53 protein-coding genes and 1 pseudogene (2 of these 54 cut by a window edge) are annotated in these 56,075 nt (G+C 72.2%); 32 read left to right on the forward strand and 22 right to left on the reverse strand.

Annotated elements, in window-relative coordinates; genetic code table 11:
- The 3 genes from KHP12_RS47555 to KHP12_RS47565 all read left to right on the forward strand — a co-directional run.
- Positions 1-605: the 3' portion of a 1-aminocyclopropane-1-carboxylate deaminase gene (locus tag KHP12_RS47555; protein WP_086885570.1), read on the forward strand. It extends 403 nt beyond the left edge of the window; the window shows 605 of its 1,008 coding nt (coding positions 404-1,008); its start codon lies off the left edge, out of view; its stop codon occupies positions 603-605.
- A gap of 130 nt (positions 606-735) precedes the next feature.
- The gene (locus KHP12_RS47560) at positions 736-1,542 is read left to right on the forward strand and encodes an SDR family oxidoreductase (RefSeq protein ID WP_211834670.1); all 807 of its coding nucleotides are present in this window, start codon (positions 736-738) and stop codon (positions 1,540-1,542) included.
- Between the two features lie 265 nt (positions 1,543-1,807).
- A complete protein-coding gene (locus KHP12_RS47565; protein WP_211834671.1) occupies positions 1,808-2,980 on the forward strand; it encodes a sialidase family protein in 1,173 nt (390 codons plus the stop codon).
- A gap of 31 nt (positions 2,981-3,011) precedes the next feature.
- On the opposite strand, the gene KHP12_RS47570 is transcribed toward KHP12_RS47565, so the two are convergent.
- Positions 3,012-3,629 (reverse strand): TetR/AcrR family transcriptional regulator, encoded by a 618-nt coding sequence (locus tag KHP12_RS47570; protein ID WP_211834672.1) that lies wholly within the window; start codon positions 3,627-3,629, stop codon positions 3,012-3,014.
- Between the two features lie 79 nt (positions 3,630-3,708).
- Here KHP12_RS47570 and KHP12_RS47575 point away from each other — a divergent pair, with 79 nt between their 5' ends.
- Both KHP12_RS47575 and KHP12_RS47580 read left to right on the forward strand, forming a co-directional pair.
- The gene (locus tag KHP12_RS47575; RefSeq protein ID WP_086885574.1) at positions 3,709-5,259 is read left to right on the forward strand and encodes a nitrilase-related carbon-nitrogen hydrolase; all 1,551 of its coding nucleotides are present in this window, start codon (positions 3,709-3,711) and stop codon (positions 5,257-5,259) included.
- A gap of 322 nt (positions 5,260-5,581) precedes the next feature.
- Positions 5,582-7,600: a spermine/spermidine synthase domain-containing protein gene (locus KHP12_RS47580; protein ID WP_308036211.1), complete on the forward strand. Its 2,019-nt coding sequence runs from the start codon at positions 5,582-5,584 to the stop codon at positions 7,598-7,600.
- A gap of 94 nt (positions 7,601-7,694) precedes the next feature.
- Here the strand turns inward: KHP12_RS47580 and KHP12_RS47585 are convergent, their stop codons facing one another.
- Both KHP12_RS47585 and KHP12_RS47590 read right to left on the reverse strand, forming a co-directional pair.
- On the reverse strand, positions 7,695-8,765 hold the full coding sequence (locus KHP12_RS47585) for a hypothetical protein (RefSeq protein ID WP_210608914.1): 1,071 nt from the start codon (positions 8,763-8,765) through the stop codon (positions 7,695-7,697).
- A gap of 259 nt (positions 8,766-9,024) precedes the next feature.
- Positions 9,025-10,002 carry a D-2-hydroxyacid dehydrogenase family protein gene (locus KHP12_RS47590; protein WP_211834674.1) on the reverse strand — a complete coding sequence of 326 codons (978 nt, stop codon included), beginning with the start codon at positions 10,000-10,002 and terminating at the stop codon, positions 9,025-9,027.
- 307 nt (positions 10,003-10,309) lie between these two features.
- Between KHP12_RS47590 and KHP12_RS47595 the strand changes: the two genes are divergently transcribed.
- On the forward strand, positions 10,310-11,089 hold the full coding sequence (locus KHP12_RS47595) for a prephenate dehydrogenase (RefSeq protein WP_211834675.1): 780 nt from the start codon (positions 10,310-10,312) through the stop codon (positions 11,087-11,089).
- 9 nt (positions 11,090-11,098) lie between these two features.
- On the opposite strand, the gene KHP12_RS47600 is transcribed toward KHP12_RS47595, so the two are convergent.
- Both KHP12_RS47600 and KHP12_RS47605 read right to left on the reverse strand, forming a co-directional pair.
- The gene (locus KHP12_RS47600; RefSeq protein WP_210608913.1) at positions 11,099-11,791 is read right to left on the reverse strand and encodes a response regulator; all 693 of its coding nucleotides are present in this window, start codon (positions 11,789-11,791) and stop codon (positions 11,099-11,101) included.
- A complete protein-coding gene (locus KHP12_RS47605) occupies positions 11,788-13,473 on the reverse strand; it encodes a sensor histidine kinase (RefSeq protein WP_210608912.1) in 1,686 nt (561 codons plus the stop codon). The genes KHP12_RS47600 and KHP12_RS47605 overlap by 4 nt, the downstream gene beginning before the upstream one ends.
- A gap of 240 nt (positions 13,474-13,713) precedes the next feature.
- On the opposite strand from KHP12_RS47605, the gene KHP12_RS47610 reads away from it, so the two are divergent.
- The 4 genes from KHP12_RS47610 to KHP12_RS52650 all read left to right on the forward strand — a co-directional run bounded on the left by KHP12_RS47610 (position 13,714) and on the right by KHP12_RS52650 (position 17,379).
- Positions 13,714-14,526: an ABC transporter ATP-binding protein gene (locus KHP12_RS47610; protein ID WP_211834676.1), complete on the forward strand. Its 813-nt coding sequence runs from the start codon at positions 13,714-13,716 to the stop codon at positions 14,524-14,526.
- Complete coding sequence (locus KHP12_RS47615) at positions 14,519-15,394, forward strand: ABC transporter permease (protein ID WP_086881822.1); 876 nt, start codon at positions 14,519-14,521, stop codon at positions 15,392-15,394. The genes KHP12_RS47610 and KHP12_RS47615 overlap by 8 nt, the downstream gene beginning before the upstream one ends.
- Positions 15,395-15,495: 101 nt before the next feature.
- Positions 15,496-16,527 carry an ABC transporter substrate-binding protein gene (locus KHP12_RS47620; protein WP_211834677.1) on the forward strand — a complete coding sequence of 344 codons (1,032 nt, stop codon included), beginning with the start codon at positions 15,496-15,498 and terminating at the stop codon, positions 16,525-16,527.
- 306 nt (positions 16,528-16,833) lie between these two features.
- The gene (locus KHP12_RS52650) at positions 16,834-17,379 is read left to right on the forward strand and encodes a calcium-binding protein (protein WP_086881824.1); all 546 of its coding nucleotides are present in this window, start codon (positions 16,834-16,836) and stop codon (positions 17,377-17,379) included.
- Positions 17,380-17,453: 74 nt separating this feature from the next.
- Here the strand turns inward: KHP12_RS52650 and KHP12_RS47630 are convergent, their stop codons facing one another.
- Both KHP12_RS47630 and KHP12_RS47635 read right to left on the reverse strand, forming a co-directional pair.
- On the reverse strand, positions 17,454-18,659 hold the full coding sequence (locus KHP12_RS47630) for a PucR family transcriptional regulator (RefSeq protein ID WP_211834678.1): 1,206 nt from the start codon (positions 18,657-18,659) through the stop codon (positions 17,454-17,456).
- 257 nt (positions 18,660-18,916) lie between these two features.
- The gene (locus KHP12_RS47635; RefSeq protein ID WP_086881826.1) at positions 18,917-20,026 is read right to left on the reverse strand and encodes an MGDG synthase family glycosyltransferase; all 1,110 of its coding nucleotides are present in this window, start codon (positions 20,024-20,026) and stop codon (positions 18,917-18,919) included.
- Between the two features lie 135 nt (positions 20,027-20,161).
- Between KHP12_RS47635 and KHP12_RS47640 the strand changes: the two genes are divergently transcribed.
- Genes KHP12_RS47640 through KHP12_RS47650 form a run of 3 tightly spaced genes read left to right on the forward strand, consistent with a single transcriptional unit; the run spans position 20,162 to position 22,671 of the window.
- Positions 20,162-20,980, forward strand: a complete 819-nt coding sequence (locus tag KHP12_RS47640) for an SDR family NAD(P)-dependent oxidoreductase (RefSeq protein ID WP_051573623.1) — start codon at positions 20,162-20,164, stop codon at positions 20,978-20,980.
- A gap of 6 nt (positions 20,981-20,986) precedes the next feature.
- Positions 20,987-21,940, forward strand: coding sequence for a DMT family transporter (locus KHP12_RS47645; RefSeq protein ID WP_167442492.1), 954 nt, complete (start codon positions 20,987-20,989; stop codon positions 21,938-21,940).
- Positions 21,937-22,671, forward strand: coding sequence for a polysaccharide deacetylase family protein (locus KHP12_RS47650; RefSeq protein ID WP_086881827.1), 735 nt, complete (start codon positions 21,937-21,939; stop codon positions 22,669-22,671). The genes KHP12_RS47645 and KHP12_RS47650 overlap by 4 nt, the downstream gene beginning before the upstream one ends.
- 2 nt (positions 22,672-22,673) lie before the next feature.
- Here the strand turns inward: KHP12_RS47650 and KHP12_RS47655 are convergent, their stop codons facing one another.
- Positions 22,674-24,146, reverse strand: coding sequence for a class II fumarate hydratase (locus KHP12_RS47655; protein WP_086881828.1), 1,473 nt, complete (start codon positions 24,144-24,146; stop codon positions 22,674-22,676).
- 243 nt (positions 24,147-24,389) lie between these two features.
- Positions 24,390-25,340: a sensor histidine kinase gene (locus tag KHP12_RS47660; protein ID WP_037959253.1), complete on the reverse strand. Its 951-nt coding sequence runs from the start codon at positions 25,338-25,340 to the stop codon at positions 24,390-24,392.
- Between the two features lie 150 nt (positions 25,341-25,490).
- On the opposite strand from KHP12_RS47660, the gene KHP12_RS47665 reads away from it, so the two are divergent.
- The 3 genes from KHP12_RS47665 to KHP12_RS47675 all read left to right on the forward strand — a co-directional run bounded on the left by KHP12_RS47665 (position 25,491) and on the right by KHP12_RS47675 (position 27,803).
- Complete coding sequence (locus KHP12_RS47665) at positions 25,491-26,372, forward strand: alpha/beta fold hydrolase (protein WP_037959251.1); 882 nt, start codon at positions 25,491-25,493, stop codon at positions 26,370-26,372.
- 221 nt (positions 26,373-26,593) lie between these two features.
- Positions 26,594-26,917, forward strand: coding sequence for a hypothetical protein (locus tag KHP12_RS47670; protein WP_086881829.1), 324 nt, complete (start codon positions 26,594-26,596; stop codon positions 26,915-26,917).
- A gap of 52 nt (positions 26,918-26,969) precedes the next feature.
- Complete coding sequence (locus KHP12_RS47675) at positions 26,970-27,803, forward strand: SAM-dependent methyltransferase (RefSeq protein ID WP_086881830.1); 834 nt, start codon at positions 26,970-26,972, stop codon at positions 27,801-27,803.
- A gap of 100 nt (positions 27,804-27,903) precedes the next feature.
- Here the strand turns inward: KHP12_RS47675 and KHP12_RS47680 are convergent, their stop codons facing one another.
- From KHP12_RS47680 to KHP12_RS47690, 3 genes are all read right to left on the reverse strand, one after another.
- The gene (locus KHP12_RS47680; RefSeq protein ID WP_086881831.1) at positions 27,904-30,675 is read right to left on the reverse strand and encodes an AfsR/SARP family transcriptional regulator; all 2,772 of its coding nucleotides are present in this window, start codon (positions 30,673-30,675) and stop codon (positions 27,904-27,906) included.
- 168 nt (positions 30,676-30,843) lie between these two features.
- Entirely contained in the window at positions 30,844-31,779 is a 936-nt protein-coding gene (locus tag KHP12_RS47685; protein WP_106969180.1) for a TauD/TfdA dioxygenase family protein, read from the reverse strand.
- Between the two features lie 351 nt (positions 31,780-32,130).
- On the reverse strand, positions 32,131-33,039 hold the full coding sequence (locus KHP12_RS47690) for a LysR family transcriptional regulator (RefSeq protein ID WP_210608911.1): 909 nt from the start codon (positions 33,037-33,039) through the stop codon (positions 32,131-32,133).
- Between the two features lie 93 nt (positions 33,040-33,132).
- Between KHP12_RS47690 and KHP12_RS47695 the strand changes: the two are divergent.
- From KHP12_RS47695 to KHP12_RS47720, 6 genes and pseudogenes are all read left to right on the forward strand, one after another.
- Positions 33,133-33,489 (forward strand): annotated as a pseudogene (locus tag KHP12_RS47695) (YybH family protein); the annotation flags it as partial.
- A gap of 104 nt (positions 33,490-33,593) precedes the next feature.
- Positions 33,594-34,784, forward strand: a complete 1,191-nt coding sequence (locus KHP12_RS47700; protein ID WP_086882532.1) for a flavin-dependent oxidoreductase — start codon at positions 33,594-33,596, stop codon at positions 34,782-34,784.
- 217 nt (positions 34,785-35,001) lie between these two features.
- Positions 35,002-36,144 carry an inorganic phosphate transporter gene (locus KHP12_RS47705; protein WP_086882533.1) on the forward strand — a complete coding sequence of 381 codons (1,143 nt, stop codon included), beginning with the start codon at positions 35,002-35,004 and terminating at the stop codon, positions 36,142-36,144.
- Positions 36,145-36,178: 34 nt separating this feature from the next.
- Complete coding sequence (locus KHP12_RS47710; RefSeq protein ID WP_086882534.1) at positions 36,179-36,418, forward strand: hypothetical protein; 240 nt, start codon at positions 36,179-36,181, stop codon at positions 36,416-36,418.
- A 77-nt stretch (positions 36,419-36,495) separates the two neighbouring features.
- Positions 36,496-37,338: a pentapeptide repeat-containing protein gene (locus KHP12_RS47715; protein WP_246648936.1), complete on the forward strand. Its 843-nt coding sequence runs from the start codon at positions 36,496-36,498 to the stop codon at positions 37,336-37,338.
- Between the two features lie 39 nt (positions 37,339-37,377).
- On the forward strand, positions 37,378-38,553 hold the full coding sequence (locus KHP12_RS47720; RefSeq protein WP_086882536.1) for a damage-control phosphatase ARMT1 family protein: 1,176 nt from the start codon (positions 37,378-37,380) through the stop codon (positions 38,551-38,553).
- A 78-nt stretch (positions 38,554-38,631) separates the two neighbouring features.
- Here the strand turns inward: KHP12_RS47720 and KHP12_RS47725 are convergent, their stop codons facing one another.
- From KHP12_RS47725 to KHP12_RS47735, 3 genes are all read right to left on the reverse strand, one after another.
- Positions 38,632-38,874 (reverse strand): hypothetical protein, encoded by a 243-nt coding sequence (locus tag KHP12_RS47725; RefSeq protein ID WP_086882537.1) that lies wholly within the window; start codon positions 38,872-38,874, stop codon positions 38,632-38,634.
- Between the two features lie 208 nt (positions 38,875-39,082).
- On the reverse strand, positions 39,083-39,343 hold the full coding sequence (locus KHP12_RS47730) for a hypothetical protein (protein WP_086882538.1): 261 nt from the start codon (positions 39,341-39,343) through the stop codon (positions 39,083-39,085).
- A 127-nt stretch (positions 39,344-39,470) separates the two neighbouring features.
- Complete coding sequence (locus KHP12_RS47735) at positions 39,471-40,298, reverse strand: hypothetical protein (protein ID WP_143678055.1); 828 nt, start codon at positions 40,296-40,298, stop codon at positions 39,471-39,473.
- Positions 40,299-40,862: 564 nt separating this feature from the next.
- On the opposite strand from KHP12_RS47735, the gene KHP12_RS47740 reads away from it, so the two are divergent.
- The gene (locus tag KHP12_RS47740) at positions 40,863-41,531 is read left to right on the forward strand and encodes a pentapeptide repeat-containing protein (RefSeq protein WP_211834680.1); all 669 of its coding nucleotides are present in this window, start codon (positions 40,863-40,865) and stop codon (positions 41,529-41,531) included.
- Between the two features lie 37 nt (positions 41,532-41,568).
- On the opposite strand, the gene KHP12_RS47745 is transcribed toward KHP12_RS47740, so the two are convergent.
- The 3 genes from KHP12_RS47745 to KHP12_RS47755 all read right to left on the reverse strand — a co-directional run bounded on the left by KHP12_RS47745 (position 41,569) and on the right by KHP12_RS47755 (position 43,832).
- A complete protein-coding gene (locus tag KHP12_RS47745) occupies positions 41,569-42,330 on the reverse strand; it encodes an ArsR/SmtB family transcription factor (RefSeq protein ID WP_086882541.1) in 762 nt (253 codons plus the stop codon).
- An 87-nt stretch (positions 42,331-42,417) separates the two neighbouring features.
- The gene (locus tag KHP12_RS47750; RefSeq protein ID WP_037957618.1) at positions 42,418-42,924 is read right to left on the reverse strand and encodes a mycothiol transferase; all 507 of its coding nucleotides are present in this window, start codon (positions 42,922-42,924) and stop codon (positions 42,418-42,420) included.
- Positions 42,925-43,010: 86 nt separating this feature from the next.
- Positions 43,011-43,832, reverse strand: a complete 822-nt coding sequence (locus KHP12_RS47755) for a maleylpyruvate isomerase family mycothiol-dependent enzyme (protein WP_086882549.1) — start codon at positions 43,830-43,832, stop codon at positions 43,011-43,013.
- Positions 43,833-44,002: 170 nt separating this feature from the next.
- Between KHP12_RS47755 and KHP12_RS47760 the strand changes: the two genes are divergently transcribed.
- Positions 44,003-44,734 (forward strand): dienelactone hydrolase family protein, encoded by a 732-nt coding sequence (locus KHP12_RS47760; RefSeq protein WP_211834681.1) that lies wholly within the window; start codon positions 44,003-44,005, stop codon positions 44,732-44,734.
- Positions 44,735-44,851: 117 nt separating this feature from the next.
- Here KHP12_RS47760 and KHP12_RS47765 read toward each other — a convergent pair whose 3' ends face one another.
- The 3 genes from KHP12_RS47765 to KHP12_RS47775 form a co-directional block, all read right to left on the reverse strand.
- Positions 44,852-45,220, reverse strand: a complete 369-nt coding sequence (locus KHP12_RS47765) for a VOC family protein (protein WP_208653046.1) — start codon at positions 45,218-45,220, stop codon at positions 44,852-44,854.
- Positions 45,221-45,509: 289 nt separating this feature from the next.
- Entirely contained in the window at positions 45,510-46,271 is a 762-nt protein-coding gene (locus KHP12_RS47770) for a GntR family transcriptional regulator (RefSeq protein WP_086882543.1), read from the reverse strand.
- 71 nt (positions 46,272-46,342) lie between these two features.
- A complete protein-coding gene (locus KHP12_RS47775) occupies positions 46,343-47,254 on the reverse strand; it encodes a VOC family protein (RefSeq protein ID WP_308289540.1) in 912 nt (303 codons plus the stop codon).
- Positions 47,255-47,292: 38 nt separating this feature from the next.
- Between KHP12_RS47775 and KHP12_RS52030 the strand changes: the two genes are divergently transcribed.
- From KHP12_RS52030 to KHP12_RS47810, 8 genes are all read left to right on the forward strand, one after another.
- Positions 47,293-47,655, forward strand: coding sequence for a class II aldolase/adducin family protein (locus tag KHP12_RS52030; RefSeq protein ID WP_308289541.1), 363 nt, complete (start codon positions 47,293-47,295; stop codon positions 47,653-47,655).
- Between the two features lie 18 nt (positions 47,656-47,673).
- A complete protein-coding gene (locus KHP12_RS52035; RefSeq protein ID WP_246648938.1) occupies positions 47,674-47,976 on the forward strand; it encodes a hypothetical protein in 303 nt (100 codons plus the stop codon).
- 30 nt (positions 47,977-48,006) lie between these two features.
- On the forward strand, positions 48,007-48,924 hold the full coding sequence (locus tag KHP12_RS47785; RefSeq protein WP_246648943.1) for a fumarylacetoacetate hydrolase family protein: 918 nt from the start codon (positions 48,007-48,009) through the stop codon (positions 48,922-48,924).
- Positions 48,925-49,014: 90 nt separating this feature from the next.
- Positions 49,015-49,998, forward strand: coding sequence for an ABC transporter substrate-binding protein (locus tag KHP12_RS47790; protein ID WP_208653047.1), 984 nt, complete (start codon positions 49,015-49,017; stop codon positions 49,996-49,998).
- Complete coding sequence (locus KHP12_RS47795) at positions 49,995-50,804, forward strand: ABC transporter permease (RefSeq protein WP_086882546.1); 810 nt, start codon at positions 49,995-49,997, stop codon at positions 50,802-50,804. The genes KHP12_RS47790 and KHP12_RS47795 overlap by 4 nt, the downstream gene beginning before the upstream one ends.
- On the forward strand, positions 50,801-51,625 hold the full coding sequence (locus KHP12_RS47800; RefSeq protein WP_211834682.1) for an ABC transporter permease: 825 nt from the start codon (positions 50,801-50,803) through the stop codon (positions 51,623-51,625). Before KHP12_RS47795 ends, KHP12_RS47800 begins: the two co-directional genes overlap by 4 nt.
- 58 nt (positions 51,626-51,683) lie before the next feature.
- Positions 51,684-53,318 (forward strand): benzoylformate decarboxylase, encoded by a 1,635-nt coding sequence (gene mdlC, locus KHP12_RS47805; protein WP_210608910.1) that lies wholly within the window; start codon positions 51,684-51,686, stop codon positions 53,316-53,318.
- Positions 53,319-53,325: 7 nt separating this feature from the next.
- Positions 53,326-54,102: an ABC transporter ATP-binding protein gene (locus KHP12_RS47810; RefSeq protein ID WP_210608909.1), complete on the forward strand. Its 777-nt coding sequence runs from the start codon at positions 53,326-53,328 to the stop codon at positions 54,100-54,102.
- Here KHP12_RS47810 and KHP12_RS47815 read toward each other — a convergent pair.
- Positions 54,099-56,075, reverse strand: partial view of a carbohydrate-binding protein gene (locus KHP12_RS47815; protein WP_210608908.1) — the 3' portion only. The gene runs 705 nt beyond the window's last position; 1,977 of the gene's 2,682 nt are visible here — the last part of the coding sequence; its start codon lies off the right edge, out of view; it ends in the stop codon at positions 54,099-54,101. The genes KHP12_RS47810 and KHP12_RS47815 overlap by 4 nt on opposite strands.

Genomic DNA, 56,075 nt, shown 5'->3' on the forward strand with positions numbered 1-56,075 from the left:
GCTTCAAGGACAGCTGGAACCAGGCCCTGGAGGACGTCCGTGCCGAGGGCGGCACGCCGTATCCGATCCCCGCCGGGGCCTCCGACCATCCGCTGGGCGGTCTGGGCTTCGCCAACTGGGCGCGGGAGGTCCAGGCGCAGGAGCGGGAGCTGGGGGTCTTCTTCGACACCATCGTGGTGTGCAGCGTCACCGGCTCCACCCAGGCGGGCATGATCGCGGGCTTCGCGGGCCAGGACCGCCCCCGCCGGGTCCTGGGCATCGACGCCTCCGCCAAACCGGCCGAGACCCGTGCCCAGGTGGAGAAGATCGCACGCGAGACCGCCGGGCTGATCGGCCTCGGCCGGGAGCTGCGCGATGAGGAGATCACCGTGCTGGAGGGCTGGGCCGGGGACCTCTACGGCGTCCCGGTCGACTCCACCCTCGAGGCGATCCGGCTCACCGGAAGCCTCGAAGGGGTGATCCTCGACCCGGTCTACGAAGGCAAGTCCATGGCCGGGCTCATCGACCTCGTCCGCGACGGCGACATACCCAAGGACTCCAACGTCCTCTACGCCCACCTCGGCGGCCAGCCCGCGCTCAACGCCTACAGCGGCGCCTTCCGCTGACAAGTCCGCCGAGAAGTCCGCTGAGAAGGCGGAACGGGGGCGATGGGCGGCCTCCGCCGGGGTACCCGGTCCACACCCCGGGCCACGCGACCCCGTGGCCTCCCCACCCCCGTAAGACCAGGGAGCCAGGGTGACGGATACGAACACCGGGAACGACCGGCCCGCCGGAGAGGCCGCACCCTCCTACGGCCCGCTGTCGGGCTGCGTGGCGCTGGTGACCGGCGCGTCCAGCGGCATCGGAGCGGCCACCGCCGTGGCGCTGGCCCGGCAGGGCGCCGATCTCGCGGTGGTGGCCCGCCGTACCGAACGGCTGGAGGACCTGGCCGCCACGGTGCGCAAGGAGGGCCGCTCCTGCGCCGTCCTCACCGCCGATCTGCGGGACACCGCGCAGGCCCGCCAGTGTGTCGAGGACGCCGTCGAGCGGTGCGGACGGCTCGATGTGCTGGTGAACAACGCCGGCTCCGTGGTGCCCGGCAAGGTCGAGGAGAGCGACCCCGAGGGCTGGGAGCGGATGCTCGACCTCAACGTCAGGACCGTGCTGCACACCTCCCAGCAGGCGCTGCCCCATCTGCTGCGGACGGCGTCCGACGACCCGCGCGGGGTGGCGGACCTGGTGAACGTCAGCTCGGTGGCCGGCCGGCTGGCACGCCCCGGCAACGGCGTCTACTCGGCCACCAAACACGCGGTGGGCGCCTTGAGCGAGGCCATGCGCCAGGAGGTGACGGCCCGCGGTGTCCGGGTGGGGCTGGTCGAGCCGGGCATGGTCGCCACGGAGCTGACGGCCGACAGCGCGGTCGCCACCGTTGGACGCGGCGTGCCGCGCGAGTCCTGGCTGCACCCCGAGGACATCGCCCGCGCGATCGCCTTCATGGTCACCCAGCCCTCGCACGCCGCCATCAATGAGATCATGGTGCGCCCCACCGCCCAGGAGTACTGACCGCACCACCCCCACCACCCCGTAACGCCATGGCGTAACGGGGCTTCAGGCGCATGCCGCCCTCGGCCCGGTGTCCCGGCCGAGGGCGGTACCGTTCCCGGTCCCGAGCACTTCGCGAAAGCGCGGCCCCCGCCCTCTTGGCCCTGCCCCGGCCCTCGCGGAAGCCTGCACGAGGGATTTACAACGTTGGAAATCCTCTCTAGCGTTGCGCCACGCAGGGCCCGGGCCCCTCTCCCCCTTCACCACTCCTCCCGAGGGAGCGTGCATGACCACGCCGTACCGAAGACACCTCCTGCCCACCCTGCTGACCCTCCTGGCCGTCCTGGGCTCGCTCCTGGCGGCCCAGGCACCCCCGGCCGCGGCCGCCTCCGGGACCCTGCTGCGCGACGGCACCGGCCTCTACCCCCGCGCCCTGCGCCTCCAGCACAACGGCGCCGCCAACGGCCGCGTCCTCGCCTCGGTGGTCACCTTCCGCGGCTCGGACGGGCTCGGTGCCATCTACGAGAGCACCGACGACGGCGCCACCTTCCGGCAGGTGGGCGAGGTGGCCGACCCCGAGGCGTCCGGCGGACAGGGCGAATGCTGCGCCACCCTGTACGAACTGCCGCGGGCCGTCGGCGCCATGCCCGCCGGGACCCTGCTGTGGGCGGCCTCCATCGGCCAGGACGAACCGGACCGCCGGATGGCCATCCGGGTCTTCCGCAGCAACAATCAGGGCCGCACCTGGTCCTATCTGTCCACCGTGGCCACCGCCCCCAACACCAAGGGGCTGTGGGAGCCGGAGTTCTCCATCGACTCCAGCGGACGGCTGGTGGCCCACTACTCGGACGAGACCGACCCCGCGCACAGCCAGAAGCTGGTCGCCGCCCGCAGCGCGGACGGGATCACCTGGACGGGCCACCATGCCACCATCGCCAGCAAACTCGCCTCCGACCGGCCCGGTATGCCCATCGTGCGCAAGCTGCCCGACGGCCAGTACTTCATGGTGTACGAGATCTGCGCCGCCCAGGGGCAGTACTCATGCGTGGTCCACTACCGGACCTCGTGGGACGGCTGGAACTGGGGCGACCCCGCTCACCTCGGCTACCGTCCCGAGACCGCCGACGGGAAGTACTTCACCCATACGCCGAACCTCGCCTGGGCCCCTGAGCCCGGAAATCCCCGGGGCAAGCTGTTCCTCGTCGGCCAGGTCCTGAACAACGCCGACGGCACCACCGCCACCGGCAGCGGTGCCACCGTCTGGACCAACAGCAACGGCGGCACCGGAGCCTGGCGTTCGATCTCCGCACCCGTGCGGGTGGATTCCAAGGTGGTCGACTGGTGCCCCAACTACAGCTCGGCGCTGCTGCCCTCGGCGGACGGCAGCCGAGTGCTGGAGATCGCCACGGACTACGTGGGCACCGTGTGCAAACCGTTCTACGCCACCGGGGGGAGCTGACCCGGTGAACACCCGCTGACCGGCGTGGTGTTCACCCGGCGGCGGATTTCCCGTCCGGCCGTTCGGGGCCGGCGCCCAGCATGGTGCGTACGACCGTCTCCACCAGGGCGCCGGCCTCGGCGCGCGTCGGTGTGCCGAGCCGTTCGTCCAGCAGCAGAGTGCTCAGCCCGTGGACGAGGGCCCAGATCCCGATCCGCAGCGGCTCGCGCCGCTCCGGTTCCGCGATGGCCGCGATGCGCTCCGCCACGACGGCGATCGTGGCGTCGGAGGCGGCGATGGTGTCGGGGTGGCTGCTGCACGCCTGCCCGAACATCAGGCGGTACACCCCGGGGTGGTCCAGCGCGTAGTCGACCGCCGCGCACGCCATGGCGATGACCTCCGCGTCGGGCGCCTCCCCGGGGGCGACCGCCGCGAGGTGTTCGCCCAGCTCCGTGAAGCCCCGGGTGGCGAGGGCGGCGAGCAGCGCCTCCTTGTCGCGGTAGTGGCGGTAGGGGGCGTTCGGGGAGACCCCGGCGTGCCGGGCGACCGCGCGCAGCGACAGCTCGCCCGGGCCCTCGGTGTCGAGGAGCTCCAGAGCGGAGTCCAGCAGGGCCGCTCGCAGATCCCCGTGGTGGTATCCCGAGCCAGTAGATGTTGACAGTGTCCACACCTCCATCCTTCAATGTGGACATCGTACACATCGATGCGGGCCGGTCCGTGGGGACGCGGCCCGCGCACAGGAGTGCCCGATGACCGAACGACTCGCCCCGCCCGCTCAACGCCCCTGGCTGTGCCTGTGGGGCGGCGCCGCGGCGTCCTTGCTGTCCGTCGGCGGCCGGTTCGACGTGCCCCTGGCCGCATGGGTGGCGCCGCTGCTCCTCCTCCGCTTCCTGCGCCACACCCGCCCGCTCGTGGCCCTGCCCGCGGTGTTCGCCGTGACGGTGGTGTCGGCCGCGGTGTGGATGGCCGAACTCGCCGTGCCCATCACCTGGCTCACCTTCCTGGGCGATGTGGCCTTCGGAGTGGCCTACGGTCTGCCGTATGCGGCCGACCGGCTGCTCGGCCCGCGCGCCGGGACTCTCGGCCGGGTGCTGCTGTTCCCCGCCGCGGCCATGTCCGTGGAGTTCCTCCTCGGCACCTACGGCCCGTTCGGCACCGCGTATGGCATGCGGGCCGCGTCCCAGCACGCGAACACCGCGCTGCTCCAGATCACCGCGCTGACCGGGCCCTACGTCATCGCCTTCGTCATCGGGGCGGGAGCGACCGTCGGCAACCTGGTCTGGGAGCGCGGGCCGCACCGGCCCGCGCCGCGCTGGGCCGCCGTCTACGCCACGGCCGTCGCCCTGATCGTCGCCGGCGGACAGCTCCGCACGATGTCCACGGACACGAGCGGCGACACCGTCAAAGTGGCCGGCGTCAATCCGAGCCAGGCGGCCATCGACGCCGAGACGGCGGTGCACGGCGCGTCCCGGCTCGCCGTCACCGATCCGCGCCGCGTCGACCGGGCCGATGTGCGCCGGGCCATGCGCCCGCTCCTGGACGACCTCTTCCGACAGACCGCACGGGCGGCCGCGGCCGGTGCGCGGATCGTCGTCTGGTCGGAGAACGCCGCGCGGGTGGCCGACGAGGACCACCGCGCGTACCTGCGGCAGGCGTCGGCGGCAGCCGACGCGCACAACGTCTATCTCCTGGTGGCCGACCTGACCTATCTGCCGGACGCGCCCCACGGCAGGGACGAGACCCATCTCTTCGGCCCCGACGGCGGGAAGCTGTGGGACTACGAGAAGGCCCGGCCCATCCCCGGGCTCGAGATCTACACACCCGGCGACGGCCGTGTGCCCGTCGTCGACACCCCCTACGGCCGGCTGGCGAACGTCATCTGCTACGACGCCGACTTCCCGGCGGGCAATCACATCGACGCCGACATCGTCCTCGTCCCCGGCGGCGACTGGCCCGAGATGGGGCGCACCCACACCGCCATGGCCGGGCTGCGCGCGATCGAGAACGGCTACGCGCTGGTCCGGCAGGACTTCAACGGCCAGTCCGGCGCCTACGACGCCACCGGACGGCTGTTGTCCACGCAGGACACCACCACCGACGCGGGCGTCTGGTACGCCGACGTTCCCATCCACGGCTCGCGCACCCCGTACTCCCGCACGGGCGACATCGTCTCCTGGGGCGTGCTCGCCGGCACCGTGGCCGCGGCGGTGGTTCTCGCCAGGCGCACCCGGCGCCATCCCGCTCCGCCATCCGGGTCCCCCTCCTCCGCGCGGGCGTCCGCCGTTGGCCCGGGCAGGTGACGGACACCGGCCGGGCCATGACCCGAACGCCGTACGGCGGTGGCCGGGGGAGTGGACTGAAGGACATGCGCCGCGACGTGACCACACCACCCCGCACGGCCGGTGCACCGCACCCCGGGCCGCGTCGCTGACCTGCGCCGACGGCCCCGGTGGTGGCGCGGTGGCGAACCATCGCGCGGACGGAAGGCGAGCGGTCGGAGCCACTTTCCGAGCCACCGGACGCCCGCCATCCGGCCGACGGCACGGGCCGTGTGGGTGCTCGACCTGCCCCGTCCCGGATGACAGCGTGGCCGGCATGGAGCACAGCCCAGGACCGCAAAACGTGCGCGCGAGGCTGCTGCTGGCCAGCGCCACCATGCTCTTCGTCGAGCTGGCGCTGATCCGGTGGACCGGCGCCAATATCGTCCATCTGAGCTATTTCTCGAACTTCATCCTCTTGGGCTCGTTCCTCGGGATCGGCCTGGGATTCCTGCTGCCCGCCGACCGTGGGCGGTGGCTGACCCGCTGGACGCCCGTCCCGCTCGCCGTTCTCGTGGTCCTGGTGCGCGAGTTCCCCGTGCAGGTGCGGCAGACCAGCGGCGAGGTCATCTACTTCACCGCCGTGAAGACCACCGGTCTGCCCCAGTGGGTGACCCTGCCGGTGCTCTTCGGGCTGACCGCGCTGATCATGATGGCCATCGGCAAGATGACGGCCGATCAGTTCCGTCGGCTGCCCTCGCTGGAGGCGTACCGCTTCGACCTCCTGGGCTCGCTCACCGGCTCGGTGTCGTTCGCGCTGCTGTCCTGGCTGCGCGCGCCGTCGGTGGTGTGGGGGGTGATCGCCGCGGCGGCGCTGCTGACCCTCGGCGGCCGCCGCAACACCATCAGATATTCGGTGCCGCTCGCGCTGATGGTGGCCCTCCTGGCGCTGGAGACGGCGGCCGGCGGTATCTCCTGGTCCCCGTACTACAAGATCGAGGTCACCAGGCCGACCTCGGGCAGCCGGGACTACAAGATCTCCGCCAATGGCGTACCGCACCAGTCCATCGCCCCGCTGAAGGTGCTCAGACGCCCCGACTCCCCGTACCAGCAGCCCTACCGCGAGACCCCGCGCAACTCCCACCGCCGGGTGCTCGTCATCGGGGCGGGCAACGGCAACGACGTGGCGATGGCGCTCGCCCACGGCGCCCGGCGGGTGGACGCGGTGGAGATCGACCCCCGGTTGCAGGAGATCGGCGCGTCACTCCACCCGGCCCGGCCCTACGAAAACCCCCGGGTACACGTGCACATCAACGACGGCCGGGCCTTCCTCGAGCGCACCAACACCCGCTACGACCTGGTCGTCCTCGCCCTGCCGGACTCCCTGACCCTGGTGTCGGGCGCGAGCAACCTGCGCCTGGAGAGCTATCTGTTCACCCGGCAGGCGTTCGAGGCGGCACACCGCCACCTCGCCCCCGGCGGCGCGTTCGCCATGTACAACTACTACCGGCAGAACTGGCTCATCGACCGGTTCGGCTCCACGCTCACCTCCGTCTTCGGACACGCCCCCTGCATCACCCACTACGGAGGCAAGAAGGCGGCCGTCCTGGTGGCCGGTGTGACCTCCAGCGACCAGACCTGCACCGCCTCCGCGTGGCGCCCCTCCGGCCCGGTGCCCCCGGCCGCCGGCGACGACCATCCCTTCCCGTATCTGCTGCACCGCACCATCCCCACCCTCTACATCGGGGTGCTGGGGGCGATCCTGCTGGTGACGCTGGTGTCGGTGCGGCTGACCGGGGTCCGGCTGAGGCGCACCGCCCGTTACGGGGACATGTTCCTGCTCGGCGCGGCGTTCATGCTGCTGGAGACCAAGAACGTGATCGGGTTCGCCCTCTACTTCGGCACCACCTGGCTGGTCAACGCGATGGTCTTCGCGGGGGTGCTGCTCGCCGTGCTGTGCGCGGTGGAGGTCAGGCGCAGGCTGCGCCAGGTCAATCAGCTGGTGCTGCAACTGATGCTGTTCGCCAGCCTCGCCATCGCCTGGCTGATCCCGTCCCATGTGGTGCTGGGGCTGCCCTTCGTCCCCCGGCTGGCCGCCGCGATCGCGCTGGCCTTCGCCCCCATCTTCTGCGCCAACCTCATCTTCTCCGACCGGCTGGCGGCGGCCGCCGACCCCACGTCGGCGTTCGGTGCCAATCTGCTGGGCTCCCTGTTCGGCGGCACCCTGGAGTATCTGGCCCTGCTCACGGGCTATCAGGCGCTGCTGCTGGTGGTGGCGGTGCTGTACGCGGGCGCCTGTGTGGCCATGCGCTTCACCCGCCGCGGCCCCGGCGACGTCGCCACCCAGGAACCCCTCACCGTGCAGACGGCGCCCCGCCCCTGAGCGTTCCTTCCCCAGCCGCCCCCGGCCGCCCTCCGGCCGGGGGCGGCCGCGTGCGTGACGCGGGCCGCCGAACGCCTGGCGCGGGCCGCCGCGGTCACTCGAACATGACGTAGTCCGGACGTGGCCGCAGGGCCAGCACCTCCTCCGGGGTCATCAGCCGGCTCCCCTCGGTGTCCTCCTCGTAGAAGAGCTTGAAGCCGGTGCGCACGCCCTCGGGCTGGTTCCTGACCAGCTGTCGCCAGGTGTCGCGCTTCATCCCCGGCGAACCTATGCCGTCCGCGCTCTTGATGAGGACCACACCGGGCTGCGGGCGCAAGGCGGACTGGTCGCTGACGACGGACACGGCCACCTGGTGGAAGACGAGCGGCTTCTGCGGCAGGTCGTGTTCGTCGACGATCCCGGAGAGATAGCGGGCCACATCGGTGAGCTCCTTGCCGCTGGTGTGGCCGTAGGTGTTCCCCGGCACCTCGCCGGGACCCATCTCCCACTCCGGGTCCAGGGCTATGCCGACATCGGGGTGGACCAGCCATTCGCGCAGCGCCTTGACCTCGCCGAGGACCGAGGCCCGGCCCGGCTGGATGTTCAGCAGCAGCAGGGCACGGTGGCGCTTGGCCGCGTCGTGGAAGCGGCGGATCGTGTCGGAGGAGGTGCGCGAGCGGTAGGCGCCGTCGGGGCCCGCGCTGCTGTTGGCGACGGTCGCGAGGAGTTCGAGCACCGGCTGCGGTTCACGGTCCGCGGCATAGGCGCGGGCGGTCTTCTCGATCTGGCGCACCTGGTCCTCGAGGTCCCCGACACCGAGCCGGCCGAGCGCCGCGGCCCCGGGCAGCCCGCAGTAGCCCACCAGCCGGTAGCGGGACAGCTCCCGGCCGCCCCTGGGCAGCTCGGGCCGCGGTTTCGGGGTCGGGGAGGGGGAGTGCTTGGACGGGGTGGCGGACGGCGAGCGCTCCGCCTTCGTGGACCCCTGCGGGCCCGCTCCGGAGGAGCCGGCCGACTCCTCGCCGCAGCCGGCGAGCAGGCCGAGCCCGGCCGCCGCGGCCACCGAGAGCATGCCGCGCCGGGTCGGTGGCGGGGTCCCCGAACCTCCGCCGCCGTCGCCCTGCCGTAGGGCGTCCTGCCCGGCCGATGCCCCGTCGGTCGTCGGCTTTCCCGATGTGCTGTGAGCCACGTTCCCTCCGTCCGCGGTGCCGGGTCGGTGGACCGGGCACCGGTCTGTTGTGCGGGCCGATGGGTTGTCCGTGCCAGGCAGCCTGTCCGGTATGACGAAGGCGAAACGGAATAGTGTCCACCGGGCGGAGGGCATGCGTCGCTTTCAGCCCGGGCAGACGCACAGTGGCTGGGTACGGGACGTTCGAACAAGGCCGGAGGCCGCCGACCGGCTCCAACGCGTGTTGGAACACGTCTCCTTGGCGCTCCTCGGGGCCGAGTCAGCCGACCGGTTTCGGCGGGCTCAGACGGCGGATCGGCGCGCCCTGAAGATAGGCGCTGATGTCCTCCACCACATCGCCGAAGAACCGCTCGTAGTTGCCCCGGGTGACATAGCCCAGATGCGGGGTGGCCAGCAGATTGGGCAGCGTACGGAACGGATCGCCCGGCGGCAGCGGCTCCCGTTCGAACACATCGACCCCCGCGCCCGCGATCCAGCCGTCCCGCAGCGCCTGCGCGAGCGCCGCCTGGTCCACGATCGCGGCGCGGGAGGTGTTCACCAGGAGCGCCGTGGGACGCATCCGCCTCAGCTCCGGCGCGCCCAGCAGCCCCCGGGTGCGGTCGCTGAGCACCAGATGCACCGAGACGATGTCGCTGCTCTCCAGCAGCTCCTCCTTCGAGTCCGCCGCCCGGACCCCCTCCGCCTCCGCGCGCTCGGCCGTCAGGTTCTCGCTCCAGGCGGCCACCTCCATGCCGAAGGCCCGGCCGACCCGCGCCACCTGGGCGCCGATCCTGCCGAGACCCAGCAACCCCAGACGGCGGCCGTGCAGATCGGTGCCGACGGTGCTCTGCCACGGTCCGCCGTCCCGCAGCGCCGTGCTCTCCGGCACCACATGGCGGGCGAGCCCCAGGATCAGCGCCCAGGTGAGCTCGGCGGGCGGTTGCGAGCTGCTGCCCGTGCCGCACACGGTGACGCCGTGGCGGGCGGCGGCCTCCAGATCCACCGACGCATTGCGCATCCCCGTGGTGACCAGCAGCTTCAGCCGTGGCAGCCGCGTGAACAGCGACGCGGGGAAGGGGGTGCGCTCCCGCATGATGACCACGATCTCGCAGTCCCCGATCGCCTCGGCCACCGCGTCCTCACCGCTGATGTGCTCATGGACCGGCACCACGTCCACCGCGTCGAGCACCCCCGACCAGTCGGCCGCCGACAGCGCCACGTCCTGATAGTCGTCGAGCACGGCGCAGCGCAACTTCATGGGACTACCTCGACTACGTCGGTTTCCTCGGACAGGTACGGTGTTTTCTACCACCCATGTGATGGCACCCCGGAAACGGGGGCCTGACACGTCGTCACCGCGTTTGCGGCGCCACCCTTCCGGATGACATCGGCCGTGCGGGCATGTTGTCACAGGCGTGTGTTTTCACCGAAAGTTGGCCTCTCATGGGGTGCTGAGACATGTGTGGTTGTTTTGCGTAGTGGCACACAGGGCACCGCACACCACTGACAGCAGGCATAATCGCTGCTGCGATGGGCGCAGACGCCCAGAAAGGGGACGAAGTGAAGTGAACGCGTTGAGCGCGGACAGCAGTGTCGGTTCCACCATCGAGGTGCTGGAGGCCGAACTCCCTCAGCTCCAGAAGCAACAGGAGGCACTCAAGGGTGATTTGGAGGCCGTCACCAAGCGGCTGGAGGCGGTCAGCACCGCCCTGAGCAGTCTTCAGTCCCTCTCCACCTCCGCGGTGCCCGAGCAGGGCGGCAACGGAGCCCCGGTGGCGGTGGCGGAGCCCGTGGCCCAGCCGGCCGCGGAACCGGCCACCGAGGCCACGGCCGAGGCCGCCGCGCCGGAGTCCGCCGAGGACACGGCCACCACCGGCCGTACCTCCACCGCCACCCGCAAGGCGGCCATCGGCCGTCAGCGCGGCGGCGGCAAGGCGGGCAAGGCGCCGGCCACCGGACGGGGCACCAAGGCGGCGGCCAAGAAGACCGCCGCCAAGAAGACCGCGGCGAAGGCCGCGGCCAAGGCTCCCAAGTCCGCCAAGGCCACGGTGAAGGCCACCAAGGCCACGTCCAAGACCGCCAAGGCCGCGGAGAAGCCGGCGGAGAAGGCCACCAAGGAGGCGGCCGCCACCTCCGAGCGCTCCACCGGGCTCGCCGACAGCGTGCTGAGCGCGCTGCGCAAGGCCGGCCGCCCCATGCGGGCCTCCGAGGTCAACGAGGCCCTGGGCCGCGACGAGTCCCGCACCAATGTGAACTCGGTGCGCAACACCCTCGAGCGGCTGCGCTCCTCGGACCGGGCCCAGCGCTCCGGCCGTGGCCTGTACGAGGCCACGGCCACCAGCTGAGGGGTGCCGTCAGTTCACCGCCACCCATGCGTAGCGGTGTTCGGGACGTCCGGTGTCCCCGTACTTGAGCGTGAGGCTGATACGGCCCGCATGCTCGAGGTACTTCAGATAGCGCTGGGCCGTGGAGCGGCTGATGCCGGTGCGCTCCGCCACCTCATGGGCGGAGAGCGGGTGGTCGGACTGGTCCAGGACCCGGCGTATGAGGTCGACGGTGGGCGCGGAGTGGCCCTTGGGGAGGGCGGGACCGGAGGTGTCGGCGGCCGCGAAGGCGCCGAAGATCCGGTCCACCCTCTCCTGGCCGGTCTCGCCGCGCCCGCCGACGCCCTCGAGGGTGCGGCGCAGTCCCGCGTAGCCGTCCAGCTTGGCCCGCAGCCCGGCGAAGCTGAACGGCTTGACCAGGTACTGGAGCGCGCCATGGCGCATGGCGGCCTGCACGGTGGCCACATCACACGCCGCCGTCACCATGATGACGTCGGCGTGGTGGCCGAGCTGGCGCATCCGGCGCACCAGCGTCAGCCCGGTCTCGTCCGGCAGGTAGTGGTCGAGCAGGACGAGGTCGACCGGGGTGCGTTCGAGGGTCGCGAGGGCCTGGGCGGCGGTATGGGCACGGGCGGTGACCCGGTAGCCGGGCACCTGGGCCACATACGCAGCGTTGATCTCGGCGACGTGGAAGTCGTCGTCCACGACAAGAACGTCGATCATCGTGACTCTCCTGCTGCGGTGAACTCATGAGTGGGTGTGTCGTCCCCGGTGAGGGCCTCGGGCAGGACGACGGTGAACACCGCCCCGCCACCGGCCCGGGCGGTGACCCGGGCCATGCCTCCGTATCGCTCGGCCAGCCGACGTACCAGGGCCAGTCCGATGCCCCGGCCGCGCGGCGACACCGCGGCGGGCCCCTCGTGGGCATCGGGGCCGTCCGGGGAACCGGGGTGGGCGGGCCGTTTGGTGGACCAGCCCTCGGTGAAGATCTGATCGCGCATCCCCGGCGGCACTCCGGGACCGGTGTCGCTCACCCGCAGCACCGCGGTGGTGCCCTCGGCCCTCAGCTCGACCTCGATGAACGGGGCGGGCGAGCGGTGTGCCGCCACCGCGTCCAGCGCGTTGTCGATGAGGTTGCCGAGCACGGTCACCAGATCGCGCGGATCGACCACCCGCCCCGGCAGCAGCGTGGCGGGGGAGATGCGCAGGGCGACCCCGCGCTCGGCCACGATGGCCGACTTGCCGACCAGCAGCGCCGACAGCATCGGATCGTGCACCCGTTCGGAGATCTGTTCGGCCGAGGCGCGCCGGGCGTTGGTCAGCTCGGCCACGAACTGCGCCGCCCGCTCGTGCAGTCCGAGCTCCAGCAGCCCCAGCAGGGTGTGCAGCCGGTTGGCGTGTTCGTGGTCCTGGGCGCGCAGCGCGTCCAGCAGCCCGCGAGTGCTGTCCAGCTCGCGGCCCAGCAACTCCAGCTCGGTGCGGTCCCGCAGCGTCGTCACCGCCCCGCCGTCCTTGGTGGGCATGCGGTTGGCCACCAGCACCCGGCCGCCGCTGACGGTCAGCAGATCCGCCCCGTCCACCCGGCCCGCCAGCACATCGGTGGTGCGGCCCGGGGGCAGTGACTCCTCCAGGGTGCGTCCGGTGGCGTCCGGGCGGATCCCCAGCAGCCGTCCGGCCTCGTCGTTGACCAGGCGGATCCGGCCCTGCCGGTCGAAGGCCACGACCCCTTCGCGGATGCCGTGCAGCATCGCCTCCCGCTCGTCGAGCAGCGCCGAGATGTCGGCGAACGCCACACCGTGGGTGCGGCGGCGCAGTCGGCGCGAGACGGCGATCGCCGCGAGGACGCCCACCGCGAGCGCCGCCCCCGCGTACAGCAGCAGCCGGGGCACCGCCGCCAGCAGCTGGTCGCGCACGCTGCCGTAGCCGATGCCCACCGACACCGCCCCGATGATCCGTCCGTCCCTGGCCCGCAGCGGCACCTTGGCGCGGGCCGAGCGGCCGAGCGTCCCCACGTCGATCTGGAGGACCTCCCGGCCGGAGAGCGCCTCGCGCGGATCGGTGGAGACGTGTTCGCCGATCCGGGCGGTGGTGGTGTGCGACCAGCGCACCCCACGGGAGTCCATCACCACGATGTACAGCGCCCCGGTGGACCGGCGGATCCGCTCCGCCGCCCGCTGCACCGGACCCGACGGGGTGGGCTTCGTGGCGGCGAGGTCCCGGGCGATGTCCGGATCGGCCGCGGTGGTCTGGGCGATGGCGAGCGCCTGGTGCATCGCCTGGTTGTCGATCTCGGAGCTGAGCGGGGCCAGGAACAGCGCGGTCGCCAGCACCATCACCCCGGCGGTGATGGACAGCTGCGCGGCGAGCACCTGACCGGAGACACGCCGGGGCCATCGGATACGCATGATGGGCCCCCTGTCTCCCGTCTCGAGGTCCCGTGTGGTCCCGTACGCGAGCGGTAGTACTTCGTCCGTTTATGGTGCTGTGAAGGCACCGTAAAGGCGCCCGGGGCGTATGCCCAGTCTCCGTAGCGTTTTCGTTGTGCGGGCGCGAGCAAAACGAGCAGAACGCGGTTTGTGAGCGCAAGGGCGCGTTGTGCTCACAAGACTGCCGCTGTGGCGCGGGTCACTCCTACCCTCCCGGCCATGAGCAGCCACACCAGCCCCGCCATCGAGCTGCGGGGAACGAGCAAGGCGTTCCGGACACCGTCCGGGGCCCTCCACATCGCGGTCAGGGATCTGGACCTGACCGTCGGACACGGTGAGTTCGTCGCCGTCGTCGGGCCCACCGGCTGCGGCAAGTCCACGACCCTGACCCTGGTCAGCGGGTTGGAGGAGCCCACCGAGGGCGATGTGCTGGTGGCCGGTGAGCCGGTCCGCGGCATCGCCTCCAACGTGGGCTTCGTCTTCCAGCAGGACGCGGTGTTCCCCTGGCGCAGCGTGCTGTCGAACGTGATGGCCGGCCCGCGCTTCCGCGGTGTGCCCAAGGCGGAGGCGAAGGAGCGGGCCCGTGAGTGGCTGGCCCGGGTCGGCCTCACCTCCTTCGAGGACCGCTATCCGCACCAGCTCTCGGGTGGCCAGCGCAAGCGCGTGGCGCTCGCCTCCACCTTCGTCAACGACCCCGAGATCCTGCTCATGGACGAGCCGTTCTCGGCACTCGACGTCCAGACCCGCGCGCTGATGTCGGACGAACTCCTGGAGCTGTGGGCGGGGACCGGCGCGTGCGTCGTCTTCGTCACCCACGACCTGGAGGAGTCCATCGCCCTGGCCGACAAGGTCGTGGTGATGACGGCCGGTCCGGCCACCGTCAAGGAGGTCTTCGAGATCGATCTGCCCCGGCCCCGCAAGGTGGAGTCGGTGCGGCTGGAGCCACGGTTCGTGGAGATCTACCGGGAGATCTGGTCCTCGCTCGGCGAAGAGGTCCGCATCACCCGTGAGAGGGGTGCCGTCGATGCCTGAGACCATCTCCGCCACGGCCGCCCCCGCCGTCGGCAAGACACCCGGTACGGAGCGCTCCAGGGCCCGGGCACGCGCCGCGCGCAACCGCGCCATCCTCGTCCAGTCCACCCGCGCCCTGGTGCTCCTCGGCGTCATCGGGCTGTGGGAATGGCTGGCCCGCGCCTCCGTCATCGACCCCTTCAACTTCTCGATGCCCTCGAAGATCTGGGAGCAGCTCAAGCAGTGGGCGCTGCACGGCACCGCGCAGGGCTCGCTGTGGGAGCAGATCTGGTACACGCTCTACGAGGCGCTCCTGGGCTGGGGCATCGGCGTCGTGGCCGGTGTGGTCCTGGGGATCGCGTTCGGCCGGATCGCCTTCCTCGCCGATGTGCTCGGCCCGTACATCAAGGTGCTCAACGCGCTGCCGCGGATCGTGCTCGCGCCCATCTTCCTCATCTGGTTCGGCCTCGGCCCGGCCTCGAAGGTGGCCTCGGCCGTGGTCCTGGTCTTCTTCCCCGTCTTCTTCAACGCCTTCCAGGGCGCCCGGGAGGTCGACCGCAACCTGGTGGCCAACTCCCGGATCCTCGGCGCGAGCAACCGCCAGGTGACCCTCCAGGTGGTGATTCCCTCCGCCACCTCATGGATCTTCACCAGCCTCCATGTCAGCTTCGGCTTCGCCCTGATCGGCGCCATCGTCGGCGAGTACATCGGCGCCACCAAGGGGCTCGGCCTGCTGGTGTCCTCCTCGCAGGGCACCTTCAACGCCGCCGGTGTGTACGCCGCCATGGTGATCCTCGCCGTGGTGGCCCTGCTCGCCGAGGGGCTGCTGACCTTCCTGGAGAAGCGGCTCTTCCGCTGGAAGCCCGCCCAGCCAGGCGAGGACCGCTGAGCCCCGCCTCCCTCTTCCCGGCTCCCGCTTCACCCGCTTCAGCCGCGCCTTCGTTCTCCCCGCTCAACACCGCTCAACACCGCTCACAAGGACGTGACCTCATGCGCAGCAGTGCCAAGTTCTCCGCGGCCGCCGTCGCCGCGGCGCTCGCTCTCACCACCCTCACCGCCTGTGGCGGCGACTCCAGCGCCTCCGGCGGCGGGGACGGCAAGGTCAAGATCATGGTGGGTGGCCTGGACAAGGTCATCTACATGCCCGCGATGCTCACCCAGCGGCTCGGCTACTTCAAGGCGGAGGGCCTCAAGGTCCAGCTGCTCACCGAGCCCGCCGGGGTGCAGGCCACCACCTCGCTGGTCGCGGGCGATGTCCAGGGCGTCGTCGGCTTCTACGACCACACCCTCGATCTCCAGGTCAAGGGCAAGCAGGTGCAGTCCGTCGTCCAGCTCGCCCAGGCCCCGGGCGAGGTCGAGGTGGTCTCCAACAAGGCGGCGGGCGAGCTGAAGTCGCCCAAGGACTTCAAGGGCAAGAAGCTCGGTGTCACCGGCCTGGGCTCCTCCACGGACTTCCTGACCAAGTACCTGGCGGTCGACAGCGGCGTGCAGACCAGCGAGTTCACCCCGGTGGCGGTCGGCGCCGGCCAGACCTTCATCTCGGCCCTCAAGCAGGGCTCCATCCAGGGCGGTATGACCACCGATCCGACGGTCGCCCAGATCGTGGAGCAGAAGATCGGCAAGGTCCTGATCGACATGCGTACCCCTGAGGGCTCCAAGCAGGCGCTCGGCGGTCTGTACCCGTCCTCCTCGCTCTACATGAACGCCGACTGGGTGAACGGCCACAAGGACACGGTGCAGAAGCTGGCCAACGCCTTCGTGAAGACCCTCAAGTGGATGTCCACCCACTCGGCCGAGGACATCGCCGCCAAGATGCCGAGCGACTACGCGCAGGGCGGCGCAAAGCTCTACGCGGAGGCCATCAAGAGCACCCTGCCGATGTTCACCAAGGACGGGGTGATGCCGACGGACGGTCCGGCGACCGTCGAGCGCGTCCTCAAGGCGTTCAACCCCAACCTGAAGAACGCCACGGTGGACCTGAAGAAGACCTACACCACCGAGTTCGTCAAGAAGGCGGGCTAGTCCAGCGGGTGTCCGGCGGGTCGTGACGCCTGCGGCGGGCTGGTCCCCTCCCCGCCCCTTCCCACAACCGGGGCTCCGCCCCGGGCCCCGGGCTCCAGGGGCGAGGCCCCTGCCACGCGGCGGGCCATGCGGCTCCGCCGCGTGGCCCGCCGGACACCCCGTGGGGCCCGGGGCCGGTTGCGCGGATTGACAGTCCCGCGCCCGTGGCGGACGGGTGTTTTCTCCCTGGTTCACGAAGACGCGCCGGGTGGCCGGGCGGAAGGCTGTGCGGCGTCACTCCGCATCCCTTCCGAGGAGGAACACCGCATGACCCGACACGGAAACAGACGCGTCATCGCGCTGCTGGCGTGTACCGCGGCCCTCACCGGTGCCGCCCTCAGCACCGGTGGGGCCGCTCAGGCGGCGGCCCCGGCGAAGGCGCCGACGGCGACCACCTGCACCGACCCCAAGACCGGCGTCCCGCTCACCGCCACGATCGAGGGGGACAGGAACGCCAATGCCATCTGGGGCACACCGGGCAGCGTCGTCAACGCCTTCTCCGGGGACGACTGGGTCTTCTCCGACCTGATCAGCACCTCCGCCGTGGTCTGCCTCGGCGACGGCTCGGACAACTTCAACCCCAGCGACCCGACCAATGTGTCGGTGGGGACGTACTTCGGCGTGAGCGGCCAGAACGGCAACGACAACATCACGGGGGGCACCGGCAACGACTACCTCTTCGGTGACAGCCCCGACAACGCGTCCCACTCCGGCAACGACACACTGATCGGCGGCCCCGGCTACGACGTGGCGAACGGTGGCCCGGGGATCGACCGGTGCGACGCCGAAGTCGAGATCAACTGCGAGCTCTGAGGACGGGCGGCGGGGGGCCTCGTAGGCCGCCGGGAGGATTCCCGGGCGGCCTACGTCCCGTCAGCGCACCTCGTTCATGTCGTCCAGGTGCCGGAGGCGGCCCTGGTGACCACGGTGCTCAGGATGCGCACGCCACGGGCGGATCCGGGGTCGACGTCGGTGAGCCGGCGCACCCGCTGGAGACGGTAGTCCAGGGTCCGCGGATGGATGTTCAGCGCGGCGGCGGTGTTCCTGCGGTGCATGTCATGGGCGTAGTACGTCTCCAGGGTGGCGAGCAGTTCGGGGCCCCGGGCGAGGGTCCGGGCCATGCCGGACAGCCAGCTGTCGATGTCGCGGTCCTCGGCGACGGCCAGTTCGACGAAGACATCGGCCAGGGTGTGCAGGCGGCGCGGCACGGGCTGGAGCGGAGCCGCCAGGCTGGTGCGCCGGGCGCGGTCGTACGCGTCGGCCAGCGCACGCACGCGGCCCGTACTGGTGCCGACCGCGCAGGGCCGCGCCACCGCCTCGCCCGCGTCGCGCACGAAGGCGAGCGCCCGGTCCCGCGCCGACCGGTCGCGGCCCGGCCGGGCCGCATCGGGGGCGCTGTCCTGGCCGGTGGGCACCAGGGCCACCAGCTCCTCCGCCCGGGGCCAGGCGATCGGCATCCGGTGGTGGGTCAGGAGGGTTTCGACGATCGCCTCGCGCCCTCCGGCGGCCGGGGCGGGACGGCCGGGGACACGGACGACCACCACCTCGTACGACGCGGCCGGGCTCATGCCGACGGCGCGGGCGAGGCCCGGGGCCAGGGAGTCGTCGGCGAGGAGGGCCGTGGTGAGGGCGTGCACCCGGGCGACGAGGGGGAGGCGGCGCTTCTGCTCCGCCGCATGGCCGCGGGTGTAGGCGTCGATGCCGCGGGTGCCCTCCGTGGTGAACCAGGCCATGACCCGCATCAGCTCATCGGTGTTCTCCGGGCCGGACGCCTCCTGGATCTCCCGGAGCATGAGGTTGGTGTGCAGACCGAGGACCCGCCGCCGGGACGCGGCGGACATCCCCGTCCTGGCCCGCGAGGCGCCCATCGACGCGATGTGGTCGAGGTCCTCCTGGGAGAGGGGGGTTCCCTCGGGGGCTAAGTCCAGGGTGCGGCGTCTGAGCCAGACCGCGTAGTCCAGCGCCTCGGCCCGTCGCCGGCCGTCGTGCTCCACGAACCGGTACTCGGGGATCTCCTGTCCGTAGATCTCCACTTCGTGGCGCGCGTCGTCCAGGGCGCGCCGGGCCAGCTCGGCGAAGAGATGACTTCCCATCGGGCGGTACCTCCGTCAGTCGTTCGGGAACTCCCGCGGGACCGCACGGGGACAACTCACGCGCGGGGGGCGGTGCTCCACACGGGGTTCCCGAGGTCGGATGGGTCGGGGCCGAGCATGCCACCAGTCGCCGTCGGACGGTCGGCACGGGCGGCATCGCGTGCGCGGAAATTCATCTCGCGGCCGTCGGGGCGACTCACCTCGTGGCCGTGTCGGCGGCTCGGCTCGCGGCCGTCGGGCCGTCCCGTCGGGGCGATTCACCTCACGGCCGCCCGGGCGACCGCGTCGGTCAGCCGGACGGCGGCGTCGTCGGCGAACAGCCGGTGGCCCGCCGCGATACGGCGCTCCCGCCACGCGGAGGGTTCGGTGAGCGCGTCGAGCAGCCGCACCAGCTCCCATGAGTCCCGCGCGTGGTCCGAGAGCCCCAGCGCGGCCATCCGCCGGACGCCCTCGCGGCCATGGCCCGGGATGGGGCGGTAACCGATCACGGGCACCCCGGTGGCCAGTGCCTCCAGCGCGGTCTGACCGGCCGCGTTGTCCACCTCGGCCCGTACGGCGGACAGCAGACCGGGCATGTCCGGCTCCCAGCCGAGGGCCGCCACCTCCGGGCGGCGCGACAGCTCGGCGCGCAGCCGTTCGTCCCGGCCGCACAGCACCACCGGCAGATACCCCGCCCCGGACACCAGCCGCGCGGTGTCCGCCACCCGTGTGCCCGCGCCCCACGCCCCCACGGACAGCAGCACCGGCGGCCTCCCGGGCGCGAGCGCGCCCAAGCGCCGCCGCCACCGCGCCGCCCCCCGCGCCGGGCCGAAGAAGCGCGCCGCCACCACCGGCCCGGTGGCCACCGACGGGCGGCCCAGCGCACGGCGCACGGTGTCCGCGGCGTCCGGGGTGACACACAGATGCAGATCGTTGCCCGGGTGCAGCCACTGGCGGTGCACCGCGAAGTCGGTCACCACCACCGCGCTGGGCACCCCCAGGGCCCCGCGCGCCCGCAGCCTGCCGGTCAGCTGCGCGGCCAGATGGAACACCGGGACCACCACATCCGGCCGCTCCCGCGCCACCAGCGCCAGCAGCCGGTCCTCGGCGAGCGCGGCCAGCGGGGCGCTGCCCGGCCGGGGGCCCCTGCCGGGGCGGAAGAACGCCCGGTAGATGCCCTCGTACAGCACCGGGGCGCGGCGGATGGTCGTCCGGTAGAACGAACGCAGCCCCGCCCCGATCCGGTGCGGCAGCAACTCCAGCACATCCACCCGACCGGCCCCCTGGCCCCGCTCCTCCAGCCTGCGGACCAGCTCGGCGGCGACCGCGTCATGTCCGGCTCCCATCCCGGCGCTGACAACGAGAAAGCGTGCCGACAGCGGGTGCATGACCACCTCCGATGGTGCGAGGCGCGGCTCCTCATGGCTCACTGGAGGTATCCGCTCCGCATGCCGTCAAACCGCGCGCTCGACGGCCGGTGACCCAGGACCAGCGGCCGGTCGGCGGCGAGACAGGGAGATGCCATGATCCGCCCCCTCCCGGACACACCCCTGGATCGCGGCCAGGTGCGGGACACCGGGCACCCGGCAGCCACCGGGACGAGGGTCGCGCTGGTGACCGGCGCCTCCTCGGGCATCGGGGCCGCGATCGCCGACCGGATCGCGGCCGAGGGCGGATGGCGGCTGCTGGTCAGCGGCCGCCACCGGGAACGGCTCGACCGCGTGGCCGCCAGGACGTCGGCCCTCGCCCTCCCCGTCGACCTGGCCGCGCCGGAGGGCCCGGAGGCGCTCGTCCAAGACGCCCTCCGTGCCGCCGGACGGGTGGATCTGCTGGTCGCGGGGGCGGGCGTGGGCTGGGCGGGTCCCTTCGCCACCATGCCGCCCGCCGCCATCGACCAGGTGGTCCGGGTGGATCTGCTCGCCGCGATGCGCCTGGTCCGCATGGTCGTCCCCCGGATGGAGGCCGAGCGGCGCGGACACATCGTGCTGATCGGCTCGGTGGCCGGGACCGTCGGGGTGCGCGGCGAGGCGGTGTACTCCGCCGCCAAGGCCGCGCTCGGCGTCTTCGCCGACGCCCTGCGCCACGAGCTGGGCCGGGCAGGTGTGCGCGTCACCCATGTGGTCCCCGGCGTGGTGGACACCCCGTTCTTCGCCCGGCGCGGCGCCCCGTACACCCGGCGGCTGCCCCGCCCGCTGCCGCCCGAGCGGATCGCCGACGCGGTCTGGGACGCGGTCGAGCGCGGGCGGGACGAGGTGTACGTACCGGCCTGGATGCGGCTGCCCGCGGTGGTCCGGGCCCTGGCCCCCCGGCTGTACCACCGGTTGGCCACACGCTTCGGGTGACCCCCGGTGAGCGCCCTGACCGTGGTACTGGCCCTGCTGTCCGCCCTGGGCAACGGCGCGGCCTCGGTACTCCAGCGGCGGGCCGCGATGGACCAGGTCCGGGAGGAACGGGGCGACGGCGGGCCGATGCGGAGCCTGCTGCGGCTGGCGCGGCTGCTGCGCCGCCCGTTCTGGCTGGCCGGTCTCGCCGCGATGATGGTGTCGGCGGTGGCGCAGGTGGGCGCGCTGGCGGTCGGACGGCTCTCGGTGGTCCAGCCGCTGCTGGTGAGCGAGCTGCTGTTCACCCTGGTGGTCGGCAGTCTGGTGTTCCGCCACCGCCCGGACGGCCGGACCTGGCTGTCGTTCGTGATGCTCGCCGCGGGGCTTGCGCTCTTCCTGGTGGCGGCCGACCCCTCCAGCGGCGCGCACACGGCACGCAACGGCCGCTGGATGCCCGTGGGCGTGGTGGTGGCCATCGCCGTGGGCGCCCTGATCGCGGTGGCCCGGGTGGTGCGCGGGGCCGCGCGCGCCGTCGCCCTCGGCAGCGCCACCGCCGCCTGCTTCGCCTGCACCGCGGCGCTGATCAAGGAGCTGACCGGGCGGTTCGGCGGCGGGGTGGTGGAGGTGCTCACCGGCTGGCCGCTGTACGCGGTGTGCGCCGTGGGACTGCTGAGCTTCCTGCTGCTCCAGAGCACCCTGCGCGCGGGCACCCTGGCCGCCTCGCAGCCCGCGCTCACCCTCGGCGACGCTCTGGTCAGCATCGCGCTGGGCTGGGTGCTGTTCGGCGAGCGCGTCGAGCTGGGGCTGCGCATCGTGCCCGAGGTGGCCGGGATCCTGCTGATGGCGGCCGGCATCGTGGGCCTGACCCGCTCGCCCGCCATGTGCGGCGGCTGGGACCAGGCTGTCCCCGAAGCGCCGCGGAGCGCGGGGACACCGCTCCCCGGAGGGCGGAGCGGCCCCGGCGGCGAGGGAACACCATGAGCGCGCGCCACCGCTCCGGTGTCCTGGTGCGCAACGCGGCGCTGCTCGCGGCGGCCGCGCACCTCGCACCCGCCGGTACCTGGCTGCCCGGGCCCCGGCGCGCCCTGTTCCCCGCCCTGGCGGGCCGCGGACGGCGCGACCATGTGGCCCTCACCTTCGACGACGGACCCGATCCACGCACCACTCCGCGCTTCCTCCAGGTGCTGGACGAGCTCGGCGTCCGCGCCACCTTCTTCGTCCTGGGGGACGGTGTGACGCGCTTCCCGCACACCACGCTGGAGCTCGTCCGCCGGGGCCATGAGCTCGCCGTCCACGGCTGGACCCACAGCCGCCCCTGGCTGCCCACGGTGTCCCGGGACGCCCACGAGGTGGCCCGGGCCGCCCGCGCGATCCGGCTGGTCACCGGCGTGGTGCCGCGGTGGTACCGGCCGCCGTACGGCATCCTCACCGGCGGCCGCTGGCTGGCGGCGGCCCGGGCCGGGCTCACCCCGGTCCTCTGGTCGGCCTGGGGGCGCGACTGGACCGAGGACGCCACCGGGGGTTCGGTGGCCGCCACCGTACGGCGCGATCTGCGCGGCGGGGCGACCGTTCTGCTGCACGACACCGACCGCGCCGCGGCCACGGGCTGCTGGCGCGCCACGCTGGCCGCGCTGCCCGTGCTGGTGGCGGAGTGCCGGGCCGCGGGTCTGGAGGTGGGGCCGCTGGCCGAGCACGGGATACGACGCCGATGAGCTCAGCGGTCGCGCAGCCGGGCCATCTTCCGGGGGTCCACGATCCGGTCGAAGTCCTCGGCGCCGATGTGGCCGCTGGCGATGGCCGCCTCGCGCAGGGTCGTTCCCTCGGCGGCGGCCTTACGGGCGATCTCGGCGGCCTTGTCGTGGCCGATCCGCGGGGACAGCGCGGTGACCAGCATCAGCGAACGGGCCAGGTACTCGTCGATCCGCTCGCGGTTCAGCTCGACGCCCTCGACGCAGTACGCGCGCAGCTTCTCGCAGGCGTCGGCGAGGATGCGCGCGGAGTGCAGGAAGTCGCTGATGACCAGCGGCCGTGCCGCGTTGAGCTGGAAGTTCCCCCGGGTGCCCGCGTGCGCCACGGCGGCGTCGTCGGAGAGCACCTGGGTGCACACCATCATCATGGCCTCGCACTGCGTCGGGTTGACCTTGCCGGGCATGCTGGAGCTGCCGGGCTCGTTCGCGGGCAGCGTCAGCTCCCCGATCCCGCCGTGCGGGCCGGAGGCGAGCCAGCGGATATCGTCGGCGATCTTCATCAGGGGGACGGCGAGGCCCCGCAGCCCGGCGGAGGCGGCCACCACGGTGTCCACACCGCTCTGCGCCGCGAACGAGTTGGACGCCACCTTGAACGGATGGCCGGTGGCGACGGCGATCTCCCGGGCCACCGCCGGGCCGAAGCCCTCGGGGGCGCCCAGACCGGTGCCGACCGCCGTGCCACCGATGGCGAGCTGGTACAGATCCGGCAGCGTGGCCCGCAGCCGCTCCAGCGCGTCGGAGAGCTGGGCGGCGTAGCCGGACCACTCCTGCCCCACGGAGAGGGGGACCGCGTCCCGCAGATGGGTGCGGCCGGTCTTGACGATCTCGTACCAGGCCCGGGACTTGGCGGCGATGGCCTGCTGGAGCAGACTGACCTGCGGCAGCAGCGGGTCGTGCAGGACGCGCACCGCGGCGATGTGCATGGCCGTGGGGAACGTGTCGTTGGAGGACTGCCCCAGATTGACGTGGTCGTTGGGGTGCACCGGCTCCTTGCTGCCCACGACGCCGCCGACCAGCTGAATCGCGCGATTGCTGATGACCTCGTTGACGTTCATATGGGTCTGGGTGCCGGAACCGGCCTGCCACACATACAGCGGGAAGTGGTCGTCCAGCGCACCGGAGACCACCTCGTCGGCCACATGCGCGATCAGATCCGCCTGCCATCCGGCCAGCCGCCCCTCCCGGCCGTTGACCAGCGCGGCGGCCTTCTTCACATAGCCGTAGGCGTGGTACACCGCCTTGGGCATACGGTCGTCACCGATCGCGAAGTGGACCAGGGCCCGCTGGGTCTGGGCGCCCCAGTACCGGTCGGCCGGGACCTCGACGGACCCCAGCGCGTCCGTCTCCCGCCGGGTGCCGGTGGCATCGATGCGGGTGGGCAGGTCCCGCCGCACCCTCGGGGTGCCCTGGGCGCCCCGGCGCCGGTGGGGCGTGTTCATCGCGTGCTCTCCCAGACGGAGGGCAGCCCATCCATACGCACACTCCGCTCACGGCTGTTGCCCTCCCCGCCAGTGTCGCTCCGCACCGGCCCGGCCGCATCCGGCCGGAGGCGGCGGCGCCCGGGTCGGTCCGGCCGTCGAGTGGGCGTCGTTCGCGTATCCCTCGGCTACATCGCCTTCGCCGTCCTCACCGGGGCCATCGCCGTCGTCTGACCCCGGCCGTCAGTCCGGCCCTCCGGGACGTCAGATCCGGGTGCGCAGCCGGATGAGGGTGCCGTCCGCGTCGGCCTGCATCTGCACCACGTCGCACAGCATGCGGACGCCCCACAGCCCGAACCCGGGCTCGGAGTCGGCCGGCGGGGCGAAGCCCCACAGCGCGTCCGGGTACCAGTGGCCGGGCCCGGAGATCTCGCAGACCAGATCGCCGTCGTGGACCCAGGTGCCCAGCCGCGCGGGGGCACCGCCGTGCCGGATCGCGGTGGTGGACACCTCGCTCACGGCCGCGACCATGTTGCGCAGCGCGTCATGGCCCATGCCGTGCCGGCCGGCCCGCTCGGCCACGAAGGTGCGCACGGCGTCCAGGTCGGTCGAGACGATCGACACGGACTCGGCCGTGCGCGGGGCGGACGGCAGGGGGCGCCGGTCGCAGGTGGCGCTGAACGGGCCGGGGTCGGTGTAGGCGTCGCTCTTCTCCGGCCCGTGGCCGTCGATGATCTCGGGGTGGGTCTGGCGCGCGTAGGCGAGGATCTCGGGGTGCAGCAGACGCCGGTCATAGCAGCAGATGGCGCGGGCGCCGGAGTGGGCGAAGGCCGCGTTGACGATCGACTCGTAGCGAGCCCACTCCACCACCTCGAGCGGGGTGCGGCCCTGCCACACCGGTTCGGCGATCACCCGGACCCGGCGCGGCTTCTCGGCCTTCACGAAGGAGTCATAGGCGGCGATGGTCTTGACCGGGTGCTGGTACCAGCTGAGCGCCTCCTCGAACTGCACCGCCTTGGCGTCCTGCCCGAGCGCGTCCCGCAGCGCGTCGATGTTGGAGGTGGCCGCGACGACGGCCACGGCGTCGTCCGCCGCCAGGCCCTCGCGGAGGAACGGGACGCAGATATCGACCACTTCATCCTCGTCGCGGTAGAGGAATCCGCGATGCATCATCGCATCGCGGTGGTCCGCGACGGGGCTGCTCGGGCTGGTCATCGGGCCTCCCTGGGCTCGGCCGGCGAAAACACGCGGTGCGTCATCGAATTTCCGGACGGTATAGCGCAGTCTGCCACTTCTCCGGCCCGGCGCGCAGCCCGTTCCAACCAACATGGACGGCGTCCTGACGGTGCATTAGCATCCTCCGGCGTGACAGAGCTGAAGAACATCAACGCAAATGGACTTGATTTCGGGTATTTCGAAGCGGGCCCGGCCGACGCCCCATTGGCGCTCTGCTTGCACGGCTTCCCGGACTCCGCGCATTCCTGGCGTCATCTGCTTCCCGCGCTCGCGGACGCGGGCTACCACGCCGTGGCGCCCTTCATGAGGGGCTACGCGCCCAGCGGCATACCCGCCGACGGCGCCTACCAGGCGGGTGCGATCGCCGCGGACGCCAACGCGCTCCACGAGGCGTTCGGCGGCGACGGCGACGCCGTGCTCATCGGCCACGACTGGGGCGCCATCGCCGCGTACGGCGCCACCGGCAGCGCCCCCGAGCGCTGGCGGCGCGCGGTCACGATGTCGGTGCCCCCGCTGGGCGGGGTGCTGGCCGACTTCTTCAACTATGACTACGGCCAGTTCAAGCGCTCCTTCTACATCTTCCTGTTCCAGACGCCGCTGGCCGAGGCCGGGGCGGCGGCGCACGACATGGCCCTGATCGACGGTCTGTGGCGCGACTGGTCGCCCGGGTACAAGGACGCCGCCGAGGACATCGCGCACGTCAAGGAGAGCCTGCGGGACCCGGCCCACCTCGCCGCCGCGATCGGCTACTACCGGGCGCTGTTCGACCCGTCGCGGCATGTGGCGGCGTACGCGGCCGAGCAGGAGGCGGTCACCGGGACCGGGGAGGTCCCCATCCTCTATCTGCACGGCACCGACGACGGCTGCATCGGCGCCGATGTCGTCCAGGGGGCCCCGGACCACCTGCCCGCGGGCTCGCGGATGGAACTGGTCGACGGCGCCGGGCACTTCCTCCACCTGGAGCGGCCCGAGCGGATCAACCGGGAGGTCCTGGCCTGGCTCGCCGGGTGACCGGCAGGACCTGGGTGCGTGCCATGCCGCCATATGGCGTGTGACCAGGGCCTTTTCCAGCGCGGAACGCGATGCGGCCGTGGCGGTACCCCGACCGGGGCGGACCCGGTCGAGCCGCCGCGACCGTCGCTTTACCGCCGGTATACCGCCGCTGATCCGCCCTCTTCCATGCTGGACGCATCGCTACAGCCGCCCGGTAGGGACGCGTCTGGAGAGGGCCTGTGAACGTCGACCAGCAGCATCAGCCTCATGTCGAGGACGAACCCCTCTACGCCTGGAGCACCTTTCAGCTCTGCGGCGGGGTGGAGGGGTCCGGCCCGAGCGGCACCTGCCGGGCCGAACGCACCGCCCGTGCCTGTCTCGAAGCGGCGCTCCAGGCCACCGCGGCCCACTCCGGGGCGTACTCCTGGGGCCAGCTCAGCAGGGTGTCCGCGGATGTCGACCTGCCCTTCCACCTGTGGGCACGAGATCCGGTCGCCTGGGCCGAACCGGGGCCGAGGAAGACGGTCACGTGGCGTCCGGGCGCGGCTCCGCACCCGCAGTGATCCGGAACCGTCGGGGGTGAGGCGAGGCAGTGCTAGTGGTAAGGGAATCACGATGAAGAGCAGCGGACCCGGCATCGGGCTCAGGACGAGGGAGTGGCGGCCGGCCGACCACGGACGTCTTGCGGTCAGCGAGGCGAACCCGGCCAGGGTCTACAACTTTCTCGTCGGCGGCAAGGACAATTACCTCGCCGATTACGAGCAGGCTCAGCGATTTCTCGGTGTCGCACCGGAAGTCCGTGACACCGCGCTCTCCAATCGGAGATTTCTGCACCGTGCCGTCCGTCATCTCGCCGCCAGCGGAATCAGCCAATTCCTGGATATCGGCGCGGGATTGCCGGCGACCCCTAATGTGCATGAAATCGCCCAGGCCGTGAATCCCCGGGCCCGGGTGGTCTACGCCGACAACGACCCCATCGTGGCGAGCCACGGCCAGGCCCGGCTCTCCGTCTCGGGCACCACGATGGTCAAGGCCGACATCCGCTCGCCCGAGGACCTCCTGGGGCATGAGGAGCTGCGGCGGCTGCTCGACCCCGCCCGGCCGGTCGCGATCCTGCTGACGCTCGTCCTCGACTACATCGAGGACCTGGCGAACCCCGTCGGGATCGTCCGCAGGCTCATGGACTGGGCCGCGCCGGGCAGCTGTCTGGTCCTCTCCCACGCCACCGGTGACTTCACCCTCGACACCGACCGGGACTGGGAGGTCATCAGCTTCGAGGGCCCGGTGTCCCTGGTCGCCCGCGACCGGGCCGGGATCATGGAGTTCTTCACCGGGCTCGAACTGCTCGCCCCTGGCCTGGTGCAACTGCCCTCCTGGCGCCCGACCATCGGCGCCGAGCCCGACCCGAGCCGGGTGTGGGCCTACGGCGGGGTGGCCCGCAAGCCGTAGCCCCGGCCGCACCTTCAGCCGTCCCCGGCCGCACCTTCAGCCGTAGCCCCGGCGGCCCCTTCAGGGCCGCCTTCGCTCGACATCCGCCCCGGATCCCGCTTCAGCGCGGGCCGGGGCCGATGTGCAGGGTCATACAGGCGGGGAAGAGCCCGCTCCAGGTGTGCCCGCGCCAACTCTCGTACGTACCGGGGCGCTTCCACACCGGCAGCGCCTGGTCCATGTGGGCCCGGCCCTCGGGGAACCTGCCCTGCTCCATATAGGTGATCCCGATCTCGTAGAGGGCGAAGCCCTCATGGTGGATGTTGCCCGTGCGGCGGGCGTACTCCAGGCTCTCCTTGAAACAGGTCAGGGCGTCCTCGGGACGGCCCAGGCCCCGGTGGGCCCGGCCGAGGTTGCCCAGGCCGATCACCTCGGCCGGCAGATCCCCGGCCTCCCGGGCGAGGGCGAGCTGCCGCTCCTGCACTGTGATGGCCTCCTCGTACAGGCCCAGTTCGCACAGTGCGTCCGCGAGATTGCACGCGGTGCGCAACTCGCCCTCCCGGTGGTCCAGTTCGCGCCAGATCTCCAGCGCCGACTCCAGGGTGGTGCGTACCTCGTCATAGCTGTGCTGGAGCCAGTACGCGGCGGAGAGGCCGTCCAGCCCCCATGCCTCGCTCTCCGGGTCGCCCAGGCGGCGGGCGGTCTCGACGGCCAGCTCGTTGACCGTCTGGAGATCCTGGGCGTGGGCCCGGGGGAAGAGGAACCACTGGAGCGCCCGCGCCAGCCGCAGCCCCAGGCGCGCGATCGCCTCGGGCTGGGCGGGCTCGGCCGCCTGGGCGACGGCGGCCAGCAGATTGGGCAGCTCGTCCTTCAGCCAGCTCTCCGCCTCGTCCTGGCCGCTCAGCGGCACCGCGGGGCCCTCGACCGGGTGCCGGGGCCAGGGGCGGAGCGGGTCGAGCAGGGTGACCGCCCGCTGGGCGGTGGCCGCGTAGCAGGTCAGCGCCCGCTCCAGCGCCGCCGAGCGCTCCGCCTCGGGCTCCTCCTGCTCCGCCTGCTCCGACGCGAACAGCCGCAGCAGATCGTGCATGTGGTAGCGGACGGAGTCCCGGCTCTCCAGGAGCTGGGCGTCGACCAGCCGTTCCAGCGCGTTCTCGGTGCGGTCGGCGGGCAGGTCCAGCAGCGCGGCGGCCACCGGCAGGCTCACATCGTGCCCGTGCACCACGCTGAGCAGCCGGAAGGCGCGGACCGCGTCCAGGTCGTCGGAGCGGCGGCCGAGCCGGAAGCCCTCGTAGCTCACCTGGAAGCTGACGCGGACGGCCAGATCCCCGAAGCGCAGTTCGTCCAGCCGGCCCCGGGCGTCGGTCAGCTTGGTCACGAGGGTGCGCAGCGGCCACGCGGGGCGGGCGGCCAGCCGGGCACCGGCGATCCGCAGCGCCAGCGGCAGCCAGCCGCACAGCCGGGTGATCTCCTCCGCCTCGGCGGGCTCGGCCCGCACCCGCTCCGCGCCCACGACCCGCTCCAGCAGCGCCACCGCCTGGTCCTGCGGGAGCACATCCAGATGCAGATGGGTGGCGCCCTCCAGGGTGGTCAGCATCTCGCGGCTGGTGACCAGCGCGGCGCAGCCCGGCCCGGCGGGGATCAGCGGCCGCACCTGGTCCACACTGGCGGCGTTGTCCAGGATCACCAGCAGTCTCCGGCCCGCCGCCAGCGAACGGAACTGCGCGGACGCCTCGTCGGTGTCGCTCGGCACATTGGAGCCGTCCACGCCGAGGGCGCGCAGAAACCGGCCGAGCACCTCACCGGGGTCGAGGGCCGACTGCCCGGCGGTCGCCCCGTACAGATCCACATAGAGCTGGCCGTCGGGGAAGCGGTCGGCGAGCTGGTGCGCGGCGTGGATGGCCAGGGTCGACTTGCCGACCCCGCCGGTGCCGTCGATGGCGGCGAGCACCACCGACCGTCCGCCCTCGCCCGGCTCCGGGTCCCCGGCCGCGTCCATCAGCGCCTGGATCACCGCGACCTCGCCGTGGCGGCCGGTGAACGCGGGGCTGGCGGGCGGCAGTTGGCGCGGGCCCCGGTGGGCCTTGCGGGCGGCGGGGCCGGGCCGGTCCGCCTCCGGGGCGGGCGTGGCCATCAGGGAGGCGTCGGCGTTCAGGATCCGCTCGTGGAGGTCGCGCAGCGGCGGGGTCGGCTCGACCCCCAGCTCCTCGCTCAGCAGCCGGTGCAGATCGCGGTAGGCGGCCAGGGCGTCGGCCTGCCGCCCGGACCGGTACAGCGCCAGCATCAGACGGCCGCGCAGCTCCTCGCGGAACGGATGCTCGGCGGTCAGCGCCTCCAGCTCGCCCAGGACGGCCGTATGGCGCCCGCACCGCAGGTCCGCGTCGATCCGGGCGTCCACGGCCTGGAGCCGGCACTCCTCGAGCCGGGTGGCCTCCGCCGTCACCGCCGGGGTCGGGGGCACATCGGCGAACGGGGTGCCGCGCCACATCGCCAGCGCCTCGCGCAGCCGCTCCGCCGCGGTCTCGGGCGCCTCCCGGTCAAGCGCCCGCCGCCCCTCCTCGACCAGCTGCTCGAAGCGGTGGGCGTCGAACTCGGCGGCCTCCACCGCCAGTCGGTAGCCCTGCGCCTTGTAGCCCTGCTTCTCGGTGATCAGGGTCTGCCCGGCCTCGTCGCCCATGGTCTGGCGGAGCCGGGAGACATAGGTCTGAACCAGCTTGGTGGCGCTCTGGGGCGCCCGATCCTCGCCCCAGAGCTCGTCCAGGAGGCGTTCGGTGGAGACGGTCTGGTTGGCGTGGCACAGCAGCACCGCGAGCAGCGTCCGCCACTTGGCCGGCCCCAGGGAGGCCCACCCCTCGCCGGTGCGCAGCTCAAGCGCCCCCAGGACCCGGTATCGCACCCGTCCCCTTCCATCGGCTCGTCAACTGACCACTCGGCAATGGTTATACCTCCGATGTGGCCACTGCCGTGCATCGTTCCATCCGCCGGGAACAAGCCCGCGCCGGGTACGGGCTCGCGCGGGTGGCCGAAAATCGCCGCACCAGGGGTCGTGGCGGAGCGGCCGGGGTCAGAACGGCCGGTCGCCCTCGATGGCGACGCGTTCGGCGACCCTGCGGTGCGGGGCGTAGTCGTTGACCGCGTAGTGCTGGGTGGCGCGGTTGTCCCAGAACGCGATGTCGCCCGGCTGCCAGTGGAAGCGCACCTGGTACTCCGGGACGTGTGCCTGCCGGCACAGGAAGCTCAGCAGCCGGTCGCTCTCCTCCCGCTCCATGCCGGTGATCCGGGTGGTGAAGGAGGTGTTGACGAACAGCATCCGCCGGCCGGTCTCCGGATGGGTGCGCACCACCGGGTGCTCCACCGGGGGGAACATCTCCTGGAACGGGGCCAGCCGCTCCGGTCCGTAGAAGCGGACGAAGCCGGGGATGACGTCGTGGACCGCGGTGGCGCCGTCGACGCGCTCCTTCACCTCCGCCGGGAGGTTGTCGTACGCCGCCGCCATGTCGGCCCACATGGTGTCCCCGCCCACCGGCGGCACCTCGCGCAGCTGGAGCACGGCGCCGAGCGCGGGCCGGGTGCGGAAGGTGACGTCGGTGTGCCAGATGTTCTCGAAGGTCGGCGTGGCACCGGACGCCTTGTCGAAGCGGACCACATCCTCGCTGGACCCGGCGGCGAGCAGAGGATTGGTCTCCAACTCGCCCCAGTTGCGGGCGAATCCGCGCTGCTGCTCCGACGTGAGGTGCTGAGCCCGGAAGAAGAGCACCTTCCACTCCAGCAGGGCGCGGTTCAGCTCCTCGCGCAGCGCGGGCTCCAGCGGCCGGGAGAGGTCCAGGCCGCGGATCTCGGCGCCGATGACGCGGCCGAGGGGCACGACCTCGAACCGCTCGTACGGACGCTCCTCCCACCCCTCGGGCAGCCGCCGCAGAATGCGCGCGCCCTCGTACATGCCGTCCGGCGGGATGGTGGCTTCGCGAAGGGTCGTGGGTGGAGTGTCGACGACGGTCATGGCGTCTCCTCATGCGTGACGGCGGGCAGGGGCAGGCGGGGGTGGGGAGGTGCCCTCGTGCCGCGGGGATGACCACGGGAGTGTCGTCCTGAGCGTCGCGACGTCCGGATCGTCAGGGGCTGACCGGCGATCGCGAGAGGAATGACCGGCGTGGCTTCGGGGGCGCGGGGGCGGTGGCCGCGGGATGCGGAGAGTCCCGATTAGAGGCCCGAGCGCTCACACCCGGTCCGGTCCGGGGCGCGTAGATGTCCCGTCGCGTCGAACCGATGCCTGATCATGAGCGCAATTGTGGGATCCGCCCTGGTGAGCTGTCAACGGGGAGTTCCGTGTGTGCGCACGGAAGACGAGTGCTCACCCGGCGGCGCGCTCAGGGGCCGAGGCGGCCGCCAGGGCGGTACGGGCGCGCCCGACCAGGGCCCGGCCGGCCGGGCCGCTCGGGCCGTCCGCCCGCCAGGCGAAGGCCAGCCGCCCCCGCAGGGCCGGCCGGTCGATGCGGACCGACCGCAGCCGGTCCGACCGTGCCTCGGCGAACGCACCGGGCAGGATCGCCGCGCCGAGACCCCGCTCGGCGAGCTGCGCCAGCACCTCCGGATCGCTGGCCTCGAAGGCGATGTGCGGGGTGAAACCGGCGGCCGCGCACGCCTCGTCGATCCGGGTGCGCAGCCCCGTGCCGCGCGGCAGGCTGATCAGCGCACGGCCCCGCAGGGTGTCCAGCGAGATGGCCGAGTGCACGGCGAGCTCATGGTCGGGGCTGACCGCGGCCACGATCGGCTGATCGGTGATCACCTCCAGCTCGACCCCGGCCGGGGTCGTGGCGCCCACGCTGACGATCGCCGCGTCGAGCCGTCCCGTGCGCAGACCCTCCAGCAGCTCGTCCGACGTGGCCTCGGTGAGGGTGATCTCCACCGCCGGATGGGCGTCGTGGAACTCCGCCAGCAGCCCCGGCAGATCCACGCTGTGCGAGGTGACCGTCCCGACCGCCACATGCCCGCGCAGCAGCCCGGTCAGCTCGTCCACCGCGAGCCGGGCGCCCTCCACCGCCGCGAGCGCGGCACGCGCGTACGGGAGCACCGCCGCGCCCGCCTCGGTCAGCCGCACCGAGCGGCCCGAGCGGTCCAGCAGCTGCTCGCCCAGCTCGCGCTCCAGCCGGCGGATCTGTGCGCTGACCCCCGGCTGGGCCACATGCACCTTCTCCGCGGCCCGGGTGAAGTTCCGCTCCTCGGCCACCGCCACGAAGTACTCAAGCTGCCGCAGCTCCATAAGCGATGATTCTAGCAACCAGACCAACCATCTCTTGGACTTCTGGATGCGCTCGCCGGAGGGTGGAGGCGAAGACAAGGAAAGGAGTCGACCATGACCGAGACCCGTGCCCGTGCCACCACCCCCGAGGATCTGGCCCGGCTGTTCGTGGAGCGTGCCAACGCCGGGGACGCCGAGGGGCTGGCCGAGCTCTACGAGCCCGACGCGGTGCTGGCCTACCCGCCGGGTGCCACGACCGTCGGCCGCGAGGCGATCCGCGCCGTCTGTGAGCGGATGCTGGCGCACGCCCCGCGCCCCTTCCGGGTGGAGGAGGCGCTGCCGACCGTCCGCTACGGCGATCTGGCCCTCACCTCGACCCGCCCCGCCGACAACACCGGCGGCCGGGTGCAGGTGGCCCGCCGCCAGCCGGATGGCAGCTGGCTGCGCATCATCGACCGCCCCGAGATCCGCTCCGAGGACCGCCCCGGGATCCGCTCCGAGGACCGCCCCGGGATCCGTCCCGAGGACCGCCCCGAGGTCCCCTCCGAGACCCGTCCCGAGGCCGGGGCCGAGTGATGAGTGTGCTCATCGCCGGGGGCGGGATCGGCGGGCTGGCCACCGCCCTGAGTCTCCACGCGGCCGGGGTCGGGACGGCGGTCGTCGAGAGCGCCCGCGAGATCCGGCCACTCGGCGTCGGGATCAATCTGCTGCCGCACGCCGTGCGCGAGCTCGTCGAACTCGGCCTCGGCGACGAGCTCGCCGCCATCGGCGTGGCCACCGCCGAGAACGTGTACTGCGACCGGTTCGGCAAGCGGATCTTCACCGAACCGCGGGGCCTGGCCCAGGGCTACCGCTGGCCGCAGTACTCGGTCCACCGCGGGGAGCTCCAGCGGCTGCTCCTCGCGGCGGTCCGCGAGCGCCTGGGCGCGGACGCGGTCCGCACCGGGGCGCGGGTGGTGGGATTCGACGACCCGGGGCAGCGGGACAGTGTGCGCGTCCATATCCTCGACCGGGCGACGGGGACGGTCGAGGAGACGGCCGCGCGGGCGCTGATCGGCGCCGATGGGCTGCACTCCGCGGTCCGCGCCGCGCTGCACCCGCAGGACGGCCCCTTGCTGTGGTCGGGCATCCGGATGTGGCGGGGCACGACACCGGCCGAGCCGTTTCTGACCGGGCGCTCGATGGTGATCGTGCACGACGGGGACGCCGAGCTGGTCGCGTATCCGATCGGCGGCGGCCGGGTCAACTGGGTCTGCCAGGTGCGGATGTCCGAGCCCGGGCCGCTCACCGGGGACGCGGCCTGGAACCGGGCGGGGCGGCTCGCCGATGTGCTGCCGTACTTCGAGGACTGGCGGCTCGACTGGCTCGATGTGCCCGGTCTGCTGACCGGCGGCGCCGAGATCCTCGAATATCCGATGGTCGACCGGGAGCCGCTGCCGTGGTGGGGGAGTGGCCGGGTGACCCTGCTCGGCGACGCCGCCCATCCGATGTATCCGGTGGGGGCCAACGGCGCGTCCCAGGCCGTCGTGGACGCCCGCGTCCTGGCCCGCGAACTCGCGCGGACGGACGATGTGCCCACCGCGCTGGCCCACTACGAGACCGAGCGCCGCGAGGCGACGGCGGCCGTCGTACGGGCGAACCGGGCCATGAACCGGGCAGGTGCCCGGACCCCCGAGGAGCTCGCCCGCGTCACCGACACCTACCGGGACACCACGGGAGGCGATGTGCGCACGCTCAACGCTCGTGCCTCCCTGAGCCGCCGGTGAGACCTGAGCTGCCGGTGAGCGCTCCGGCCGGCGGGGTGGCGTCGGAGCCGGGCGGGGCCGTGTTCCACGGCGCCGACCCGGCCCGGCCGTTGGGCCGTACGCCAGCGTTGGCGCCCCTCTGACACGGCGCTTAGCGTGGACAGCAGACAGCGGTCTTCACACGAGACGGTCCGACGCGATCGATGTGCCGGACCACTCCTGGTGCGGGAGGTCGGGAATGGACTCCGTCTCCTTCCTTCTGGTGGCCGTCATCCTCACGGCACTGGCCTTCGACTTCACCAACGGCTTCCACGACACGGCCAATTCGATGGCCACGTCCATCGCCACGGGGGCGCTGTCGCCCCGGCTCGCCGTCCTCGTCGCCGCAGTGCTCAATCTGGCCGGGGCCTTTCTCTCCACGGAAGTGGCCAAGACGATCTCCAACGGCATCGTCGACGACGCCAAGGTCTCCCCGGTCATGATTTTCGCGGGGCTGATCGGGGCGATCCTGTGGAATATGATCACCTGGCTCGCCGGGCTGCCGTCGAGCTCCTCGCACGCCCTGTTCGGCGGGCTGATCGGCGCCGTGTGGGTGGGCGCCGGGGAATCCGCGGTGCGCTTCACCGCGATCGTCGAGAAGATCGTGATTCCGGCGGTCGCCTCGCCGGTGGTGGCCTGTGTGGTGGCCATGCTGGCCACCTACCTCGCGTATGTGATCACCCACCGGGCGGCCGCCCCCGCGGCGCGGAAGGGTTTCCGCGTGGGCCAGGTGGGATCCGCGTCCCTGGTGGCACTCGCCCACGGCACCAACGACGCGCAGAAGACGATGGGGGTCATCACCCTCACCCTCATCGCCGGTGGCGTGCTCGCGCACGGCTCCGGGCCACCGTGGTGGGTGGTGCTCAGCGCCGGTCTGGCGATCTCACTCGGCACCTATGTCGGCGGGTGGCGGATCATCCGGACCATGGGCAAGGGGCTGACCGACATCCAGCCTCCTCAGGGCTTCGCCGCCGAGACCAGCGCCACCGCGGTGATCCTGGCCTCCTCGCACCTGGGCTTCCCGCTGTCCACCACCCAGGTGTGCACGGGCAGCATCCTGGGCACCGGGCTCGGCCGCAGGCTGGCCCATGTGCGCTGGGGGATCGCCGGGCGGATCGCGGTGTCCTGGCTGCTGACCCTGCCCGCGGCGGCGGCCGTGGGAGGCGTCGCGGCCTGGGTGGCGGGCCAGGGCGACGCGGGGGTGGCCCTGGTGGCGTGCGTCGCCGTCGCGGCGGCGGTGGGCTTCTACGCGCTCTCGCGCCGGCGCCCGGTGAACCCGGACAACGTCAACGAGCCGCGCCTCCCCGAGCCCGCCGAGCGCACCCTGGACACGACCGCCTGAGCGAACCGCGACCCCCGTCAAGGAGCTGATCCGTATGGGCACCACCTGGGGCACGATCGGCGGGGTCTTCGGGGTCAGCCTCGGGGTCACCGTTCTGGTGGTGGTGATGTTCTCCCTCGGCGTCGCCGCCTGGGCCCGTGCCGGTGGCGGCACCCCGCGCCACGGGGCGCGCCGCGGCCGTCTCGACACGGTCGCGGCGGCCGCGGCGGTGGTGTGCTTCGCCGCGTGCCTGGCGATCGCCGCCTATGGAATCGAGCTGATCATTCCCGGCTGAGCCCGCTTGAGACAATGGAACGCCACCGAGCACCGCCCCGCACCGCGGTGCTCCCGTCCACGCGGGAGACCACGCACTTGTCGGATACGACCGAGACCCCCTCCGCCGGCCCGGCCGCCGCGGACCGCCCCGCCCTGCGGGCCGACTGCGCCAGCTGCTTCGGGCTGTGCTGTGTCGCCCTGCCCTTCGCGGCCTCCACGGACTTCGCGATCAGCAAGGACGCGGGGAAACCCTGCCACAACCTCCGGGCCGACTTCCGCTGTGGGATCCACTCCCGGCTGCGCGAGGAGGGCTTCCCGGGCTGCACGGTCTACGACTGCTTCGGCGCCGGGCAGAAGGTCTCCCAGCTCACCTTCGAGGGCCGGGACTGGCGGCGGCACCCCGGGACGGCCTCCGAGATGTTCGCCGTCTTCCCCGTGATGCGCCATCTGCACGAGCTGCTCTGGTACCTCACCGAGGCGCTGGCCCTGCCGCCCGCCCGGCCCGTCCACGGCGCCCTGCGCGAGGCGCTGCGGGAGACCGAGCGCCTCACCCTCGGCAGCGCCTCCGAGCTGAGGGAGCTCGATGTGGCGGCCCACCGCGACCGGGTCAATCAGTTGCTGCTGGGCACCAGCGAGCTGGTACGGGCCCGGATCCCGGGCAAGAAGAAGAACCGCAGGGGAGCGGATCTCATCGGCGCCGACCTGAGGGGAGCCGATCTGCGGGGCGCCAACATGCGCGGCGCCCGTCTCATCGCGGCGAACCTCAGCCGGGCCGATCTGACGGCGGCCGATCTGATCGGGGCCGACTTCCGCGACGCCGATCTGAGCGCGGCCGACCTGCGGGGGGCCGTCTTCCTCACCCAGGCCCAGCTGAACGCGGCCAAGGGCGACGCCGCCACCCGGCTGCCCCCGTCCCTCACCCGCCCCGCGCACTGGTGACCCCGCCGCGCCACCACGCGGTGTGCGACCCTGGCTGCCATGTCCGACACCGTCGACGCGCCCGTGATCCGCAGCGATGAGCCCGGATCGTTCGCCCGGAGTGTGCTGGCCGAGCGCCATCCCGCACTGATCGAGAAGGTGCGCGACGCCTTCCCGTACGGCCCCGGGCAGCACCGCGCCCTCGACGCGCTGCGCGACAACGCCGCCGAGGGCACCATCGCCCCGCTCCCGCCCACCGCGTACGACCACGACCGGTGGGCGGTGTGGGGCCGGGAGCACTTCGGCCGGTCCTGGTTCGATGTGCCGTTCCTGTGGGCGGAGAGCTACTTCTACCGCCGGCTCCTGGAGGCCGTGGGCTACTTCGCGGACGGCCCCTGGCGGGGCGTCGACCCGTTCCGCCCCTTCAAACAGGCCGAGCTGGACACCCCCGGGGCCGAGGCCGAACTGGCCGCGCTCGACGACATCCTGGGCAGGCCCGCCGGGGAGCAGGCGGACGCGCTGGTGCACGGCTCACTCTGGGGCAACCGCGCGGACCTGGGCTTCCGCATCTCCTCATCGGCCGCGGACACACACGGCGGCGACACTCCGCCGCTGGTCGCGGACGACTCGGAGGCGCTGTGGTCGCTGCTGCCCGCCGGCTCTCCGGCCACGCTGTGCGTGGTGGCGGACAACGCCGGGCGGGAGCTGCTCCCCGACCTCGTCCTCATCGACCATGTGCTCCACCACGGGCGCGCCGAGCGGGTGGTGCTCCAGGTCAAGCCGTATCCGTACTACGTCTCCGACGCCACCACCGAGGATGTCGTCGACTGTCTGCGCCGTCTGGTGCGGGCGGAGGGCGCCGCGTCCGCCACCGGCGGACGGCTGTGGGCCGCCATGGGCGACGGGCGGCTCACGGTGCGGGCGCACGACTTCTTCCGCGCCCCGCTGCCGTACGAGGAGATGCCCGGCGATCTGCGGAGCGAGTTCGCCGCGGCCACGCTCACCGTCATGAAGGGCGATCTGAACTACCGCCGCCTCGTCGGCGACCGGCTGTGGCCCCCGACCACCGCCTTCGCCGACCGCACCGGGTACTTCCCCGGCCCGGTGGCCGCGCTGCGCATCCTGAAGTCGGATGTCGTCGTCGGCCTCGACGAGCGGACCGTGGCCGCGCTGGACGCGCACGAGGACCACTGGCGCACCAGCGGCGCTCATGCGCTGATCCAGGTACGGCGGTGAGGCGCGCTCCCCTCGCCCCGGAGGGCCGAGGGGAGCGCGGGGGGCCGGTGACCGTGGTAGCCGGCCCCTGCCTCTGCATCAGCCGCCGATGTAGTTGATGCAGCTGCTGCCGATGTTGATGTCACCGCTCGGGGCGGCGCCGCCGGTGGAGGCGGTGGTGCCGGTGGCGGTGTCGCAGTCGTTGCTCTGGAAGATGAAGCTGGACAGGTTGACGGTGGTGGGAATGTCGGAGCCGCCGTTGGCGGCTGCGGTGCCGGTGCCGAGGAGCGCAAGGGCGCCTGCGGTCGCGGCCACCAGGGCGGCCTTCTTCGCGATCTGCATGGATTCCTCCGTGTCGAGTCGCAGAACGAATAAATCTGACGGTCCGATTTAACGAAGGAAGGCGGGGCGAAGTCGGGTAAGCGCACCGGAGAGTGGCCCGTTCGGCGTACCAGGCCATCGGCCCGGAACGGGCGCGCTCCCCCCGACCCGGAGGGCCGAGGGGAGCGCGGTGGGCCGGTGACCGTGGTCGTCGGCCGCTGTCCCTGCGTCAGCCGCCGATGATGTTGGCGCAGGTGCTGCCGATCTTCATCTCGCCCGTCGGGCCGGCGGTGGCGGTGGAGAGGGTGGTGCCGGTGGCGGTGTCGCAGTCGTTGCTCTGGAAGACGAAGCTGCTGACGTCGAAGCTGGTGGGGGTGGTGGTGCTTCTGTCGGAGCCGCCATAGCCGTTGGCGGCTGCGGTGCCGGTGCCGAGGAGCGCAAGGGCGCCTGCGGTCGCGGCCACCAGGGCGGCCTTCTTCGCGATCTGCATGGATTCCTCCGTGTCGAGTCGCAGAACGAATAAATCTGACGGTCCGATTTAACGGAGAGAGTCCCGGGGAAGTGCGCTCAGCACACCGGAGAATGGGCCATCCGGCGCACGTAATCGCCCTCTGGTGTCAGTTGAGGCGGATACCCACGGCGTAGGCCGTGATCGTGCTCGGGTCGGACACATGGTGGTCCTTGGCGGCCGCGCTGTAGCTCGGCGTCTGGGTGGTGGCCGGTTCGAGCTTCCAGAGCAGATTGCCGCTGCCCCGGTAGTGCACCTCCGCGCCGCCACCGGTCAGCGCGAAACCGGGCTCCACGGATGCCACGGCGGCCGGGTGCGGCGACTGGCCGGAGTCGGCCCGGGTGAAGCTGTTGGACACGAAACCCACCGGGAGGAAGCGCCGGAGGCCGATGGCGAACACCCGGATGTTGGCGGGATCGGAGACCAGATGGTCCTTCGACCTGGCCTTCCAGGAGGTCTCGGTCGAGGGGAAGGAGGCGGTGGCGAGATTGCCGCCGCCGTGCCAGTCCACCCGGAACCCGCCGCCGACGAGGACGTACTCATCCGACGACGGGAGACCCGCCTCGGCCTCCGGATGCGGGGCCACCCCGCTGTCCGCGCGTGCTACGTACACCGACCGCAGCAGCTGGTCCCGGCTCATCCCGGCGATCTTCAGACCGATGACGTACGAGACCAGCTCATGCGCCTGCGCGTCGATGTGGTCCTTCGAGCTGACGGTCCAGCCCGACAGGTCGTCCGTGGGATAGGACGCCGTCAGCAACGCCCCGTTGGGGTATTCCACCGCGGTGGCCCCGCCGCCGATGGCGATCATGTCGCCGTCGCCGACCAGAACCGTCTCATCGACCCAGTGCTGCTGAGGGGGATTGCCCCGGTGCGAGAAGACCGAGACGGTCACCAGGCCCGAAGCGTCCTTGAAGGTGTTGAGCCGCGTCCCCACCGAGCTCAGCACCTTTCTCGGCTGCCGAGCCCCTCTTGGCCGCCGCGCCGTCGGCGTGGCCGCGGCGGCGGTCGTGACCCCGCCACTCACCGCTCCCACGGCGGCCGCGCCCGCCACGGCCGTAGCCGCCCTGAGCATGTCCCTTCGGCTGCGCATCACCCGCGTCGACCTGCCTTCCGTCGTCCATGTGCCTGACTCGGCGTCAGGGCGAGCAGAAAGCTAACCCGGTCATCGAACGCAGGGATATTCCCCGAAATGACGGATTGACAGTGCATTGCGCCGTGGGCTAGTGGATCGCGGCCGACTCCCGGCTCGGCCGCTACCTGGAAGAAACCCCTCCGGTGCGGGTGGCGCCCCGGGCCCGGAGACCGCTCCCGGGGCGGTCGAGGAGGGTGGCAGGGTGGCAGGTTGTCCTGTTCGGTGCGGTTGAACGACATGCCACTCGGCCAATCTTCGGTTCACGGCGATCGGTGGTGGTCCCTGCCACGGCCTCGGCGGGGCTGTCGGTCCCGGATGGCAGTATCGGCCTCGTACGCCGCCCGCCCCCGGAAAGTGAGCCCTCGCATGGTGCCGTCCCCCCGTGACCTCGCCGATCTGCCCTTCGCGGACCATCTGCGGCCGTTCGGCGGGGACTTGGCGGAAGGGGGTGACTACGACAGCGTTCATCTGGACGGCGACGCCTTCGACGGGGCCGTGTGCGACCACGCCCGGTTCCTCGAGTCCGCGTTCTCCTCGGTGACCTTCACCGGGGGCCGTGGCCGCGGGGCCCGGTTCAATGAGGTGTGGCTGGACGGGGTGCGATGGGTGGGCACCGATCTGGCGGACACCGACTGGCTGGACGGCGAGCTGGGCGGCTGTGTGCTGGCCGGGCTCGAGATGTTCTCCGCGCGGCTGCACCGGGTGACCTTCCACCGGTGCAAGCTGGAATCGGTGAACCTCCGCAACGCCACGCTGCGGAACGTCACCTTCGTGGACTGTCTGCTGCGCGATGTGGACCTCGGCGGCGCGGGGCTGACGGAGGTGGCGTTCCCGGGGACGGCGCTGGAGGGTGTGCGGTTCGGCAAGGCGCGGATGGCCAAGGTCGATCTGCGAGGGGCCACCCGGCTGGAGATCGCCGACGGTTATGACGCGCTGGGCGGCGCCACCATCGGCAGCGGTCAGCTGATGGAGCTCGCGCCGATGCTCGCCGACGCCCTGGGGATCGCGGTCCGGGACGGTGGGGCCGCACGGTGAGGCACGGTGAGCCCCCACGTCCCACGGCGACCGAGGTTCACTGGGGGATCAGCCAGGGCCGCTGCGGCAGCGGGCTCCCCGTCTCGAGCAGCGACTTCAGATTGGACAGCACCGCGGCCCAGCCACCGGCCGCCGCGGTCCGCTCGGCCTCGTCGGCCAGGTTCTCGTGGGTCACGGTCAGCCGGACGATGTCGCCGTGCGGCTGGATGTCGAAGGTGACCCGGGAGGGCTCGGCGGTGGCATCGGCGTCGGGCGCGGCCCAGGTGGTCACCAGCCGGGTGGGCGGTGAGCTCTCCACCACCGCGCCGACGACATCGGCGGTGCCGGAGCCGTCCGTCCGCTGATGTTCCCACGGGGAGCCCACCTGCCAGTCCGACACATTGCTGTGGCCCCAGTACTCGGCCGTGAGGTCGGCGTCGGTCAGCGCGTGCCAGACCTTCTCCGGTGTGCTCTCGATGTAGATGACGTACACGAACGTCGGCTTGTCGGCCATCGCTTCCTCCGCTTGTCGCTTCACCAGGCTCAGCGCGCGCAGCCGCGGGCGCTCGAACTTGTCGATCCAGCGCTCCTGGATCTCATTGAGGGGGACGGGGTTGAGGTAGTGGAGTTTTTCGCGGCCCCGCCGCACCGTGCTGACCAGATTGGCCGCCTCGAGAACGGCCAGATGCTGGGTGGCCGACTGGCGGGTCATCTCCAGCCGCCGGCACAGCTCGCCCAGCGTCTGGCCGTTGTGCTCATGCAGTCGGTCCAGCAGATATCGCCGGGTCTGGTCGGCCAGCGCCTTGAAGACCTTGTCCATCTCTGAGCTCACACCGAACGTTATGCAGGTGATTGCCTGCATGTCAATGCGAGCGATGCGACGGCCCCCGCTGCCGGTGATTTCGCGCTATCGCCTGCGGACCGCGCCGCGGATGAACGCCGCCTGTCCGACGTGCTGTAGATCATCCGAGACCACGCTGACCAGCCGGACGCCGAGGGTCACTGCCGGGGTCCACCGCTCGTCCACGATCCGGTCGAGATCGGAGTCGCGCAGGCCGCGTACGAACGCCAGGGTGTTCTCGTGGACGGCGTCGTAGTACCCGGTGAGCAGCTCGGCGTCCACCCGCACCGCCGCCACGTCCTTGGCTCGGTGGCCGTAGCCGGTGGCCTCGGGCGGGAACGGCAGGCCGAACCGCTCGGCCCAGCCCTCGGACGTCCACAGCTGCTCGGTGCCCGCGGCGTCGGCGATGTGGTCGTCCTGTACCCGGGTCAGATGCCACACCAGCCAGGCGATCGAATTGGCCCCGCTGTCGAGCCGTACGGCCAACTCGTCCTCCGAGAGCCCGTCCACGGCCGAGTGCACCTCCTCGCGCACCCGCTCGAAGGCGTCGGCCAGCAGATCGGCGCTGTTCATTCGCGGCTCCCTCGCTCGTGGTCAGCTCCCGGCCATGGTCGCACCCCGCGGCCCCGGCCGCGGGGTGCCGACTCGCCGGACGCGTTTCACACGGGCGGGACGAGGGTGAAGTAGCGGTCGAGCACCGCCCGGTCGCCGGTCACCTTGTCGAGCCGGTCGGCGGGGAGCCGCTGCCACAGGAACAGCATCAGATCCGACGCGGTCCCGGCCAGCTCGACATCCTGGGACGCCCCTTCGGTGTCCTCGTCCGCGGCGCCGGTGGTCAGCCGTACCTCGGCGCCGTCGAAGCGGACCGTCCACAGGTCCGGACCGTCGGTCCGGCGGAACCGGAAGCGCTCGCCCGCCCCGGGCGGGGCCTCCCGCCACGCCCGCCGGGCCGGGGCCATCACCTCGAAGGTCTGGGTCACGGCGTCCACCGCGAGGTCGGGCTCGATCGGCCGGGCCCGCCCGCCGACCGCCCGCTCGGCGTCCCAGCGGTGCAGGGCCGCCTCGATGGTCTGCATCCGCAGCCAGAAACCCGCGGTCCGCTCCGCCGACCACGTCCACACCGCCAGCCCCGGATCCTCGCTCCGGAACAGCGCCTCGAGTCGCGCGGCGCCCTCGGCGAACCAGTCGACGAGACTCACCGGCACCGGCCCGTGATGCGGCCCGCCGGTGGGCGCCGGCCAGCCGTCGCGGTCCTCGGGAAGCTCGAAGAGGGTGGCATCCGTGATGTCCGGCTGCCGATCGAGCCGCTCCCGGATGACGCGGGCGACCAGACGATGCACCCCGCCCAGGTGCAGCACCAGATCCGACATCGTCCAGTCGGGGCAGGAGGGGATCAGTGGCGCGTCCGCCCCGTCGGCGGCGCCACGGGCCGCCTGCTCGAACGCCACGATCTCACGGTGGAAATGGGCTGAATAGTCCATGAGCCGCACTCTGCCAGGTGGCGAACGCCGCTGCCATACACCGCCCGGCCACTCGGTACGCCTTCGCTGTCGGCAGACCGAATCGGCCCCCGGCGAAGCCGCACGGGCCCGGCGCACCGCCGCTGTTAGCTTCCTCCCATCCCGCAAGGCGAAGGACAAGGAGCGCGGCGATGGTGACGACCAGACGCATCGAATACCCCGTGGACGGCACCACCATGGTGGGCCATCTGGCGCTGCCCGGGGGCACGGACCGGCGCCCCGCCGTACTGATCGCCCATGAGGGCCCCGGCATCACCGACCACCAGCGCGAGCGCGCCGACCGGCTCGCCGAACTCGGCTATGTGGCCTTCGCCCTCGACTACCACGGCGGCGGACGGTTCATCGAGGACCGCGAGGAGATGTTCGCCCGGATCGACGAACTGCTCGCCGACCCCGACCGCATGCGCGCCCTCACCGGAGCCGGGCTCGCGGTGCTGACCGCAGAGCCCCGGGCCGACACCTCGCGGCTCGCCGCCATCGGCTACTGCCTGGGCGGCACCATGGTCCTCGAACTCGCCCGGAGCGGCGCGGACCTCAAGGCCGTGGTCGGCTTCCACCCCGGTCTGACGAGCACCCGGCCCCAGGACTCCGCCAACATCACCGGCAAGGTCCTGGTCTGTGTGGGGTCCGAGGACCCGTTCAGTCCGGTCGAGCAGCGTCTGGCCTTCGAGGAGGAGATGCGGGCCGCCGGAGTGGACTGGCGGATGCACCTCCACGGCGGCGCCCTGCACAGCTTCACCCACCCCGGCCTCGAATCCGACCCCGTGGCCCGCCCGGGGATCGGCTATCACCGGCCCTCCGCCGAACGGGCCTGGCGGGCCATGCTCGACCTGTTCGACGAGGTCTTCCCGACCATGGTGTGAACAGCGCAGGGCCCCCATCGTGAAATGCCATGAGGGACCAACTGCGCTTATCCCCGGCCGGGCGGGACGGCGAGTAGTGTGCTGTGCAGGGCGAGTGCTGCTTCGGAGGGCGGGTGGTTACGTGAGGCGGCCGGCCCGAGTCCCATCGGCGGGGGCGGGAGCGCCAGGTCGACCCGGGTGAGGCCGGGCCTTGTGGTGATGGCCTCTTCGGGGACGTAGGCGCAAGGTCGGCGAAGGCCACGTGGCGGGCGCGGGCGCGTCGGCGAGAGCGCCCTCGTCCGCGACCGAGAAGGCCGAGGAGATCACACCGGACCGCCCTTCGACCAGGGCCAGACAGTGATGGCGTTGATCGGCCCGCAGATGCGCGACGCCTGGTTCGTCGGACGGCACCTGCTCCAGGCCCACGACATCGGTCGCACAGGCGATGGCCGCCGGCAGGTCCGAGACGCCGGAGCGCACATAGGCGAGGTCAATGAGTTCGATCACCGTGTGGTCGTCTCCCTGTGTGGACAGTGAGGCACATGGCTGCCGACCGGTATTCGCGGCCGACACGCTTGCCGGGGCCTGATGGCCTGATCGGGCAGAGCGAAGGAGGTGGCCGACGGCCAGTACGGCATCGGCGGTTCAGAAAAACTGTATGCAGTTACCGGAGGATGTCAAGGTGCGCCGCGGGCTTCGGTGTTGCGTTCCGCGCGAGTCCGGAAACGCCTGTTCCGCACGAGCCCGGGAACGTCTCAGCAGCGCACGGGCACGGGTACGGGTACGGCGGGGCGCGCTACTGGGCGGAGGCTCGCGCGTCACTGCCCGCGCCGACGAGCAGCAGGGCGCTGTCGATCGCCGGCGCGCCACGGCCCGGGGCGACGTCCTCCATGACGCGCAGGGCCGTGCCGGCGAGATGCCGGGCGATCAGCACCCCACCCCTGTCGGCGTCGCCCTCGCGGACCGCTTCCAGAATGGCGACGTGCTCACTCTGGCGGGCGTGGAAGTCATCGCGATGGTGCTGTTGGTCCAGTCGGATGTAGCGCTCGCTCTGCTCCGCGTAGGAGCTGATCGTACGCAGTACGACGGCGCCACAGCGGCCGACCAGAAGGCGGTGGAAGTCTCGATGGGCCACCGCCCAGCTCGCCAGGTCTCCGGTGCGGTAGGTCCGTTCCATTTCGCGCAGGGCGGCACTGGCGTCACGGCTCTCGGTGCGTGTGAGGTTTCCCGCCGTCAGCCGGACGCCGAGTGCTTCCAGTGCGATCCGTGCCGCGTACAGCAGCTCGAGGTCGGCCGGGTCCAGCCCGACCACCCTGCTGCGCTGATTGGGCTCCGCCGAGACAAGGCCCTCTTCCTGGAGCATGCGGAAGGCTTCGCGCAACGGCGTCCGGCTGACCGCGAAGAGCCGTGCCAGCTCCGCCTGCTTGAGCTGTGTTCCGGGCGGCAGCACCCCATCGATGATGAGTTCCCGCAGATGGGCGTGGAGCACCACGGAGGTCTGCCGCGGATCCGTGATCCGCGGCCCGGGGCGCCCTTGCAGCAACTCGCCTACGGACATCCGTCCACCCCTCGGTCACACCATCCTCAATCTTCACAGTGTACGCAGTACCGCCGAGAGGGCGCTCAGTATCACGTCTGCGGTGGGGGCTCCTGGTTCACCAGGAACGCCGGGGGCGGGGGTGCGCCCCACAGGTGCGGGGGCACGTCCCAGTCTCCGGCGACCCAGCACGAGTCGACCTGGTCGATGTCGGAAAACCACTCGATCCAGCTGCCCCAGGGGTCGCGCGTGTAGTGAAAGAAGTTGGAGCCGATCGTGTGGCGGCCCAGCCCCCAGCCCTGCCGGTACCCCTGGGAGGCCATGTGGTCCGCCCGCAGCGCGATCGCGTCCACGGACGGCACCTCGAAGCTGGAGTGGTGGAAGCCGGGGTGCGTGGACGAGATGAAACCGAAGATGTGGTGGTCTCCCTGCCCGGCGTTCAAGAAGGTCACCTGGTCGTGGTGAATGGTGTCGCTGACTCGCAGACCCAGCACCTCGGTGTAGAAGGCGGTCATCTCGGCCGGACGCGGGGTGAACAGCAGCGAGTGCCCCAGTCTCCGGGGCAGGACCTCCTTGGTGGCCTCGCGCCACCGAGCGGCCCCGATGCGCTGGAGTCCCCCTCCGGAGTTGGTGAGGACCTCCGTCGTCAGCGGAGCGCTGGCGGGAACGGCGTCGAGCAGTTGTACGGCGGTACCGTCCGGATCCCGCAGCCACAGACCTCGCTCGTCCGCCCCCGCGGGTGGCTCGACGGCGGACGTACCCAGGCGCTCGAGCGACTCGCGGACCGCGTCGAGCCCGCCTGGACGCACGGTGAAGGACACGTGGTGCAGCCGCTTGGCGGCACCGCCCTCGATCATGCGCACCTGCTCCTGGCCGCGTCCGGTGCACTGTGCCACCAGGGCGCCGTCCTTCTCGGCGGTGTCCAGGCCGAAGTCGCGCAGGAACGTGTCGGCCACGGCGAGGTCGGGCACCTCCAGCGCGTAATGGTGAAGTTCCGTGATCACCCTTTTCTCCTTCCCTCTAACTGCATACAGTTTAGGGTGTGACAGGCGATGGGCAAGAGATACTCAAGGCCGGTTTGCGCGACGAGTTGGCCGAATCCGGCCATGTGATGTCCGCGCTGGGCCTGGTGGACGCGTTCGGTCATGTGTCGGCGCGCGAGGGCGCCGCCATGCTCATCACGCCGGCTGTGCCGCTGTCCGGCGTCACCCGGGACGACCTGGTGACCGTTCCGCTCGATGCCACCCGGCTGCCACCGGGAGCGCCGGCGGAGAGCTGGCTTCATCTGCGGGTGTACGCGGCCCGCCCGGATGTCGCCGCCGTCGCGCGCGCCCAGCCGCCGGATGTGTTCGCCGTGGCAGCTGTCGCGGATCGAGTGCGCCCCCTGCACGGGCAGGGTGCCTGAGTCGGCCGTTCCGTCCCGGTGCACGCCGATGCGCGGCTGCTGCGCAGCCGGGACCTCGCCGATGCGGCGGTGCGCACTCTGGGGCGTGGGGACGCCGTTGCCCTGCGCGGCAATGGCGCGTTCACCGTCTCGGGTGCACCGGGGACGGCGGTGACACGCATGTGGCTGCTGTCCGCGACATGCCGGGCCTGGCTGGCCGCCGGTGCCGCCGGATCGGTGCGGGTCCTCAGCCACGAAGAGATCTCCTCCTGGCGGGCCGTGCAGCCCGAACTGCTCCCACGGCGGTGGCGGCACTTGCGTGCTAAGTGTGTACACTTCTAGCCATCGACCGTACTGCCGGAGGAGTCCTCTATGCCGCCCTGGAGTCTGGTAAGTGTCCAGCCTGACGCTGATGGCGCTCCGCACCTCGCAGCCCTGGTCAACGAGCGTCTCTTCACCCTCCCGGCTCTGCCCGGTCTGACGGGAGACCTCGCGGATGTGGTGGCGTGCTGGAGCATGGCCGCATCGGCGCTGCGCTCGGTCGACCCGAGAGAGGGGGCGCCGCTCGAGGGCGCGCGCATACTGGCCCCGCTGCGCACGCCGGGCAAGCTGATCTGCGCGGGGGCCAACTACACGGGCCACCTGCGGGAGATGGGGATCTCGAGTGTGCCGTCAGACCTTGAGCCGTACTTCTTCCTGCTCCCCCGGACCTCCATCATCGGCCCGGGGGAATCGGTGGTCCTTCCCGACGACCCGGACGCGAGTGTCGACTGGGAGGCCGAGCTGGCAGTGGTGATCGGCACCGGAGGACGGGACATCGCCGAGGACGCGGCGCTCGAGCACGTGGCCGGTTACACCATCATGAACGACATCTCCGCCCGTGGGCACCACCGACGGGCCAACCCGCTCGCCCCTCCTTTTGCCTACGACTGGCTGTCCAGCAAGGGACTCGACACCTTCAGCCCACTGGGACCTTCGCTTACTCCCGCGTGGGCCGTTCCCGATGTGCAGGATCTGACGGTACGTCTGTGGCGCAACGGGAAGCTGGAGCAGGACGGGTCGACCGCAGACATGATCTTCTCCGTGGCCCGCCTGATCTCCGCGGCCAGCCGGACCATGACGCTGGAACCGGGTGACGTCATCGCGACGGGCACCCCGGCGGGCGTAGGCGTCGCACAGGGCAAGTCGCTCGCCGACGGCGATGTGCTGCGGATCGAGATCGGCGCGCTGGGGGCTCTTGAGAACACTGTCCACGTGCGTGCCGCCGCCTCCGCGGGCCGACGCTCCTAGGAATTGTCGGCTTCGGTGCTGTGCCGGCACCGTCGTAGAGGTCTTCCCGACCATGGTGTGAACAGCGCACGGCCCCTATCGTGAAATGCCATGAGAGACCAACTGCGCTTATCCCCGGCAAAGTTGGCCGCGGCCGCCACGGTCACCGCCGTGCTGCTCGCCGGATGCGGCGGCTCCGGCGAGGACTCCGGCGGCGGGGGCGGGCCGGAGAAGAAGACCATCACGGTGGCCGGACTGCCGCTCGCCGATGTGGCCGCCCTGCACATCGCCATGGACCGCAGACTCTTCGCGAAGGAAGGGCTGAACGTCCGCGTCCAGCCGGTCCAGCAGAGCGTCCAGGCGCTGCCCGCGCTCGCCCACGGCCAGGTGGACGTCATCGGCGGCGCCAACTTCGTGACGTTCCTCCAGGCCCGCGAGAAGGGCACCCTGGCCACCCGGGTGCTGGCCGAGGGCGCGCGCAACGCCCCGCACATGATGGATGTGCTGGTGCCCGCCGACTCCAAGATCAAGGAGCCGCGGGACCTCGCGGGCAAGAAGGTCGCGGTCAACATCCTCAACAACATCCAGTCGCTCACCCTCAACGCCACCCTGGGCAAGGCCGGGGTCGGCCGGCCCGAGTACCGCCAGGTGCCGTTCCCGCAGATGGGCTCGGTGCTGGAGCGGGGCCAGGTGGACGCCGTGCACGCCGCCGAGCCCTTCGCCACGGCGCTCAAGCGTGACCTGAAGGCCCGTACGGTGGTCGACGGCAACGCGGCACCCGTCGCCGGACTGCCGCTCAGCGGCTATGTCACCACCGACACCTTCATCGACAAGTACCCCAAGACCGCCGCCGCCTTCCAGCGTGCCATCTCCGCCGCCCAGGCCGTGGCCGCCAAGGACCGCGGCGCCGTGGAGAAGGCGCTGCCCGGCTATACGAAGATCAAACCGGAGGAGGCCGCCGCCATCGGCCTGCCCGACTACCCGGCCACCTCCAGCGTCGCCCAGCTGAAGCGGCTCATCTCGCTGATGCGGACGCAGAAGCTGCTCACCAAGGACCTCGACCCCGCCGCCGTCCTGTACCAGCCCACCAGATGAGCCCCGCGACGGCCGGGCGGAAGCGCACCGGGCGGGCCAGGAACGCGCTGCTCGGCGCCGTCGGCGTGCTCGTGGCCTTCGCCGCCTGTGAGGCCCTGGGCCGCTCCGGGATGGTGCGGAGCACCTTTCTGCCCCCCGCCTCCGAGGTGCTGGTACGGGCCGTCGAACTCGGCGGCGACACCACCTTCCTGAACGGCGTCGGCGCCACCCTCGAGGCATGGGCCACCGGGCTCGCCCTCGCCTGCGCCCTCGCGATCCCCCTCGGGCTGCTGCTGGGCAGTGTCCCGGCGGCCGCGCAGGCCACGCGGGTGCTGATCGAATTCCTGCGCCCGGTGCCGTCGGTGGCCCTGATCCCCCTGGTGTCGCTGCTGCTCGGCGCCGGCAGCGAGACCACGGTCGCCCTCGTCACCTACGCGTGTGTCTGGCCCGTGCTGTTCAACACCGTCTACGGCCTCGGCGAGACCGATCCGCTGGCCAAGGACACGCTGCGCGCCTTCGGCTTCGGGCGGCTCGCCGTCCTCTTGATGGCCAGTCTGCCCTCGGCCGCCCCGTTCATCGCCGCCGGGGTGCGCATCTCGGCGGCCACCGCCCTGATCCTCGCCGTGGCCGGCGAGATCCTCGCCGGATTCGGCGAGGGTCTCGGCACCTTCATCGCCCAGGCGGGCATGGCCACCGACGGCACCCGCGATGTGCTGGCCGGAGTGGTGTGGGCGGGCGCGCTCGGCCTCGTCATCAACCTGGCGCTCACCGCGGTCGAACGGCGGCTGTTCCCCTGGGCGCCCGAGCACCGCGGGAGCCGCGCATGACCGCGCCGGCCACCCCGCTCGGCGCCGCACGGCGGCTGCCCCGGACCCTCGCGCTGCGGCTCGGCGTCCCGGTGGTGGCGGTGGTGCTGTGGCAACTCGCCGCGCGGGCCCGCGGCAGCGTCTTCTTCCCGACCCCCGCCCGGATCGTCGAGCACGGCTATCACCTGTGGTTCTCCGGCCCCGCCGAACGGGCGTTCCTCACCGACGCGGCGGTCCGCGATCTGCTGCCCAGCCTCGGCCGGGTGCTCGCCGGATTCGCCCTCGCCGCGGCCGGTGGCATCGTGCTGGGGCTCGCCCTGGGCCGTTCGCGCACCGTGTACGCGCTGTGCGATCCGGTGCTCCAGTTCGCCCGCGCCGTGCCCCCGCCCGCGCTGGTGCCCGTCTTCGTCGTGGTCTTCGACCTCGGCACGCCGATGCAGCTCGCCTCCATCGTCTTCGGCGCCATCTGGCCCGTACTGATCAACACGGCCGAGGGGGTACGCGGCATCGACCCGCTGCGGCTGGACGTCGCCGCCACCGTACGGATGCGCCCCGCCGAGCGGATCGTGCTGCTGTATCTGCCCGCCGCGCTCCCGCGCATCTTCGCCGGGCTGCGGCTGAGCCTGTCGCTCTCGCTCATCCTGATGGTGTTCTCGGAGCTGCTGCCCGGCACCGCCGACGGCATAGGCTTCTCGCTCACCGACGCGCAGACCCGCTCCGATCTGCTCACGGTGTGGGCGGTGATGGTGCTGCTCGGCGCGCTCGGGCATCTGCTCAACAGCGCGCTGCTCGCCGTCGAGCGCCTGGCCCTCGGCAGACACCGCGCGGCGCACCGCACCTGACCACCCGTAGCACCCGTACGCAGGACACGCCCCCACACCCAGCAGAGGAGGTGGCCCCATGGCCGAGCCCACCGCCCACCCCCCGACCACCACGGTCCGCGAGGCGGTGCTGGCACTGTGCCGCGCCACCGGGATGACGACCGTCTTCGGCAACCCCGGCTCCACCGAACTGCGGATGTTCCGCGACTGGCCCGAGGACTTCCGCTATGTGCTCGGCCTGCACGAGTCCACCGCCGTCGCCATGGCCGCGGGCCACGCCTTGGGCACCGGGCGGGCGGCGCTGGTCAGCCTGCACTCCGCCGGGGGAGTGGGCCACTCCCTGGGAGCGGTGTTCAACGCCTACCGGGACCGGGTGCCGGTGGTGATCATCGCGGGGCAGCAGTCCCGTGCGCTGCTGCCGCTGCGGCCCTTCCTCGGCGCCGACGAGCCGGCCCGGTTCCCGCGCCCGTATGTGAAGTTCAGCAGGCAGCCGGAGCGGGCCGCCGATGTGCCGGCCGCGCTCGCCGAGGCCCACCGCGTCGCCATGAGCCACCCCCGGGGCCCGGTCTTCCTCTCCGTACCGGAGGACGACTGGGACCGCCCCGCCGAGCCGGTCGCCCCGCGCACCGTCCACGGCGGCTACACCGCCGACCCCGCCGCGCTCACCGGCCTCGCCCGAGCGCTCGACGCCTCGGCGCGCCCCGCGCTGGTCGTCGGGCCGGGCGTGGACGACGAGCGCGCCGTACGGCAAGTGACCGAACTGGCCGAGCGGCTGCGGGCGGCGGTGTGGATCAGCCCGCTCTCCGGACGCTCCGGCTTCGACGAACGCCACCCGCTCTTCCAGGGCTTTCTGCCGCCCGTCGCCGACCAGCTGGCGGAGCGGCTGGCCGCCCACGATGTGGTGGTCGCGCTCGGCGCCCCGCTGTTCACCTACCATGTGCACAGCGAGGCCCCGCCGCTCGCCGACGGCACCGAGCTGTACCACCTCGACTGCGACCCCGCGCAGGCCGCGTGGCTCCCGGTGGGCACCAGCATCGTCACCACCCTCGGGCCCGCCCTGCGCGCCCTCACCGATCTCGTCCGGCCCGCCGACCGGGCCGCGCCACCGCCGCGGCCCGCCCCCGGGCCGCGGCCGGCCACGTCGGCGGAGGAGATCTCCCCCGAGCTGGTGATGGACCTGCTGCGCGAGCGGCTGCCCCGGGACACCGTGCTGGTCGAGGAGACCCCCAGCCACCGCGACGCCCTCCACGCCCGCCTCCCCATCAGCGGCGAGGGCCGCTTCCTCACCACCGGCAGCGGCGCGCTGGGCTGGGGGCTGCCGCTCGCGGTCGGCCGCGCCCTCGCGGACGGCGAACGGGTGGTGTGCGTCGTCGGCGACGGCTCGGCGCTCTACTCGGTGCAGGCCCTGTGGACCGCGGCCCGGCACCGCGCCCCGGTGAGCTACGTCCTGCTCGACAACGGCGGCTACAGCGCGGTCAAGGCGCTGGGCCACCGCATCGGCATCGCACACGTGCCGGGCACCGACATCGGCGGCATCGACTTCGCCGCGCTCGCCGGGTCCTTCGGCTGCCCGGCCGAACGGGTGGAGCACCCCGGCCACCTGCCCGAGGCCCTCGACCGTGCCCTCGCCCTCGGCCGTGACGACGGCCCGCTGCTGCTCCAGGTCCGGGTCCCCGCCGACGACTCCCCGGCGTACGAGCCCTGGGCCCGGTGAGGCGGACATGCTGCGGATCGACCGGCTCAGCCATCGCTACGGCGACGGCCCCGATGTGCTCCGGGACATCGAACTCTCCGTCCCCGAAGGGCAGTTGCTCACCCTCGTCGGCCCGTCCGGCTGTGGCAAGTCCACCCTGCTGCGCTGTGTCGCGGGCCTGATCCGCCCCTCCGCCGGGCGGATCACCCTGGACGGGGAGGTGGTGGACGGCGTGCCGGACCGGCTCGGAGTGGTCTTCCAGGACTACAGCCGCTCGCTCTTCCCCTGGCTCACGGTGCGGGAGAACGTCGCCCTTCCGCTGCGGCGGCGCGGACTGTCCCGCGCGGAACGCCATGCGGCGGCAGTGGCCATGCTGGAGCAGGTGGGCCTGGCCGACGCCGCCCGCCGCCACCCCTGGCAGCTGTCGGGCGGCATGCAGCAGCGTGTCGCGCTCGCCCGCGCGCTGGCCGCCCGGCCCGCGCTGCTGCTGATGGACGAGCCGTTCGGCGCGCTGGACGCCCAGACCCGGGAGGACCTGGAGGATCTGCTGCTGCGGCTGCACCGCGCCGAGGGAATGACGATTCTGCTGGTCACCCATGACATCGACGAGAGCGTCTATGTGGCGGACCGGGTGGTGGTGCTGGCCGCGGGGCCGGGCCGGGTGCGGGCGGACCTGCCGGTGACGCTGCCCGCCGAACGCGACCAGATCGCCACCCGGGGGCTGCCGGAGTTCATCGCGCTGCGGACGGAGGTGGGGCGCGCGGTACGCCAGGGCGCGGCCACGCCCCCACCTCCTCGCGCCTAACGCAACGTCAGCCAGTCCACGGCGGCCACCCGGTGGCCGCCCGTGGCGACGAGATAGACATCATGGGTGCCGGTCACCGTACGGGGGAGCCGCACCGAACGCTCCCGCCACTCGTCGGTGCCGCCGGTCCCGCGCACCGGAAGCGTGGCCGCCACCGGCCCTTCGGGTGAGTCCAGGCGCAGCCGCAGGGCGCAGTCCCCGCAGCCGCCGGACGCCAGCCGCACCGTCAGCGTGTCCGCGCCCGCGCCGAACCGCACGCCCCGCAAGCCGATCGCGTCCCCCGTTCCGAGGACCGAGGTGGCCGCCTCGCCACGCTCGACGCCCCGGACCACCTCGGCGCGCTCCGCCTGAAGGGTGGCGGCCGCGTCGGGACCGTCGGAGTAGAGCCGGATCTCGTTCACCGCCCAGGGGTTCTCGCCCGGCCGCGTCAGCTCGATCCGCAGATAGCGGGCGGTGCGCTGCTCGAAGACCGCGTCCTGGGTGAAGGAGCGGCCGCTGACCCGGGCCACCGGCGTCCCCCAGTGCTCACCGTCGCGGCTGACCGAGACGGTGAAGCCATAGGGGTGTCCGGTGGCGTCAAGGCCCGCGTCGATCGCCAGCCGGCCGAAGGTCTTCGCGGCGCCCAGATCCACGGTGAGGGACTGACCGGCGGCCTGCGGAGCGTCCCCCTTCCACTGGGTGGTCTGCACCCCGTCCACGGCGGCCGAGGCATCGGCGCCACCGGAGGCGGTGGCCTTCCAGCCGTCGTTGCGGACCCGGGTCTCACAGCCCGCCAGTCGGCAGCCGGACGACCAGATGGGCTCGCCGTACTCGTACGCCCCCTGGTCCGGCCCGTCGCCCCGGACCTCGCCGGTCACCCCGTCGACCTTTTCGCCCGCGTCGATGGCGGGGGAGTCCGCGCGCGGCCAGAGTTCGCCGTTGCGCGCGTCGGTGTAGCGCGGATCGGTGGGCGGCAGCAGGTTGCTCCGTACGACGGGGGCGGGGTCGCCGGGACCGGAGATCTCCATCGGGGTGAGCGCCGCGTCGTTGCTGACGTACGTCCCGGTGGCGTCGGTGGCGCCGCTCAGCCGGACGGCGGCGGTGGAAATGCCCGTGCCGTACGAGGAGTTGTGATCGCGGTTGCCGAGGCTGACACTGCTGTGGCCGTTGAAGAAGGTGCCGCGGGTGCCGGTGTTGTACGCCACGTTGTGGTGCAGCAGGAAGTTGCCGGAGGAGTTGTCGATGTAGTAGCCGACCTGGCCGTCCGCGTCATGCACGGTGTTGTGGTCGACGCTGGTGCCCTTGGCGTCCAGGTTGCAGCACACATAGAACGGGCTGCCGTCACGTGAGGTGCGCATCGCCTCCGAGAGGTCGTTGTAGGCGATCCGGTTGTCGTGGAAGGGCACACCGTTCAGCTGCCAGGCGGTGTCGATGCTCGCCCGGCCGGTGCGCCGGACGGTGTTGTGGGTGACGGTCTGGCCGCTGCCGTTGATCTCGATACCGGGTGTGTAGCTGCCCATCCAGCCCACGTCGTGGATGTAGTTGCCGGTGACGGTGTTGCCGCTGCCGCGCAGCAGCACACCCGTGCCCGCGGAGTAGCCGATGTCGCTGTCGCGCAGGGTGTTGCCCCGGCCGAGGATCTGGACACCGGAGTTCAGCACCCGCGAGGCGACGATGTGGCCCTCGCCGGGCGGGATGGCCAGTTCGTCGTCGCGCGGCATGGGGAGCGTGGAGAACTCCGAGATGTAGCGGGCCCGGACCCCCTCGACCAGCACACCGGTGCTGTCCGCGCCGGTGCGCAGCGAGGTGCCCCACAGTTCCAGACCGCGCACGGTGACATGGGAGCTGTGCGAGAGGTCCACGCCCCAGCTCTCGTACTTCGCGGTGACGGTGTGGCCCGTGACACCGCCCTTGGGCGGGACCAGATAGAGGCGGCGCGCGTCCTTGTCGTAGTACCACTCACCGGGCTGGTCCAGCGTGGCCTTGGCGCCGAC

This window comes from Streptomyces asiaticus (genome assembly GCF_018138715.1).
In the GTDB taxonomy this organism is placed as follows: domain Bacteria; phylum Actinomycetota; class Actinomycetes; order Streptomycetales; family Streptomycetaceae; genus Streptomyces; species Streptomyces asiaticus.

Excerpts from the sequence above, each read along its gene's own strand:
- KHP12_RS47660 (WP_037959253.1), bottom strand. The coding sequence starts at position 25,340 with ATGACCAGCCCGAGCAGCCCCGTCGCGGACCACCGCGATGCGATGATG.
- KHP12_RS47745 (WP_086882541.1), bottom strand. The coding sequence starts at position 42,330 with ATGGACAAGGTCTTCAAGGCGCTGGCCGACCAGACCCGGCGATATCTG.
- KHP12_RS47630 (WP_211834678.1), bottom strand. The coding sequence starts at position 18,659 with ATGGGAAGTCATCTCTTCGCCGAGCTGGCCCGGCGCGCCCTGGACGAC.
- KHP12_RS47750 (WP_037957618.1), bottom strand. The coding sequence starts at position 42,924 with ATGAACAGCGCCGATCTGCTGGCCGACGCCTTCGAGCGGGTGCGCGAG.
- KHP12_RS47760 (WP_211834681.1), top strand. The coding sequence starts at position 44,003 with ATGGTGACGACCAGACGCATCGAATACCCCGTGGACGGCACCACCATG.
- KHP12_RS47800 (WP_211834682.1), top strand. The coding sequence starts at position 50,801 with ATGACCGCGCCGGCCACCCCGCTCGGCGCCGCACGGCGGCTGCCCCGG.
- mdlC (WP_210608910.1), top strand. The coding sequence starts at position 51,684 with ATGGCCGAGCCCACCGCCCACCCCCCGACCACCACGGTCCGCGAGGCG.
- KHP12_RS47605 (WP_210608912.1), bottom strand. The coding sequence starts at position 13,473 with ATGCGTATCCGATGGCCCCGGCGTGTCTCCGGTCAGGTGCTCGCCGCG.
- KHP12_RS47740 (WP_211834680.1), top strand. The coding sequence starts at position 40,863 with ATGGTGCCGTCCCCCCGTGACCTCGCCGATCTGCCCTTCGCGGACCAT.
- KHP12_RS47725 (WP_086882537.1), bottom strand. The coding sequence starts at position 38,874 with ATGCAGATCGCGAAGAAGGCCGCCCTGGTGGCCGCGACCGCAGGCGCC.
- KHP12_RS47705 (WP_086882533.1), top strand. The coding sequence starts at position 35,002 with ATGGACTCCGTCTCCTTCCTTCTGGTGGCCGTCATCCTCACGGCACTG.
- KHP12_RS47690 (WP_210608911.1), bottom strand. The coding sequence starts at position 33,039 with ATGGAGCTGCGGCAGCTTGAGTACTTCGTGGCGGTGGCCGAGGAGCGG.
- KHP12_RS47565 (WP_211834671.1), top strand. The coding sequence starts at position 1,808 with ATGACCACGCCGTACCGAAGACACCTCCTGCCCACCCTGCTGACCCTC.
- KHP12_RS47790 (WP_208653047.1), top strand. The coding sequence starts at position 49,015 with ATGAGAGACCAACTGCGCTTATCCCCGGCAAAGTTGGCCGCGGCCGCC.
- KHP12_RS47755 (WP_086882549.1), bottom strand. The coding sequence starts at position 43,832 with ATGGACTATTCAGCCCATTTCCACCGTGAGATCGTGGCGTTCGAGCAG.
- KHP12_RS47610 (WP_211834676.1), top strand. The coding sequence starts at position 13,714 with ATGAGCAGCCACACCAGCCCCGCCATCGAGCTGCGGGGAACGAGCAAG.
- KHP12_RS47600 (WP_210608913.1), bottom strand. The coding sequence starts at position 11,791 with ATGATCGACGTTCTTGTCGTGGACGACGACTTCCACGTCGCCGAGATC.
- KHP12_RS47720 (WP_086882536.1), top strand. The coding sequence starts at position 37,378 with ATGTCCGACACCGTCGACGCGCCCGTGATCCGCAGCGATGAGCCCGGA.
- KHP12_RS47655 (WP_086881828.1), bottom strand. The coding sequence starts at position 24,146 with ATGAACACGCCCCACCGGCGCCGGGGCGCCCAGGGCACCCCGAGGGTG.
- KHP12_RS47575 (WP_086885574.1), top strand. The coding sequence starts at position 3,709 with ATGACCGAACGACTCGCCCCGCCCGCTCAACGCCCCTGGCTGTGCCTG.
- KHP12_RS47635 (WP_086881826.1), bottom strand. The coding sequence starts at position 20,026 with ATGCACCCGCTGTCGGCACGCTTTCTCGTTGTCAGCGCCGGGATGGGA.
- KHP12_RS47685 (WP_106969180.1), bottom strand. The coding sequence starts at position 31,779 with ATGACCGTCGTCGACACTCCACCCACGACCCTTCGCGAAGCCACCATC.
- KHP12_RS47785 (WP_246648943.1), top strand. The coding sequence starts at position 48,007 with ATGCCGCCCTGGAGTCTGGTAAGTGTCCAGCCTGACGCTGATGGCGCT.
- KHP12_RS47795 (WP_086882546.1), top strand. The coding sequence starts at position 49,995 with ATGAGCCCCGCGACGGCCGGGCGGAAGCGCACCGGGCGGGCCAGGAAC.
- KHP12_RS47590 (WP_211834674.1), bottom strand. The coding sequence starts at position 10,002 with ATGAAGTTGCGCTGCGCCGTGCTCGACGACTATCAGGACGTGGCGCTG.
- KHP12_RS47640 (WP_051573623.1), top strand. The coding sequence starts at position 20,162 with ATGATCCGCCCCCTCCCGGACACACCCCTGGATCGCGGCCAGGTGCGG.
- KHP12_RS47675 (WP_086881830.1), top strand. The coding sequence starts at position 26,970 with ATGAAGAGCAGCGGACCCGGCATCGGGCTCAGGACGAGGGAGTGGCGG.
- KHP12_RS47620 (WP_211834677.1), top strand. The coding sequence starts at position 15,496 with ATGCGCAGCAGTGCCAAGTTCTCCGCGGCCGCCGTCGCCGCGGCGCTC.
- KHP12_RS47730 (WP_086882538.1), bottom strand. The coding sequence starts at position 39,343 with ATGCAGATCGCGAAGAAGGCCGCCCTGGTGGCCGCGACCGCAGGCGCC.
- KHP12_RS52650 (WP_086881824.1), top strand. The coding sequence starts at position 16,834 with ATGACCCGACACGGAAACAGACGCGTCATCGCGCTGCTGGCGTGTACC.
- KHP12_RS47700 (WP_086882532.1), top strand. The coding sequence starts at position 33,594 with ATGAGTGTGCTCATCGCCGGGGGCGGGATCGGCGGGCTGGCCACCGCC.
- KHP12_RS47615 (WP_086881822.1), top strand. The coding sequence starts at position 14,519 with ATGCCTGAGACCATCTCCGCCACGGCCGCCCCCGCCGTCGGCAAGACA.
- KHP12_RS47650 (WP_086881827.1), top strand. The coding sequence starts at position 21,937 with ATGAGCGCGCGCCACCGCTCCGGTGTCCTGGTGCGCAACGCGGCGCTG.
- KHP12_RS47810 (WP_210608909.1), top strand. The coding sequence starts at position 53,326 with ATGCTGCGGATCGACCGGCTCAGCCATCGCTACGGCGACGGCCCCGAT.
- KHP12_RS47770 (WP_086882543.1), bottom strand. The coding sequence starts at position 46,271 with ATGTCCGTAGGCGAGTTGCTGCAAGGGCGCCCCGGGCCGCGGATCACG.
- KHP12_RS47710 (WP_086882534.1), top strand. The coding sequence starts at position 36,179 with ATGGGCACCACCTGGGGCACGATCGGCGGGGTCTTCGGGGTCAGCCTC.